We start from the raw sequence: 57,671 nt of genomic DNA, 5'->3' as shown, positions 1-57,671 counted from the left end.
GGCCTTGAACGCGGCCTGCGCGTCCGGGGTCTGACGGCCCGTGTTGGCCGCGTAGCCGCCCTTGACCAGGTCGGCCCACCACTGGACGATCTCGGCGCCCTTGGCGGAGTCGAAGGCGACCTTGCCCGCCTTGCCGCTGCGGCCGTTCTCGGCGTCGCAGTACAGCGCGCCGTTCTCGGCCAGCAGCTGCTCGACGAACCAGCCGTAGATGGCCGCGCCGAAGCCGTAGCGGACGGTCTTCCCGCTGTCGTCCTTCTTGGTCAACTTCTTGGCCATGTCGCCGAGTTCGGCGAGCGTCGTGGGCGGCTTGGCGGGGTCGAGGCCGGCCTCCTTGAACGCGTCGTCGTTCAGGTACAGCAGCGGCATCGAGGAGTTGAACGGCATCGACTGCAGCTTGCCGCCGACCGAGTAGTAGTTGCGGATGTTGGCCTGCAGGTCGTCCAGCGAGAGGCCGTCCTTGTCGGCGAAGGCCTGCGCCGGGACGGTCTGCTTGGAGTCGATCATGAAGCGGGTGCCGATGTCGTAGACCTGGACCACCGCGGGCGTGGCCTTCTGCTGCACCGAGGCCTTGTACTTGGCGATCAGGTCGTCGTAGGTGCCCTGGAACAGCGGCTTGACCTCGATCTTGCCCTGGTGCGCGGCGTTGAACTGGTTCACCAGGGCGGTCAGCGCCTCGGCGTTCTTGCCGGTCATCGAGTGCCAGAACTCGACGGTGGTCACGCCGGACGCCTGGTCCAGCGCGGAGGCCGCCGGGGCGCCGGACTCGTCGGAGGAGCCGCCGGAGCCGCTCGAACTGCAGGCGGTCAGGGCCAGGCCGGACACCAGCAGCGCGGCGAGCGCGCGGGCACTTCTCTTCACGGGTTCTCTCTCTTCTGCGAGGGTGGGTACCGGGAACGGTGGTGAGAGCAAAGCGAGTCGATCGGCCGTCAGCGGACCGCGCCGGCGGTCAGACCGCGGACGATGAACCGCTGGCCGAACAGCACCAGCGCCAGCGTGGGCAGCAGCGACAGCACCACGCCGGCCAGGATCAGACCGGGGTCGGCCATCTCGGAGTCCCGCAGCGAGGACAGACCGATCTGCAGGGTCTGCATGTTGGCGGTGCGGGTGATGATCAGCGGCCAGAAGTACTGGTTCCAGGAGGACAGGAAGACGTAGATGGCGAGCGCGGCCAGGGCCGGCTTGTTCAGCGGCACCAAGATCCGCCACAGGAACCGCCAGTGGCCCGCGCCGTCGATCCGGGCGGCGTCCCGCAGCTCGGCCGGGAACTGACGGAACGACTGCCGCAGCATGAACGTCCCGAACCCGGACGCCAGGAACGGCAGCACCAGGCCGAAGTACGTGTTGCCCATTCCCCAGCCCGACAGCGTCAGGTAGTTGGGGATGATGATGGCCTCCCACGGCACCATCAGGGTGGCCAGGAACAGGCCGAACACCACGGAGCGGCCGCGCATCGGCAGGAACACGAAGGCGTACGCGGCGAGCACCGAGGTGAACAGCTGCGCCAGCGTGATCAGGCTCGCCACCAGCAGCGAGTTGCCGTACTGGCGGACCAGCGGGATGGCGTGCACCGCGCCGGAGAAGTTCTCCCCGGTGATCGAGTACGGCACCATCGCGGGCGGGTAGCTGGCGATCTCGTCCGGGCGCATGAAGGCGCCGGCGAAGACGTAGTAGACCGGGAACGCGACCGTCAGCACGGCCACGGCCAGCACCGCGTAGACCCCGGCCCGGCCCAGCGCGGAGCGGAGGTGCACCGGCCGGCGGGCCGGGCGGACCGGATCGGCGACGGCGGGCGTCTTGGTGAGAGTGCTCATGCGTAGTGCACCTTCCGCTCCAGGACTCCGAACTGCACGGCGGTGCAGCACAGCACGACCACCATCAGCACCACGGCCTGCGCGCTGGCGGTGCCGAAGTCGCTGGAGCCGTAGGCGAACGCCTTCTCGTACACGGAGTACACCAGGGTGCGGGTGGAGCCGTCCGGGCCGCCCTTGGTGAGGATGTGGATCTGGCCGAAGCTCTGCAGCGCGTTCACGGTGGAGATCACCACCAGGAAGAACAGGCTGGGACCGAGCATCGGCACGGTGATCGACCGGGCCAGCCGCAGACCGGACGCGCCGTCCAGCCGGGCGGCCTCCAGGACCTCGCCGGGGATCGAGCCGATGCCCGCGGAGAGCACCAGAACGTTGTAGCCGAGGTTCATCCAGATCGTGGAGACCGCGATGGAGATCAGCGCGTACTGGGAGTCGGTCAGCCAGCCCACCGGGCCCAGACCGACGTGCGACAGCAGCCCGTTGAGCACGCCGCTGGCGGGGTTGTAGAACACCGAGAAGACCACCGAGGCGCTCGCCACCGAGAACGCGAACGGCAGCGCGAAGGCGGACCGCAGGAACCGCACGCCGCGGATCCGCCCCTCCATCAGGAGCACCAGCAGCAGCGCCCCGAGAACCCCCGGAACCACCGTGAACAGCACGAACAGCGCCGTGGTGACCAGCGTGGTGCGGAAGTCCGCCGAGGACAGCAGGTCGGTGTAGTGCTTCATCCCGACGTACTTGGAGGGCGCGCCGAACAGGTCGTTGGCGTGCGCGCTCAGATAGAAGGTGCGCCCCAGCGGATAGATGATGAAGAGCGCGAAGACCACTACCGAGGGCAGCAGAAATGCCCAGGCGAGCCCGTGCTCGCCGAACCGGCGCCTCGGCTCGGGAGGGCTTGATGCGGTCGGCATGGTGCGCGTCCGCCTTTCGTGACGTTGGTACCGGCCAAACCGTGTCGTCCCTGAACGACGGGTCGGCGAGGGGAGGGTGAGCGGAGGGTTGCGCGTATGTTACGCGTTCGCGTCACATCTACCCCGGTGAAGTGTTGCCACCCCGCCGCGGTCGGTTCCGCGCCCTCCAGCAGCCGTTGTTCCGTCAGAACTACCGGCCGGTAGGAATACTGACTTCCGGTCACTGTGCGTGGCAAGGCTTCGGACGTGCTCGATTGATCTTCAGTTGTGAGGGAGTTGAGGCGGGGGCCGGGACGGGGGCCAGGACAGGGGTCGGGGCGATGCCGGGGTCGGGTCCGGCGGGGTGGATCGGTGGGTGGCTCGGTGGGTGGTCCGGCGGGTGGCTCGGTCGGTCAGCGCAGCAGGCGGCGCTCCTTGGCGATGGCGACCGCGCCGGAGCGGGTGTCGACGCCGAGCTTGGCGTAGATCCGGCCGAGGTGGGTCTTGACGGTGGCCTCGCTGATGAACAGCGCCCGGGCGATCTCCCGGTTGCCCAGGCCCTGGCCCAGCTGGTCGAGGATGTCCTGTTCACGGTCGGTGAGTTGGGGCATCGGGGAGCGCATTCGGGCCATCACCCGGGATGCCACCGGCGGGGACAGCGCCGGCCGGCCCGCCGCGGCCGAGCGGATCGCGGCGAACAGCTCCGCCGGGCGCTCCGCCTTCAACAGGTACCCGGTGGCGCCCGCGTTGACGGCCCGGGTGATGTCGGCGTCGGTGTCGAAGGTGGTCAGCACCAGGACGTGGCTGTCACCCGGCCCGGCCAGGATCCGCCGGGTGGCCTCCACCCCGTCGATGCCGCTGCCGAGTTGAAGGTCCATCAGCACCACGTCCGGCTGCAGGCGGGCGGTCAGCACCACCGCCTCCTCGCCGGTGCTGGCCTCGCCGACGACCTCGATCGAGCGGTCGCTGGACAGCAGCGCCAACAGCCCGGCCCGGACCATCGCGTGGTCGTCGCAGATGAGCAACTTGACCGTGTCGTCGTCGTTCATGGGGCCTCCGTGCGGTGCGGTGCGGTGCGGTGCGGGTAGTGCGGTGCGGTGCGGGTAGTGCGGTGCGGGTGGCACAAGTGCGGTGTGTGTGTCGGGAGTTGGCGTCAGCGGGCCTCCGGTGGGCTCGTCAGTGGGATGGCGGCCGAGACCACGGTGCCCTCGCCCGGTGCCGACTCGACGGTGAGCGTGCCGCCCAGCTGCCGCAGGCGGGCCCGCATCGCGGGCAACCCGTGGCCACGCCCGCCGCCCGAACCGGTCTCCCCGGGGCGGCGGTTCGGGCCCCGGCCGCCGGGTGACGGGGTGAAGCCTCGGCCGTCGTCCGCGACGTCCAGCACCGCCTGGTCACCCAGGTAGGAGAGGGTGATCGAGGCCCGGCCGGCCCGGGAGTGCTCCCGGATGTTGGCCAGTGCGCCCTGGGCGATCCGCAGCAGCGCGGACTGTGCGGCGGCCGACATCGGCACCGGGCTGCCGTCCAGTTGGAAGCGGACCGGCAGGCCGCTCTCGGCGGCCTCGCGTTCGGCGAGCGCGGCGAGCGCGGCCTCCAGGGTGCCCTGCTCGGCGAGGTCGGCCGGGGCGAGGTCGTGCACGAAGCGGCGGGCCTCGGCGAGATTGCGGGCGGTGATCGCCGCAGCCGTCCGGATGTGGCTGCGGGCGGCCGCCTCGTCCTGCTCCCAGGCCAACTCGGCGGCCTGCAGCAGCATCTGCTGGCTGGACAGGCCTTGGGCGAGGGTGTCGTGGATCTCGACGGACAGCCGCTCCCGCTCGGACAGCGCACCCTGCTGGCGCTCCACCGCGGCCAGCTCCCGGCGGGCCCGGATCAGGTCGACGATCAGCTTCCGCTGCCGGACGCCCTGTCGCTGCATGTACAGGAACACCGCGGTGGCGAGCGCGGCGATCGCCGGTGGCAGCAGCACCATCGTCGGATCGGCCCCCGGCAGCCGTAGCTCGGACACCATCACCAGTGCGGTGAGCGCCGTCACCAGCGGGATCGACGTCCGCGGTGGGAAGGCCCGGAGCACCGTGTACAGCAGGGGGACGGCGCACCAGGCGAAGCTGGGCGCCATCAGCACCAGCACCGCCCAACTGCCCAGCACCGTGGCCAGCCAGGCCGGACGGCGCTCGGACAGGCCGGACAGGTGGCCCACGGCGAGGGCGGTGCTCAGTGCGATCACCCACGGCGTCAGCGCGCTGGTGAAGTGGTGCGCGAGGTAGCGCGTCAGCGAGGTGCCGAGCAGCAGCACGAAGGCCAGCCGCATGACCGCCACGAGCCAGCGCGCGTCCGGGTCGGCCGCTCGGGAGAGGGGTTGACGCATCACGGCCGGCCTCCTTTCGCTTGCTGGTCGGTGCTGGTCGGTGCTGGTCGGTGCTGGTCGGTGCTGGTCGGTGCTGGTCGGTGCTGGTCGGCGCACCTGTCGGTGACGATCGGTGACCGCCGGTGTCGTTCGGTCACCGGCCGTCACTTGGATGGTGCCCGCGGATCACGGCCTCCACATCAACCGATCGGCTGACACGGTTGTCGTCCATCTTGCTCCGCCGGTCGAGCCGGTTCGCCGATCCGCAGCAGGGGTTCCGGCGGGAAGCATGTGAAGCGAGGCCGGAGCACTTCCGCAGTCCGGCCCCAACCACCGATCCAGGAGCCGAAGATGAAGAAGCTGAGCACCCGTACCCGCGTCGTCACCGGTGCCGTCGCGGTGGCCGCGGTCGGGGCGAGCGTGGTCGGCGCCGTCTCCGCCAACGCCGAGACGCCGAAGCAGGCCCCCGCCGGTGCCGCCGCGTCCGACGTCCAGAACAAGAGCACCTTCGAGACCCCGCACCTGACGGTCGAGTCCGCCGTCAAGGCCGCCCAGGCCAGCCTGGACGCCGCGGCGAAGGACGGCCAGAAGATCTCCGTCGCGGTCGTCGACCGGAACGGCAATGTGATCGTCGAACTGCGCGGCGACGGCGCCGGCCCGCAGTCCTTCGAGTCCGCCCAGCGCAAGGCCTACACCGCGGTGTCCTGGAACGCCCCGACCTCCGAGCTGGTCAAGCGCCTCGCCCAGGCGCCGAACCTGAAGGACATCCCCGGCACCCTGTTCCTCGGCGGCGGTGCCCCGGTCCAGCTGAAGGGCGCCCCGATAGCGGCCGTCGGCGTGGCCGGCGCCCCCAGCGCCGACCAGGACGAGAAGTTCGCCCAGGCAGGTGTGGCCGCCTTGAGCAAGTGACCCGCGGGGGTAGCGCCGGGGCCGGTGGCCCGCACCCCGGACGAGGGGAGCGGGCCACCGGCCCGGGCGGCACGATGCGGCGGATCAGGCCTCCCGATAGGCGCACAGCGCCCAGATCACGAAGACGTCCAGCGCGATCAGCACCAGCGACCACAGCGGGTAGGAAGGGATATCAAGGAAGTTGTCCACCAGGCTCACCGCGGCGAAGAGCACACCGGCGATCCGTGCCCAGAGCATGCCCTTGATCACGAAGAGGCCGGTCAGGGCGAGCAGCGCGCCCACCACCAGGTGGATCCAGCCCCACGAGGTGAGGTCGAACCGGAAGACGTACCGAGGGGTGCTCACGAAGACGGCGTCCTCCGCGATCGCCATGATCCCGCGGAACACCTCCAGCAGGCCGCTCACCAGCATCAGCACACCGGCGAACAGCACCGTCCCGGACACCCAGGGCTTGTTCCCGGGCGCCGGTGAACCGTGCGACCCGGGCGTTGCCGGGGTCGGGGTCGGGCCGACGGACGAGCTCATGGGAACCTCCTTGGACCGAAAGTGGACCTGTGACGACCCTCGGCCCGCCCACCCCCCGAAGCACACCGGGCGGCTCCATTCGGGTGAACTTCCGGGTGCCTTCGCAGGCCCGCGCCGACCCGCCCGCCGCAGGGCGTCCGGCCACGCACCGGATCGCCCCCGCCGCGCCCGCTGTGTTTACTGGTCACAGTGCCCGGGCGCCCGGCGAGGAGGTGCCGCAGCCATGGCCGACACCCCCTGGAACGACCTGCCGCAGCCGCTGCGCCGCGTGCTGGACGGCACGCCCGCCGGCGTCGGCGTCCTCGACACCGAGCTGCGCTTCCGCTACGTCAACCCGGCGCTGGCCGCGATGAACGGCGTCCCCGCCGAACAGCACCTCGGCCGGACGGTCGCCGAACTGCTGCCCGGCATCGATCCCCGGGAGGACCTGCTGCGCGCCGTGCTCGCCGACGGCCGCCCCCGCGAGATCACCTCCAGCGGTCACACACTGGCCGGATCCCCGCTGCACCAGCGCTACTGGCACGGCGCGTACCACCGGCTGGAGACCGCCGGGCGGCCGGTCGGGCTGGTCGGCATCCTGCTGGAGGTCACCGCCGCCCACCGCCAGCAGCACGAACTCGAACAGGCCCGGGCCCGGCTCGCCCTGCTCGACACCGCCGCCACCCGGATCGGCACCACCCTCGACGTCGACACCACCTGCGGCGAGCTCGCCGCCTTCCTGGTCGGTCACCTCGCCGACGCCGCCACCGTCGAACTGCTCCCGCACCCCGACAGCCGGCACGCCCGCCTCCTCCCCGACGGCGGCCGCCGGCTGCAGCGCACGGCGATCGCCGCCAAACCGGACCTGCTGGAGCAGATCCGGCAGGTCGGCGAACGCGGCGAGTACGTCGACTACCGGCCCGACTCCGCCGTGCCGCGCTGCCTCGCCGAGGGCCGGCCGGTGATCGAGAACCTGCTGACCGAGTCCGATCTGCGCCGTACCGCCCCCAATCCGGAGCGGATCGCCGACTTCCGGGCGCTGCGGATCCACTCGGCGATGGTGGTGCCGCTGACCGCCCGCGGGCACCGGATCGGCACCGTCACCCTGCTGCGCGCCGCCCCCTCCCCGGGCTTCGACGAGGACGACGCGGTCGCTTCCCAGGACCTCGCGGTGCGCGCCGCCATCAACCTCGACAACGCCCGCCGCTACAGCCGCGAGCACGCCGTCGCCGTCGACCTGCAGCGCGCCATGCTCGCCGAACCCGGCAGCCCGCACCCGGACATCGCGGTCGCCTTCCGCTACCGCCCGGCCGGCACCAGCGCCCTGACCGGCGGCGACTGGTACGAGACGGTGGCGCTGCCCGACGGCCGTACCGTGCTCGCCATCGGCGACGTGATGGGTCACGGCATCGAGGCCGCCGCGCACATGAGCCACTACCAGGCGATGCTGCGCGCCATGGCTCTGCTGGAGCCGTCCCCCGACCGGCTGCTGGCGCGGATGGACGGCCTGGCCGGCGACGTCCACGACTATCGCCCGTCCACCTGCCTCGCGGTGTACGCCGAACCGGCCCGCGGCCGCTACTGCTTCGCCAGCGCCGGCCACCTGCCGCCCGCCGTGGTCCGCCCGAACGGCGAGGTGGCGCTGCTGCCGGTGGAGCCCGGCCCGCCGCTCGGCACCGGCCGCAATGGCTACGTCCCGAGCACCGCGGTGCTGCCGCCGGACCACACGCTGCTGCTGTTCACCGACGGCCTGGTCGAGCGCCGCGACGAGGACATCGACCGCTCGCTGGAGCGGTTCACCGCCCGGCGGCTGCCCGCCGGGGCCGGCCCGGACCGGCTGCTGGACGCGGTGCTGGCCGGTGCCCCCGACCCGGCCGAGGACGACATCGCGCTGCTCGCCGCCGTCGCCCGGTCGCGCCCCGGGCAGCTCCGCGCCCGGGAGGTGATGACGGTGCTGACCGGCGGCCGGTGGCAGCCGCTCCGATGAGGTGCGGGCAGGCGAGGTGCGGGCAGGCGAGGTGCGGGCAGGCGAGCGGCGGGCAGGCGAGCGGCGGGCACGCGAGGTGCGGGCGGCGGGGTGGTCAGCCGGTGGTGAGCGAGTGCAGCGCCAGGGTGCGCAGGTCGGCCAGTCGGGCCCGGTCCCAGCCGTGGTAGACGGCGTTGGTGCACAGCACCACGTAGCGGCCGGTGGCCGGGGAGAGGAAGAGGCTGGTGCCGGTGTAGCCGTGGTGGTAAGCCGAGCCGTCCGCGGTGATCAGCCAGGCGAGCCCTCGGTGCAGGCCGGGTTCGACGGCGGCGTACGGGCGGAGGCTCTCGGCGAACCAGTCGGCCAGCGGGCTCGCGCCGGTCAGCAGGTGCTCGGCGTAGGCGGCGAGGTCGTCGGCGCAGGAGAACGCCCCTGCGTGGCCGGCCACCCCGCCGAGCAGGGCCGCGCTCGGGTCGTGCGGCACGCCCCAGGTGCGGGGCGCGCCGAGCAGCCGCCGTTCGGTCGGGGCGAGCTGCGGGTCGCGGGGCAGCGGCCCGTACGCGGTGCGGTGCAGGCCGAGGTCGCGCCACAGCTCCTCGGCGAGCAGGTGCAGCGGGCGGCCGAGCAGGGCGGGCAGCAGCAGGCCGAGCAGGATGAAGCCGCGGTCGATGTAGCGGTGCCGGTCGCCGGGCGGGCTCACCAGCGGCTCCGCGCACAGGTGCTCGATCAGCGGTCGGCCGGTGTGCTCGTAGCGGGCCAGGCCGGTCTTCGGCACCAACCCGGAGGTGTGGGCGAGCAGTTGTCGGACGGTCAGGTCGCCGCCGGGTGCGGGCAGTTCGGGCATCCGGTCGCGCAGCGGGGCGTCGAGGTCGAGCCGGCCGGCCCGGACGGCGACGCCGATCAGCGGCCAGGTGGCGAGCACCTTGGTGAGCGAGGCGAGGTCGTACCGGGTGTGCGGCCCGGGCCGGGCGTCGCCGCACTCGGGGGCGACCAGCCCGTGCCCGACGGTGGTCCGCCCGACGCCCGTCTGGCCGACGGTCAGCACGCCGCCGGGGAACATCCCCTCCGCCACGGACTCGGCGAGGGCGGCACCGAGGCCGGCGGCGGTGGCGGTGGTCCAGGCGTTCTGCACGGCGTCCCTCTCGTCCGGGCGGCGCTTCGTTCGGATTGTCGCCCGCGCCCGGCGGTGGGCACCAGAGAGGGTGCCAGACGTCAGGTGTGCTGCGCGGCCAGGGCGTCGAGGGTGGCCAGGGCGCGGTCGGCGTCGTCGGCGGGGACGAACAGGTGGTCGTGGTGGAAGCCGGCCACCACGTTGCAGCTGATGCCGTGCTCGGCGAGCGCGGTGGCGACGGCGGCGGTGAGGCCGACGGCGTCCAGCGCGGAGTGCACCCGCAGGGTGATCCAGGCGGCGGTGAACGCGTGCGGCAGGCCGAGCGATTCGGCCTCCTGTTCGGGGACGACGAAGGTGACGCCCTCGGGTTCGGCCACCGTGACGACCGGCCGCAACCCGGCGGGGACCCTGCCCGGGAGCGTGCAGTACACGTAGCGGCCCGGATTGAGGACGGGACTCAACCCGGACAGCAGCTGTCGAAGATCGCGTTCGCCTGCCATGGCCGTCACCGTAGTGGCTGCGGACCGCCCGGTGGAGCCGCTGTGGGGGCGTGTCGGGGTGGCCGGGAGTTTCGGCCGGGCCGCCCCAGCGGGCTCCGGAGGGCACTTCGGCCACCTGGCCCCCGGGCGTCCCGGTGGTCGCATATAGCCAACAACTCCCTTTGTTTGCAACATACTTGGTTATTCCTTGGCCTGCGTGGTACCACCTTTTTGGTGAGCTCCGTCACGTGTCGCACCCTGTGCCGCAGCCGGTGCTCTCCAGGGGGGCAGAGATGACCACGGACCCGGACGACAAGGCGACCACGCACGGGAAGGCCGTGCCGCCGATGAGACCCACCTTCGCGCCGCCCGACCCACCGCCCGCTCGGCCGTCCGCCCCACCGCCCGCTCGGCCGTCAGCCCCGCCGTCCGTTCCGCAGACCAAGGGAGTCGCGGGGCCGTCGTCGAGCACCTGGGCGGCGCCGCACCGGGCCCCGACCGGGCAGACCCGGCCGTCGGCGACGGACGCCACCCGCTACCTCTGTGTCGCCGTCCAGCTGAACAGCAACCTGTCCGGGCGGGCCGTCGACTCGGTCCTCAAGGAACCGCATCGCGCCGTCGCGTTCTCACCCGGGGTCGATCTGGCCTGTGTGCTGCGGTACGCGCTTGCCGCGCGGGCCCGGCAGGCCACCGTCCAGGTCCTGCTCGCGCTCGTCTCGATCGGCGTGCTGGCGTCGCTCGCCCTCCAGCCCTTCCCGGACAGTTCGGAAACCGTCCTCCCGGTGCCGCTGCCGCCGCTCGTCGTCCCGCTGCTCCTGGTGGCCTGGGCGATCGTGCTGGCCGAGCGGCTCATCACCTTCTACGGAGTGCTGCGGGCCAAGCTGAGCCGGGACAGCTTCGACCCGGATGCGGCTCCCCGGGCCAATCCGGACAACGAGACGCTGCTGCGGCACATCGCCGCACCGGACCGGCAGGGGAACGTGTCGGTCTTCGCGGGCTTCGACCCGTTCCTCGGCTACGGCAGGCTCGCCAACCCGTGGAACTTCACCATCGCCGTGGACCGGCCCGACGAGCAGTCCGACCACGCCGTGCCGTTCACCGTCCGGGAGTTGACCACCGAGGTCACCGGCGCGCTCCAAGCCCTCGGACTGCCCGGAGTGGCGGTGTCCGAGCGGGTCTTCGTGAACGGCGCCGACCTCGCCCAGCGCCTGGACCCCGCCCTCCACCGGCTGCTCCTTCCCCGCCCCGACGACCGTCCGCAGACCGAACTGCGCCAGGCCGTGATCGACAAGCTGTGGGAGAGCGGCTCGGGGCCGGCCCGCCCCTACCTGGTCGCCACAGTCTCCGGGTGGAACGGCGAACTGGTGGCGGGCTTCGTGATCCGCTTCTCGCTGAGCACGGCCCGGGACCTGCTCTTCGTCGAGGGCGGCAGCACCCTGCTCCCCCCGCTCCAACGGCGCTACCACCAGGTCGACCACCTGCTCGACCGGCCCACCTGGTGGCAGCTGCTCGCCCTCGTCAACGCCTCGGCCCTCGCGGTGCCGGGCCAGCTGGTCGTCAGCCCGTTCAGGGTGTGCGGGCTGCTGTTCGGCGGCCTGGCCGACGGTCGGAAGGAGAAGGAGCAGCTGCGGCAGATCGCGCTCGGGGCGTTCAACCACGGCGCCGAGCTGAGCCTCCGGGAGTTGGCGGCGGAGACCGCGTTCCACCGGTACTTCCAGCAGGTCGACAGCCAGATGTACACCAAGATCGTCGAGCGGCGCGTCCTGGACACCCTCACCGACTTCCTCGCCGACCGGCAGGTGGACGTCTCCGAGCTCCGGGAGCGCCAGAGCGTGATCTACAACGGGGGCGTCTTCGCCTCCGGCAACGCCAACGTCAGCTTCGTCAACTCCCCGGTGGCCGCCGGCGCGGGCAGCAAGCTCGTGCGCCTGGCCGGTCGTGCCGCAGGCGGGATGAGAAAGGAAGGCCGATGACCGAGGACCGGCACATCACCGGCGGTCTCCACATCAGCGGCAACGCCCAGGTCACCATCAGCGGCGGCGCGATCGCGGCGGGCCAGGACTCCTCCGCCACGATCCACACCTCGGGGGTGGACGAGGAAGCCGTCGCCCGCCGGGTGCTCGCCCTCGTCGAGCAGCTGCGGCAGAGTCCGGACCCGGCCGCGGTCCGGGCGGCGGACGAGCTCGAACAGGTGGTGGCCGGGCCCACCCGGCGCTGGGACCAGGTCCTGCGGTTCCTCGCCCGGGCCGGCCGGGGCGTGGCCGCGACCACCGCGGTGGCCACCGAGATCCAGGGGCTGGAGCAGGCCGTCACGGCCCTGTTGTCCTAGCGCCGCGGCAGGCAGCCTTCGCCCCGTCGCGACGGGCAAAGGCTGCCTGCCGTGGCACTAGGGCCTGTCCGGCAAGATCGGCCGGATAGGCCCTAGCCCGCAGCAGCACCGTCGAAGTCGGATACCAGGCGCCGCTTGCGCGCCGCGGATGGGGGACGCAAATGGCCGAGATCAAGGGTGTACTGCTGCCGGCCTACGTGCTGGCGGACGAGTCGGCGTCGATGGGCCCGTACCTGGAGGAGCTGTCGGACGGCCTGGTCTCGCTCTGCGAGGGGCTGCGGGCGGAGCCGATGATCGCCGCGAAGCTGCGGCTCGCGGTGCTCGGGTTCTCCGACGACGTGCAGGTCCGGCTCGCGGTCGCCGACATGCGCACCGAGACCAGCCTGCCCGAGGTGGTGATCCGGGGGACCACCTGCTACCGGGCGGTCTTCGACGACCTGCTGCAGCGCATCCCCACCGATGTGCAGTGGCTCCGCGGCCAGGGGTACCGGGTGCACCGCCCGGTGGTGTTCTTCCTCAGCGACGGCCAGCCGACCGACGGGAACGCCTGGCGGCTGCCGCACGCCGAACTGGTCGACCGGGCCCGCACCCCCACCGCCCCCAACATCATCGCCTGCGGCATCGGCAGCGCCGAGGCCCGGACCATGCTGGAGGTCGCGACCCGGCCGGAGTTCGCGTTCGTGGCCGTGCCGGGGGCCGACATCGGCCGGGCCATCGCGGAGTTCTTCCACTCGCTCACGGCGAGCCTGGTCTCCTCCGGCCACGCGCTGAACTCCGCCGACCCCCGACTCGTCGTCAACCGGCCGGACCAGTTCACCCTGGCCATCGACGAGGTCGGCCTGTGAGCCCGAACGGCGTCGAGGTCCCGCCGTGGCGGCGGATCGCCGTGGGCACCCCCGGCGTCGAGTTCGAGGCCCGGCCGCCCGGCGAGGAGGCCTCCGACGTGCCGGACGCCGAGTGCGACGGCTGGTCGACGGCGGCCCTCACGCTGCGGCTGGCGTCGGTGCGGGGCGCCCAGCACCGCTACTACGGCAAACCGCGCCAGGACGCCGCCCGCGCCGTGCCGCACCAGCCGAGCGGCGCCGTCGTGTTCGCCGTCGCGGACGGTGTCTCCAGCGCCGTCAGGGCCGAGCAGGGCGCCGCCGAGGCGTGCCGGGCCGCGCTGGACCGGATTCTGCTCCAACTCGCCTGGAGTCCGGCCTCGCTGGACCTCCGCGATGTCGCCCTGCACGCCGCCGAACGGCTGCGGCGGCTGGCCGGCGTGCGGCTCAACAAGGCCGAGCCCGATCCGACCGAGGTCGCGGCGCTGTACGCGACCACGCTGGTCACCGGCGTGGTCCGACCCCACCCCGACGGGCCGGTGGTCGAGCTGTGCCGGATCGGGGACTCGGGCGCCTGGCTGCTCGACGGCCGGCGGGCCGTCTACCGTCCGGTCTTCCCGTCGAAGACCGGTTCGGACACCCTGCTGGTCTCCAACGAGGTCAGGGCGCTGCCCGCCGTGCCTGCCACGGTCGAACAGGCCACCGGGCGCCTGGGGCCCGACCAGGTGCTGCTGATCGGCACCGACGGCTTCGGCGACCCGCTCGGCGACGGGGACGGTCGGGTCGGCGCCCTGTTCGCCGACCAACTCGCCACGCCCCCCGCCCCGTTGTGGCTCGCGCACGTGCTGGACTTCGACCGGGAGACCTTCGACGACGACCGGACCCTGCTGGCCGTCTGGCGGCGCAGCCCCGCCCCGCCGCGATGAGCCCCGCTTCTGGAAAGGCCGTCGACCGGGACGCCCTGGTCCTGGACGGTCGCCTCGGGCAGGGCGGGCAGGGCGTCGTCCACCGGGTCGCCAACCGGAGGATCAACCGGGCTGCGGAGGACGGCGGTTGGGAGGTCGTCTACAAGGAGTACGTGCCCGCCCTGCTGCCCGAGCTCGACGCCGCTGTGCTGACCGCCATGGTGGACCTGCGCGGCGAGCTGAGCGCCGACGAGGGCCGCTGGCTGTTCGAGAAGACCGCCTGGCCGGCGGCCGTGGTCCGGGCGGAGGGCCGGGTCGGCGGATTCCTCATGCGGGCCGCCCCGGACCGCTTCCGGTTCGACTTCCTCAGCCTGGGCGGGGCCGGTGCCACCCGCCGGCCGGCGAACCTGGAGTTCCTGCTCAACAGCGACGCGTACGTCACCGGGATCGGACTCGCCGTCGGGGACCGGGACCGCCTGCTGCTGCTGGCCGACCTCGCGGCGACGCTCGGCCGGCTGCACCGCATCGGCATCGGCGTCGGGGACCTGTCGCCGAAGAACCTGCTGTTCGCCGCCGCCGACCCGCCCGAGTGCTTCCTCATCGACTGCGACGCGATGCGGCTGCGCGGCGGCAGCGTCCTGCCGCAGGCCGAGACCCCGGACTGGCAGCTCCCGGAGGGCGAGGAGAAGGCCACCCCGGCCGGTGACGTCCACAAACTCGGGTTGCTCGCGGTCCGCCTGATCGCTCGCGACCAGACCACCACCGACCCCACCGCCCTGGCCGTGCTCAGCCCCGGCCTCGGCGGGCTCGCCCGGCGGAGCCTCGACGCCGACCCGGCCCGCCGGCCGTCGCCGGGCGAGTGGGAGGAGCACCTGCGGGCGGTCGCCCCGACCGTTCCCGTTCCCGTTCCCCTTCCCGTCGCCGCATCCGACGACGAGGGCGACGACGTCCTCGACGAGGCGGACGACGAGCCGCCGAAGCCGTCGAGGATCCCGAGGCCCGTTCTCGCCGCGGCCTTGGTGGTGGCCCTGCTGCTCCTGGTGTTCCTGGTCGACCGGTCCTTGGGCGGCGTCCGCTCCGCCGCGCCGACCGCCACCGCAAGCCGGTCGTCGACGCCCTTCCCGACGCCCTCCCCGACCCCCTCCCCGACGCCGCCCCCGAGCCCCGTGCGCACCACCCGCACGCCCTCGCCGGCGGTCACCACCCCCACGTTCGACCCCAGGTCGCTCGACAGCGCGCAGACCGACCGGACGCCGCTGAGCGTGGCCGCTCTGCTGCCCGGCTCCTTCACCGACGCCAAGGGCGTGACGTACACCCGGACCAGCGGGGGTGCGCAGGGCTGCGTCGACGGCACCTCCGGAACGGCCTCGTCCGTGCTGCGCGCGGCCGACTGCGACCAGCAGATGGTCGGGACGTACAGCGACTCCCAGGGCAGGGTGCTGGTGATGGTGACGGTGATCCCCCTGGCGGACGCGCAGACCGCCAAGGACGCCTACGACGCGCTCGACGACGCCTACACCACGGACTGGGGCCTCTGGTGCCCGAAGGAAGGCCCCGGCTCCGAGCCCTGCGACGGCACCGACACAGCCGTTCGCCAGGCCGCCCAGAGCGGCTACCGGAAGCAGCACCACCGCTACCTGATGTCCTCCCGGGCGCTGTACGTCAATCTGACCACCGACTCCGGTGCCGAGGAGTGGACGGCGGCGGCCGCCGAAGCAGCGGTCGACGAAGCCGGGCCGCAGAACTACTCCGGCAATCGGTGACGTGAAAAGTGGTTGTCGAACGATAGTTACCGATATATCGTCGAGTTATCGAGATGCTTCGACGATAGGAGTGTCCGACAACCTTGGAAGGTGGGTGTTCGTCATGCGGTACGACAAGCGTTTTGGCGGAGAGAATCGTCGTCGCTGGGCCGAAGGCCGGGCGGAGGGCGAGGAGTTCGGGATGCGGTCCGCGTTCGGGCCGTTCGGCGCGCCGGGGCGGCCGATGCCGCCGTTCGGGCCCGGGTTCGGTCCGCGCGGCCACGGCTTCGGCGGCCACGGGACGCGCGGGCACGGCGGCGGCGGTCGGCGCGGCGGGCGGGCCCGGCGCGGCGATGTGCGGGCCTCGCTGCTCGCGCTGCTGCGGGAGCGTCCGATGCACGGCTACGAGATGATCACCGAGATCGGCGAGCGCACCGGCGGCGTCTGGCGGCCCAGCCCGGGTTCGGTGTACCCGACGCTCCAGCTGCTGGAGGAGGAGGGGTTGATCAAGGCCAACGAGGAGTCCGGCAAGAAGCTGTTCGAGCTGACCGAGCAGGGCCGGGCCGAGGCCGAGCAGGGCACCGAGTCGCCGTGGGCCGAGGCCGGCCGGCGGGACGACTGGGAGGCCGTGCAGGAGGTCGGCGCCGCGCTCGCGGCGGTGGACCACGCGGTGCGCCAGGTCATGATGACGGGCACCGAGGAGCAGCGCGCCAAGGGCCTGGCGGTGCTGGCCGAGGCGAAGAAGAAGCTGTACCTGATCCTGGCCGAGGAGGCCTGAGCCCCCGCGGCGGGCGGGTCAGCCGCTGGCGGCGTCGTCGTACTCGTAGCGCCAGCGGAACCGGCCCTTGGCGTTGTACTCCTTGGCACGCCGGTAGACCAGCGTGATCGCCGGGGTGTCGCCGTGCGCGGGCACGGGCACCCGGTAGACCTTCGGCACGGTGTGCAGCGGGCTGAGCAGGATCGGCAGGACCCGGCCGTCCAGCGGGCCCCCGAGGAATTCGGTGTCGGAGCTCTTCACCGGTCCAGGGTAGGCGCGGTGCGGGATGTCCGGTGCGGGCGGGTGTGTCCGCCGAGCGGCGGCAGTGTGACGCGGACGGCATCGCAGGCGGTCATTCGGAGGGCTCCGGGAGCCTTATCCTGCTACGTACGCCCCCGGGGGTTGCCCCGGGTCCGCGGGCCCGTACGGGCCGGGTGGGGCGCGCCGAGGTGCGCCCGCCCGCCGAGCGCGAACCTCGAACTCCGTACCTGTCCCCGGACGTCGGCCGGCCGGAGAACCCGGCCCCGGTCGACGGCAGACGCCCCCCGCACGTGGTGCCCGATTCGGGAAGCAGCGAGCGGGCGCGTGCGTTGGCGTCGTTTGTTGCGTCGGTGGTCGTGTCGTACCAGGCACGGCAGCTCAGCAGGTGCGGAAGGGGCCAGATGGAAGCCAGCAGCAGGTGGACGTCCTGGTGGCGGCGGGACCGGAAGGACGACCCGGACGCCGGAGAGGACGCGGCTGCGAAGCTGGATCTGCTGCTGGGGGCGGTCCGGTCAGGGTTCCCGGTGGCGCCGGCGGCGCACCCGGAGGGCTACCGGTGTTCGTGCGACCGGGTCGGCTGTCCGGCCCCGGCCCAGCATCCGGTCTCCTTCGCGTGGCAGTCGCAGGCCACCGTCGACGCCGAGCAGTTGGCCCACTGGCTGACCCGCGATCCGGAGGCGAACTTCGTCACCGCGACGGGCCGCGCGCACGACGTGCTGGACGTGCCGGCCGAGGCGGGCGTGCTGGCGCTGCGGCGGCTGGACGCGCTCGGGGTGGGCGGCCCGGTGGCGGCGGTCGGGAACGACCGGTACCTGTTCTTCACCGCGACGCGCGGCACCCCGCAGGACGAGGACGAGTGGTGGCCCAGCGCGCTGGACTCCACCCCCGAGACGGTCTCCGAGCACCCCGGGCTGCGCTGGCACTGCCGCGGCTCGTACACCCTGGTCCCGCCGGCCGCGCTGACCGACGGCTCCCGGGTGCGCTGGCTGCGCGGCCCCGACCAGCCGCTGCCGGACCCGCTGCGGGTGCTGGACGTGCTGACCGACGCGTGCACCGAGGTCGGCGCGGTCGCCGAGGAGCAGTGGCTGATCGGCTGAGCCGAGGCCGGAGCGGCGCAGGAACGATACACCGGAGCGGACCGGCAACGGCAGAGCGGCCCGTCCCCCCGACCGGGGAGGCGGGCCGCTCTGTCGTGGCGGCTCAGGGCAGGGTGAGGATCTCCGCGCCGTCGGCGGTGACCACCAGGGTGTGCTCGAACTGGGCGGTGCGCTTGCGGTCCTTGGTGACCACCGTCCACCCGTCCGGCCAGATCTCGTAGTCGTAGGTGCCCAGGGTGAGCATCGGCTCGATGGTGAAGGTCATGCCCGGCTTGATCACCTGGGTGGCCCGCTCGCTGTCGTAGTGCGGGACGATCAGGCCGGAGTGGAACGAGGTGTTGATGCCGTGGCCGGTGAAGTCGCGGACCACGCCGTAGTCGAACCGCTTGGCGTAGGACTCGATGACCCTTCCGATCACGTTGATCTGACGCCCCGGCCGGACCGCCTTGATCGCCCGGTCGAGGGACTCCCGGGTGCGCTCCACCAGCAGCCGGGACTCCTCGTCCACCTCGCCGCACAGGTAGGTGGCGTTCAGGTCGCCGTGCACTCCGTGGATGTACGCGGTGGCGTCGATGTTGACGATGTCGCCGTCCTGCAGCACGGTCGAGTCCGGGATGCCGTGGCAGATCACCTCGTTGATCGAGGTGCAGACCGACTTCGGGAAGCCCCGGTAGCCGAGGTCGGACGGGTAGGCGTCGTGGTCGCACATGTACTCGTGCGCGACGGCGTCGAGCGCGTCGGTGGTGACGCCGGGGGCGATCAGCTTCGCGGCCTCCGCCATCGCCTGCGCCGCGATCCGGCCGGCGATCCGCATCTTCTCGACGGTCTCCGCGGTCTGCACCTCGGGGCCGGTGTACGGGGTCGGCGCGGGCTTGCCGACGTACTCCGGACGCGCGATGTGCGCGGGGACCTTGCGGGTGGGGGACAGGGTGCCGGGTACCAGAGCCATGCCCGCGAGTCTATCGGCCGCCATCCGCCCGCCCCGGGCCGTGTGCGAGGCCGGGCCGCCGGGAATGATCACCTACAGCGCCGCGGCGGCCGTCGCGGGGTCCACAGGACGGGAGACGAGACGATGGTGTTCGGCCGCAGCAAGCCCACCGGCCAGCCGGGGGAGTGGTTCTACTGCATCAAGCACGGCAAGGTCGAGGAGGGCCCGGAGTGCCCGGCCAAGGACCGGCTCGGCCCCTACGCCACCCGCGAGGAGGCCGCGCACGCCCTGGAGATCGCGGCCGAGCGCAACCAGGAGTGGCGCGAGGACCCGCGCTGGAACGACGGCGAGCCCGAGAACAAGGGCTGACGCCGCGTCACACCCCGGCCTCGGCCGCTGCCTCGGCGGCCTGCCGCTCGTGCTGGGCCCGCACCGCCAGCGCGTGCGGGTCGGTGCGGGCGTCCCAGGCCAGCAGCTTCGGGATGGCCGCCGTCAGCGCGAGGACGCCCACCACGCACATCACGCCACCCGTCCAGATCGAGGCCCGCACGCCGACCAGCGCGGCCATGCCGCCGGCCCGCACCTGGCCGAGCTGCGGGCCGACCGAGTACGACAGGACCTCCACCCCGGCGAGGCGGCCGCGCAGCTCGTCGGGGATGGACTGGTTCCAGATCGTCGACCGGGCCACCCCGCTGATCTGGTCGGCCGCGCCGGCCAGCGCCAGGCACAGCAGCACCAGCCAGATGTTCCCGACCAGGCCCGCCAGCGCCATCGACACGCCCCAGCCGAGCGCCGCGAACAGCAGCATCCGGCCGTGCCGGTGGATGCGCGCCAGCCAGCCGCCGGTCGCCGACACCGCCAGCGCGCCGACCGCCGTCGCCGCGTACAGCAGGCCCAGCGCCCACTCGGCGTCCAACGAGGCCGCCAGGAACGGGAACACCGCGACGGGGAACGCGAACAGCATCGCCACGGTGTCGATCGCGTAGGTGCCTAGTAGGTCCTTGCGGCTCCACGCGTAGCTCAGGCCCTGCCCGAGGCTGCGCAGCGAAGGCCGGTCGGCGCTCTCGGCGGGAGGGACCGGGCGCATCCGGGCGATCATCGTCAGCGAGACCAGGAAGGTCAGCATGTCCAGCGTGTAGGCGCTGTGCGCCCCGGCGACCGCGACGACCACGCCCGCGAGGGCCGGGCCGGCCACCGAAGCGGCATTGCGGTACAGCGAGATGAGGGTGAACGCGGCGGGCAGGTGCTCGTGGGCGACGACGCGGGGGATCATCGCGTCCAGCGCCGGGCGCTGCAGGCCGTCCAGCGCGGCGGTCAGCGCCCCCACCAGGTAGATCGGCCACAGCAGGGGGTGCGGCAGCAGCGAGTTGGCCAGCAGCAGCGCGGCCATCAGCGTCAGTCCGACCTCGCTGAGCAGCACCAGGCGACGGCGGTCCAGTGCGTCGGCCAGGGCGCCGCCCCACAGGCCGAACACCACCAGCGGCACCAGTTCGAACGCGCCGACCAGGCCGACCGCGAGGGTCGAGTCGGTCAGCTGCTTGATCTGGATCGGCACCGCGACGTAGGTGAGCAGGCTGCCGAAGGCGGTGACGCAGCCCGACGTCCAGAGCAGCCGGAAGTCGCGGGAGGCGTGCCAGGGCGTCAGATCCGGGATCAGTTTGCGGAGGAACTCGTCGTCGGAGGTCACATGGTCAGATGCTGCGGGAAGCGGACGGAACGGGGCAAGCGATTTTCGGCGGCCCGTCAGCGTCTCACCAGCGCACCACCGGTGAGGCGGTCAGCCGCTCCGCGAGCCGGGCCAGCCGGGAGCGCGGCGGCACCGTCGAGGTGGCCGAGCCGACCAGGTGCTGCACCAGCTCGAACGGCTCCGGATCGACGTCCGGGACGGTCAGCCGCTCGTGTGCCAGCGCCGTCAGTTCGGGGTCGCCGTCGTCCAGGGTGAGCAGCACCGCGCCGGCCCGGCGGGCGCCGTCCAGCCGTTCCAGCAGGGGCGCGTCGGCGGGCGCGGGGGCGACCAGCAGGACGGTCGCGCCGGCCCGCGCCTCCTCCAGCCGGGGCAGGCCGCAGGCCAGGTGTCCCGGCGCGCCCGCCGGGACGGTGTGCCGCACCAGCGTCGGGACGAGCTCCGGCACGCCGCTGTACGCGGCCTCGTCGCTCAGATGGGCGGCCAGGTGCCAGGGCTCGTAGCAGGGGGTGCCGACCAGCAGCAGGCCGGTGGCGCTGCGCCGGGTGACCGATCCGCGCAGTGCGGAGGCGAAGGCGCCCGTCCTTTCGGGCCAGCCGGTGCCGGCCAGCGACTGCCGGAGTGCGGAAACTCTCACCGCGTCCATGCGCGACAGCATGCTGGTCGGGCGCGGCGTTTGGCAGGATCTCCCCATGACGCAACCCGATTCAGTGAACGCGACGGCCGGACCGGGCCGAGAGCTGCCGGACGTCTCGGAGCTCGTGGTGGGAGTCCTCGGCGGCACCGGCGACCAGGGCCGAGGCCTGGCCTACCGGCTGGCCAAGGCCGGCCAGCAGGTGGTGATCGGCTCCCGCAACGCCGAGCGCGCCGAGGACTGCGCCACGCAGCTCGGCCTGGGCGTCCGCGGCGCCGACAATGCGACGTGCGCCCGGGAGAGCGACGTGGTGATCGTCGCGGTGCCGTGGGACGGCCACGCCGAGACGCTGACCTCGCTGCGGGCCGACCTCGCCGGGAAGATCGTGGTGGACTGCGTCAACCCGCTGGGCTTCGACAAGCAGGGCGCGTACGCGCTGCAGGTCCCGGAGGGCTCGGCCGCCCAGCAGGCCGCCGCGCTGCTGCCGGACTCCACCGTCACCGCGGCCTTCCACCACCTGTCGGCGGTGCTGCTGCAGGACGAGTCGGTGGACGAGATCGACATCGACGTGATGGTGCTCGGCGAGGACCGCGCCGCCACCGACACCGTGCAGGCGCTGGCCGACCGGATCCCCGGTATGCGCGGCGTCTTCGCCGGGCGGCTGCGCAACGCCCACCAGGTGGAGGCGCTGGTCGCCAACCTGATCTCGGTCAACCGGCGCTACAAGGTGCACGCCGGCGTGCGGATCACGGACGTGTGAGCCCGGCGCGCCGCGGTGTGACCCACGCCGCGGCGCGCTCCGGCCACCCCCGGCCGGTGCGGGGTGTTCGGTCGGCGAGAATGGCGGGGCCACACCGCGCCCGCCCGAGGAGTCCCGTCATGCCCCGCAACGCCCTGTACGCCACGATCGTCCTGGTCCTGGCGGTGATCGCCGCGGTGGTCTCGTTCGTCCAGGGCAACTGGCTCGGCGTGGTGTGGGTGCTGATGGCCGGCGTGGCCAGCAACATCGCCTGGTACTACCTGCGCAAGGAGCGCGTCGCGCGGGCCGTCGCCGAGCAGGCGCAGGCCCAGGCCCAGTAGGCGGCCCGGCCCGGGCCCGGTCGGCTCAGTAGGTCTTCCAGAAGCTGAACAGCATGCGGCCGATCGACGCGTAGTACGACCCCACGCCGAACACGTCGAAGATCCTCATGGTCAGGTCGTACAGCCACTGGCCGACCTGGCTCTGCCACACCAGCGCGAACAGCACCAGCATGCCGTAGGGCGCGTACGGGGCGATCGCGCGCCGGGTCCGGAGCGACAGCCAGGGCTCGATGATGCCGTAGCCGTCCAGGCCCGGTACCGGCAGCAGGTTCAGGATCGCGGCCGTGATCTGCAGGTAGCCGAGGAAGGCGAGGGCGAACGGCAGCGGGGAGACCGGCAGTTCCTGGTCCTGGTAGTGGGTCGGCACGTCCGGGTTGTCGAACCAGCCCTGTCCGACCGCGACCAGCAGCAGGATGCCGAACGCCGCGTTCACCAGCGGACCGGCCGCCGAGATCAGGCTGTGCTTGAGCCGGCCGGCGATCCGGTCCCGCTCGATGTAGACCGCGCCGCCGGGCAGGCCGATGCCGCCCATCAGCACGAACACCACCGGCAGCACGAAGCTCATCAGCACGTGCCCGTACTTCAACGGGTTCAGCGTCAGGTAGCCCTTGGTGCCGACCGTGATGTCGCCGCCCGCCAGCGCGGTGCGGGCGTGCGCGTACTCGTGCAGGCAGAGCGACACCATCCAGCCCGCCACCACGAAGAGGAATATCCCCAGTCGGTCGTTGCCCCAGCCGGTGGCCAGCGCGAGGCCGGCGGCGACGAAGGTGGCGACCAGAGCCAGGAAGATCGGGCTGACCCGGCTCTCCGCGCTGCGCTGGCCGGTACTGGCGTAGGTCATCTCGGGAAGGCTCCGGAACTGGGGGTGGGGCGGACGTCCGATCATGCCTGGCGCCCTGCGCACCGGACAAGCGGCCCACGATGAACGGACGGCGGCGGCCGGGCGTTCCGCACGAGTGTGCGTCCGGCGTCCGGGACGTCGCGCAGAATGGGCGGGTGCATTACGGCATCCTCGGCACCACCACGGCCCACCATGACGACGGCACCCCGATCGCGCTCGGCGGCGCCCGGCTGCGCGCCCTGCTGGCCGCGCTCGCGCTGCGCCAGGGCCGGCCCGTCCCGGCCGAACTGCTCGCCGACGAGGTGTGGGCCGACGAGCCACCGCAGGACGCCGCCGCCGCGCTGCAGACCCTGGTCGGCCGGCTGCGCCGCACCGTCGGCCGGGCCGAGATCGGCTCCGGGCCGGCCGGCTACTGGCTGACCGGCCCGCACACCGACGTCGCCGAGTTCCGGCGCCTCGCCGGGGACGGCGCCCGCGCCCTCGCCGACGGCGACCCGGCCGGCGCCGCCGACCGGCTCACCACCGCCCTCGCGCTGTGGCGCGGCCCCGCGCTCGCCGACCTGCCCGACCGCACCGCCCCCGCCGCCCGGCTGGAGGCCCAGCGGGAAGAGGCCCGCCGGCACCGGCTGACCGCCCAACTCGCCCTCGGCCGGGCCGCCGAGGTCGCCGCCGAACTCGCCGAACTCTGCCGCGACCACCCCCTCGACGAACAGCTCCACGCGCTGCGCCTGCGCGCCCTGCGCGCGGCCGGCCGCACTGCCGAGGCGCTCGCCCGCTACGAGGAGGTCCGCCGCACCCTCGCGGAGGAGCTCGGCACCGACCCCGGGCCCGAACTGCGCGTCCTGCACCGCGAGTTGCTCACCGCCGGGCCCGAGCCCGAGTCCGAACCCGCACCGGTCGCCCCGCCCACGGCCGGCAACCTGCGCCCCGGCCGCACCAGCTTCGTCGGCCGCGAGGGCGAACTCGCCACCGTGGCCCACGCGGTGGCGGCCGGCCGACTGACCACCCTGACCGGCCCCGGCGGCTCCGGCAAGACCCGGCTCTCCGTCGAGGCCGGCCGCCGCGAACAGGACGCCGCCCGCTGGCCCGGCGGCGTCTGGCAGGTCGAACTCGCCCCGCTGGACGACCCGGCCGCCGTCCCCGACGCCGTCGCCATCGCCCTCGGCCTGCGCGAGACCGTGCTGCACACCGGCGGCGCCGTCGTCGAGGCGATCGAGGGCGGCCGCAAGGACCCGGTCTCCCGGCTGGTCGACCACCTCGGCCGCCGCCGTCTCCTGCTGCTGCTCGACAACTGCGAGCACGTCGTCCAGGCCGCCGCAGACCTCGCCGACCGGCTGCTCGCCGACTGCCCCGGCGTCACCGTCCTCGCCACCAGCCGCGAACCGCTCGGCGTCCCCGACGAGACCGTGCTGCCGGTCGAACCGCTGCCCGCCCCGTCCGCGCTGCGCCTGCTCGCCGAACGCGGCGCCGCCGCCCGGCCGGGCTTCCGCACCGACGAGGACCCCGCGGCCTGCGCCGAACTCTGCCGCCGCCTCGACGGCCTGCCGCTGGCCATCGAACTCGCCGCCGCCCGGCTGCGCGGGCTGACGCCCCGCCAACTCGCCGACCGGCTCGACTCCCGCTTCGCGCTGCTCACCGCCGGCTCCCGCACCCTGCTGCCCCGCCAGCAGACCCTGCGCGCCGTCGTCGACTGGTCCTGGGACCTGCTCGGCCCCCGCGAACACGCCGTGCTGCGGCGGCTGTCGGTGTTCGCCGGCGGCTGCACCCTGGAGTCCGCCGAGGCCGTCGTCGCGGACCGGCGGGTGCCCCGGGCGGAGGTCGCCGACCTGCTGCTGTCGCTGGTCGACAAGTCCCTGCTGGTGGCCGGGCTCGGCGACCAGCCCCGCTACTGGATGCTGGAGACCATCCACGAGTACGCGGCCGAACGGCTCGCCGAGGCCGCCGAACCCGAGGTCGCCCACCGCCACACCCGGCACTACCGGGAGGTCGCCCGGACCGCCGGACTGCGGCTGCGCGGCGCCGGACAGCTCGACGAACTCGCCCGGCTCGACCGCGAACAGGAGAACATCCGGGCCGCGCTGCGCCGCGCCGTCGACGCCGGCCAGGAGCAGGAGGCGCTGGTGCTGGCGCTGTCGATGGCCCCCTACTGGGCGCTGCGCGACTACCGCATCGAGGCCGGCGGCTGGTTCCGGGCGGTCTCGGCATTCGCCCCCGACCCGTACGGCGACGACGCCCCGGTGCCCGTCCCGCTCGTCACCGGCCCGCTCGACCAGCCGCCGCCGCTGCCGCCCGAGCTGCTCCAGGAGGGCCGCCGTCACCTGGGCCTGCACCGGCTGATCAGCATGTTCTCCGACGACTTCGGGATGCTGCACGACTCCTCCGCGATGCACACCGCCCGCCGGGTGCTGGACGTCTACACCCCCGACCTGCCGCAGTCCTACCGGGCGCCGGTGCTCAGCCGGGTGTTCGCGGTCTTCCTCACCGGCGAGATGGACCGCACCCGCGAGGTGCTGGACGACGCGGTGGCCGGCGCCCGCCGCCACGGCGGCCCCGGCGACCTCGCCTACGCCCTGCAACTGCGCGCCCGGCTGCTCAACGACCTGGCCGGGGGCCTGGCCCAGGCGATCGCCGACAGCGAGGAGGCGCTCGCCCTGTACACCGCGCAGGGCGACCTGTGGGGCAGCTCCGACGCGCTGGCCGCGAAGGCCGAGAACGCCACCAAGTCCGGCGACAGCGCCCTCGCCGAACGGGCCTTCCGGGAGGCCATCGACCTGGCCACCCGGCTCGGCGCCCGCCAGGAGGTGCCGGTGCTGCGCGCCCGGCTCGGCGAGGTGGTCGCCGAGTACGACCCGGAGGAGGGCGAGCGGATGGTCCGCGACGCCGTCGCCGAGGCCGCCGAGGACGGCCGGGACGCCGAGGGTGCGCGGCTGTACGGCCGACTGGTGCTGTGCAACCTGTGCGTGCAGCGCGGCGAGTACGCCGAGGCGCTCGCTGTGCTCGACCGGCTGTCCGCCGAGATGCCGTCCCGCGGCCCGCTCCCCTGGGTGTTCGCCGGCATCGTCACCGCCATCCGCGGCTGGGTGACGGCCCGGGCCGGCGATCCGCGGGCCGGCCTCGCGCTGGCCCGCGAGGGCCGCCGTGCGATGGCCGAGGCGGAGGGCCGGGCCACCGTCTTCGTCGAGCACATGGGCCTGATGCTGATGGTCCCGCTGGCCGCCGTCCTCGCCGAACTCGCCCAAAAGGAAGGCCAGTTGGCCGCCGCCCGGCGCGGCGCGGAACTGCTCGGCGCGCACGACGGCCTCAGCGGCGTGTCCGGCTCCTTCATGGAGCGCGCCGAACGCGCCCGCTGCGAGCGCATCCTGCGCGAACTGCTCGGCGAGGACGAGTTCCTGACGATGCGGCAGCAGGGCGGACGCCTCACCCTGCACGAGGCGTCCGCCCTGCTGAACGATCCCGGGGAGTTCTGAACGCCCCGCCGGAGGGCAGGTCCGGAGCGCCCGCCGCCCGGGGATCAGGTGCGCTTGCGGAAGCGGGCCACCGCCAGCGGCGCCGTCACCACGGTGATCGCCGCCGCCCAGATCAGCACCGTCAGCACCGAGTTGCCCACCGGCTGGTCGTTGATCAGGGCGCGGCAGGCGTCGGCCAGCGCCGACAGCGGGTTGTGCTCGGTGAACGCCTCCAGCCAGCCCGGCATGGTGCTGGGCCTGGCGAAGATCGAGCTGCCGAACTGCAGCGGCATCATCACCAGCATCGACATGCCCTGCACCGCCTGGGCACTGCGCAGCGACATGCCCAGCAGCATCGACACCCACATCAGCGAGGCGCCGAACACCAGCGACAGGCCGACCGCGGCCAGCAGCTTCAGCGGGCCGCCGACGATGTCCATGCCGAGGATCATCGCGAAACCGATCAGCACCGCGAACGCGACGACCGCCCGCAGCGTCTCCGCGATCATCTTCGACAGCAGCACCGTCGAACGCCCGATCGGCAGGGTGCGGAAGCGGTCCATCACGCCGGTCTGGAAGTCGGTGTTCAGGCCGGTGCCCAGCGCCATCGCCAGGTTCAGGCCGGTGGTGCCGAGCAGGCCCGGCACCATGTACTGCATGTACGTGTGCTGGTCGGCGGCCATCGCGCCGCCGAACACGTAGACGAACAGCACGATCATGATGACCGGCACCAGCAGCGCGTCCAGCATGGACTCCGGGTCGGCCTTGATCCGCATCAGGTTCCGGCGGGTCAGCGCGCCCAGGTGGCGCAGGTGGGCGCGCAGGCCGATCCGGGTGTCGTCGGCGGGCAGCGCGGGCGCGGCGCCCGGCGCGGGGTTCAGAGTGGCGGTGCTCATGCGACGGGCTCCTTGTCACGGGCCTGGGCGGGGACGGACGACTTGCCGGTGATGGTCAGGAAGACCTCGTCCAGGCTGGGCAGCTTGGTGTCGATGCCCGCGACGCCGAATCCGCGCGTACCCAACACGCCGATCACCGTGGTCAGTTGGCCCTCGTCCGTGAGGTGCACCGAGAGCAGGCCGGACTCCTCGGAGAACGTCGCCGGGATGCCGGCCTCCTGCAGGCTGCGGGCCATCTCCGGCAGCTCCGCCGGGCGCGTCGGACGCACCTGCAGGCTCTGGCCGCCGACCTGGGTCTTCAGCTCCTGGATGCCGCCGCCGGCGATCACCCGGCCCTTGTCGATCACGGTCAGCTCGTCGGCGAGCTGCTCCGCCTCCTCCATGTACTGCGTGGTCAGCAGCACCGTCGAACCCTCGCCGACCATCCGCTGCACCTCGTCCCACACCTCGTTGCGGGTCCGCGGGTCCAGGCCGGTGGTGGGCTCGTCCAGGTACAGCACCTTCGGGCGGCCGATCATCGACGCCGCGAGGTCCAGGCGACGGCGCATGCCGCCCGAGTAGCCCTTGGCGGGGCGCTTGGCCGCGTCGGTGAGCGAGAAACGCTCCAGCAGCTCGAAGGCGCGGGCCTTGGCGTCCTTGGCGGAGAGGTCGAGCAGGCGCCCGATCAGGTAGAGGTTCTCGTAGCCGGACAGCGCCTCGTCCACCGACGCGTACTGGCCGGTCAGGCCTATCGTGCGGCGCAGCTGCTTGGGCTGGCGCAACACGTCGTACCCGCCGACGAACGCCGTGCCCGCGTCCGGCTTGATCAGCGTCGACAGCACCCGCACCAGCGTGGTCTTCCCGGCGCCGTTCGGCCCGAGCAGGCCCAGCACCGTCCCCTCGCGCACCGCCAGGTCGACCCCGTCGAGGGCCTTCGTCTCCCCGTAGTGCTTCACGATGCCGTGGACCTCCACGGCGTTCCGGTCGATTCGTGTCATGGGAACACCGTGCCGGGGGCGGCTGTCACGCGGCTGTCAGCCCGCTGTCAGGGGTGATGACAGCGGGCTGTGGGGGGCGCGAGGGGTGCTGGTGGTGCTCTCCCTGTTTTCGCGCCCCTACTGGAAGCTGTGCTCCGGGCCCGGGAAGGTGCCTTCGCGGACGTCCGAGGCGAACTCGGTCGCGGCCTGGGCCAGCGTGGCGCGCAGGTTGGCGTACTGCTTGACGAACTTGGGGACGCGGCCGGCCGTCATGCCGGCGAAGTCGGTCCAGACGAGGACCTGGGCGTCGGTGCCGGGGCCGCCGCCGATGCCGACGGTGGGGATGGCGGAGTGGGCGGTGACCTCGGCGGCGAGTTCGGCGGGGACGGCTTCGAGGACGACGGAGAACGCGCCGGCCTGCTGGACGGCCTTCGCGTCGCGGAGCAGCTGGTGGGCGGCCTCGTCGCCGCGGCCCTGGACGGGGTAGCCGCCGAAGGCGTGGACGGACTGCGGGGTGAGGCCGATGTGGGCCATGACCGGGATGCCGGCCTCGACGAGGAGTTCGATGGTGCGGGCGCTGCGCTCGCCGCCTTCGAGCTTGACGGCGTGGACGCCGGCCTCCTTCATCAGGCGGGCCGCGTTGTGCATGGCCTGGGCCGGGGACTCCTGGTAGGAGCCGAAGGGCAGGTCGGCGACGACGAGGGAGCGCTGGGTGCCTCGGACGACGGCGGCGGAGAGCATCACCATCTGGTCCATGGTCACCGGCACGGTGGTCTCGTAGCCGAGGTGGCAGTTGCCCGCGGAGTCGCCGACCAGCAGGACGGGGATGCCGGCTTCGTCGAAGACGCCGGCGGTGAGGGCGTCGTAGGCGGTGAGCATCGCCCAGCGTTCGCCGTTGCGCTTGGCCTTGGCGAGGTCCCGGACGGTCACGCGGCGGTTGGCGACCCCGCCGTAGAGGGTGTTGGCGGGCGCGTCCTGCGTTTGGGCAGGCTGAAGCGGAGAGGCGTTCATCGAACAGGCTCCTGGTGTGTGTCGTCTCGTGGCGCCGTACGGCGTCCCCGGATCTGGCTCCATGCTTGCACGCCACGGGCCGTCAGCAAAGAGGCGGAGGGCCCGCGGAGTTCTTGGGGAGGTCTTTGCCGTTCGGTGTCCCGACCGTTACGATACGGAACGGTCTCGTATCGAAAAGGCGGCTAGTGTGTTCGTATGACCTCGCCGACCGCGCCGCCCCCGGCATCCCGGGTGCCGGAAGCCGTACACCGCCGACGCTGGTGGATCCTGGGCACCCTGGTGCTCGCCCTGCTCGTCGTCGTTCTCGACAACTCGATCCTCAACGTGGCGATGAAGACCATCGCCACCCCCGCCCCGGTGGGCCTCGGCGCGAGCCAGAGCGACCTGGAATGGGCGATCAACTCCTACACCCTGGTCTTCGCCGGCCTGCTGTTCACCGCGGGCCTGCTGGGCGACCGGTTCGGCCGCAAGTGGACGCTGCTGGCCGGCATGCTGGTCTTCGGCTTCGGCTCGCTGCTGTCCGCGCTGGCCGCCGGCCCGGGCGAACTCATCGGCTACCGCGCGGTGATGGGCCTCGGCGGCGCGTTCGTGATGCCGGCGACGCTGGCCATCATCATGAACGTCTTCGAGCGGCACGAGCAGCCCAAGGCGATCGGCATCTGGGCCGGCGCGGTGGGCCTGGCGATCGCCATCGGCCCGATCACCGGCGGTCTGCTGATCGAGCACTTCTGGTGGGGCTCGGTGTTCCTGGTGAACGTCCCCATCGTGATCCTCGCGCTCGGTCTGATGGGCTGGCTGATCCCGAACTCCAAGGACCCCAACCCGGGCAAGCTCGACCCGGTCGGCGTGGTGCTGTCGGTCGTCGGCCTGGTCGCGCTGATCTACGGCATCATCAAGGGCGGCGAGCTCGCCGACTTCACCGCCACCGAGGCCTGGGCGCCGACGCTGGTCGGCCTGGTCGCACTGGCCGCCTTCGTGGTGTTCGAGAAGCGCACCAGCCACCCGGCGCTGGACGTCACCTGGTTCCGCAACAAGGTGTTCTCCGCGTCGATCGGCGTGGTCGGCATCGTGTTCTTCGCGCTGATGGGCGTCTCGTTCTTCGGCGTCTTCTACACCCAGAGCGTGCGCGGCTACAGCGCCCTGCAGGCCGGTGAGCTGATGCTGCCGCTGGCCGTCGCCCAGCTGATCTTCGCGCCGCGGGCCCGGCTGGTGGTCGACCGGATCGGCATCCGGCTGACCTGCGCCGGCGGCATGCTGCTGGTCACCGCCGGCTTCCTCGGCTACGTCTTCCTGACCGCGACCACCCCGATCTGGCTGCTGATCGTGATCGGCTTCGTGATGGGCACCGGCATGGCGCACGTGATGCCGCCGGTGACGGTCGCCATCATGGGCGCCCTGCCGCGCGAGAAGGCCGGCGCGGGCTCCGCGCTGAACAACACCTTCCGCCAGGTCGGCGGCTCGCTGGGCATCGCGGTGCTGGGCGCGCTGCTGTCCACCGTGTACCGCAACGGCATGGAGGACCACCTCGCCGCGGTGCCGGAGCAGTTCCGCAGCCGGGCCGGCGAGTCGATCGAGTCGACCCTCGGGACGGCCGAGAAGCTGCACCTGCAGGCCCTGGTCGATCCGGCCAAGGACGCGTTCATCAGCGCCATGCACGTGGTCTCCGGCGTCTCGGCCGGCGTCACCGTGATCGGCGCGGTGCTCGCCCTGATGCTGCTGCCCGGCAAGTCCGCCGCCGCCCCCGGCGGCCCCGCGGGAACGACCGGTGCGCAGGGCCGGACGGACTCCGACGCGAGTCCCGCCAAGGTTTGATCGACAGGGTGGAGAATAGGGCCATGACAAGCGCCGACACTCCGCTCAAGTCGTGCCACGGCCCCGCAGCGGAGCAGGACGCTCCGCGGCGGGGCCGTCCGCGCAGCGAGGCCGCCGAGCAGGCGATCTACGGCGCCGTCGAGAAGCTGATGGAGGACGGCGTCGGCCTCGCCGAGCTGTCCATCGAGCGGATCGCCGCCGAGGCGGGCGTCGGCAAGGCCACCATCTACCGGCGCTGGTCCAACAAGGAGGCCCTGCTGGTCGACGTGGTGGACCGGCTGGAGGAACCGATGCCCCCGCTGGTCGGCCCGACCTGCCGGGACGACCTGATCGCCGCCGTCGACTACATGCGCCGGCGCGGCCTGATCAAGCGCTCCCGGTGGATCGTCAAGTCCGCGCTGGGACAGATGAACAGCTGGCCCGAGCTCAAGCAGACGTACCACGAACGGGTGGTCCATCCGCGCCGCGAGCTGATCCGGCAGATCGTCCGGCGCGGCGTCGAGGCCGGCGAACTCCGCTCCGACCTGGACATCGAACTGCTCTGCGAGATGCTGATCGGACCGATCCTGCTGCGCACCGTCCTGTGGGACGACGCGCCGCTGGAGGACCCGGACCTGGCCCGCCGGATGGTCGCCGCCGCGTTCGAGGGACTCGCCGCCCGGTAGACCGGTCCGGTCCGAGGTGGAACTCTTCGCACACTTGCTCGCGTCCCTCCCGTCATAGGCTGAGCCGAGAACCGGATCCGGGCAGGTCGGAGCAGGTCGGAGCAGGCGGACGGGTCGGCGGGAAGCCGACGGAGCACGGCGGCAAGGAGCGGGCATGGTGCGGGCGGACGGCCCGGCGGCAACGGCGGACGAGCAGGCGCCCACCCGGCGCGAACGGCTGCGGCGCTGGTTCGACTGGCGGCGCGGCTGGCCGCTCACCCTGCTCGGCGTGCTGGTCACGGTGCTACTGGTGGCGCACGCCCAGGTGCCGAACACGATCGGCGACCTGGGCAGCCTGCTGGAGACCTTCCTCCCCTGGCTGGGGCTGGCCGTGCCGGTGCTGCTGGCACTCGCGCTGTGGCGGCGGTCCGGCGTCGCGGTGGTCGCCGCGCTGCTGCCCGCCGCCGTCTGGCTGAACCTGTTCGGCGCGCTGCTGGTCGACAAGAGCAGCGGACCCGGCGACTTCACCGTGCTCTCCCACAACGTGGCCGCCGCCAACGACGACCCGCAGGGCACCATCCGGATGCTCACCGGCTCCGGCGCGCAGATCGTCGCCCTCCAGGAACTCTCCGCCTCCGCCGCCCCCGTGTACACCGCCGGGCTCGCGCAGAAGTTCCCGTACCACGCGGTCGAGGGCACCGTCGGCCTGTGGTCCAGTTACCCGATCGACGGCGTCACCGTGGTCGACATCAAGATGGGCTGGACCCGGGCCTTCCGCGCCGAGGTCACCACCCCCAAGGGCCCGCTCGCCGTGTACGTCGCCCACCTGCCCTCGGTGCGGGTCAAGTTCGACAGCGGCTTCACCGCCGGCCGCCGGGACGTCAGCGCGCAGGCCCTCGGCGACGCCATCGCCCGCGAGCCGCTGGGCAAGGTGCTGCTGCTCGGCGACCTCAACGGCACCATGAACGACCGCAGCCTGGCCCCGGTCACCTCGCAGCTGCGCTCCGCCCAGGGCGCGGCCGGCGACGGCTTCGGCTTCTCCTGGCCGGCGTCCTTCCCGATGGCCCGGATCGACCAGATCCTCAGCAAGGGCGGCCTGGTCCCCACCGACTCCCGCACCCTGCCGGCCGACGCCAGCGACCACCTCGCGGTGGCCGCCGCATACCGGTACTGACCTGCGGCCGGCGCGCGGCGGGCGCTGCTCAGCTCCGCCGCTGCCGACCGATCACCACGGTGGCGTCGCGCTCCTCGTCCTGCTCGACCCGGGCGGTCAGGCCCTGTGCGGACATCAGGGCGGCCGTCGCCGGGGCCTGCCGGTCGCTGGTCTCGATCAGCAGGTGGCCGCCGGGCGCGAGCCAGCGCGGCGCGACGGCCGCCACCCGGCGCTGCACGGCCAGGCCGTCGGCGCCGCCGTCCAGGGCCACCGGCGGCTCGTGGTCGCGGGCCTCCGGCGGCAGCAGCGGGATCTCGCCGGTCGGCACGTACGGGGCGTTGGCGACCAGCAGGCCGACCCGGCCGCGCAGGGCCGGCGGCACCGGGGCGTCCAGATCGCCGAGGTACACCGCGCCGCCGTACGGGGCCAGGTTGCGGCGGGCGCAGGCGACGGCGGCCGGGTCCACGTCCGCGGCGTGCAGTTCGATTCCGTCGAGCCGGGCGGCCAGCGCCGCGCCGATCGCGCCGGAACCGCAGCACAGGTCGAGCACCACCGCGCCGGGCGCGCCCAGCGCGGCGGCCCGCTCGACCAGGAACTCGCTGCGGCGGCGCGGCACGAACACGCCCGGGGCGAGCGCGATGCGCAGCCCCGCGAACTCGGCGAAGCCCACCACCTGCTCCAACGGGTGCCCGGCGCACCGCAGTTCGAGCATCTCGGCGAGCCGATCGGGACGGTCGGCGGCGCTCAGCAGCAGCCGGGCCTCGTCCTCGGCGAAGACACAGCCGGCCGCCCGCAGCCGGTCGACCAGGTGGGCCGGGGAGAGCGCGGGGGAAAGGGGGAACGACACGGAGACCTCTTCGAAGAGCCTTGCGGGCTCCCCGCGTCCGGTCAGACCGCGGCCCGACGGCGGGGGAGCACCTCGACAACCTGCACGGTGATCTCTCCCACCTCCTTCGGCCGGTGCGCCGTCCATGATCGGGCGCGTATCGCGGCGCTCACCCTATGCCCTCGGGCGTGCCTTGTCAGCCCTGTCGCCACCGGTTGGTGATCGGCAGCCGACGGTCGCGGCCGAAGTTCTTCGGCGAGACCTTCGGGCCCGGCGGGTACTGCCGGCGCTTGTACTCGGCGGTGTCGACCAGGCGCACCACGCGGTCCACCACCTCGGCCGGGAAGCCCTCGGCGACGATCGCGTCCCGGCCCTGGTCGCCCTCGACGTAGCGGTCCAGGACCGCGTCCAGCAGGTCGTAGTCCGGCAGCGAGTCGGTGTCCACCTGGTCCGGGCGCAGTTCGGCGGACGGCGGCTTGCTGATGGTGTTCTCCGGGATCGGCGGCACCTCGCCGCGCGCCTCGGCCTGCGCGTTGCGCCAGCGGGCCAGCCGGAAGATCAGCGACTTGTAGACGTCCTTGATCGGGCCGTACGCGCCCACCGAGTCGCCGTACAGCGTGGAGTAGCCGACCGCGAGTTCGCTCTTGTTGCCCGGCGCGAGGACGATCTGCCCCTCCTGGTTGGAGATCGCCATCAGCAGGGTGCCGCGCAGCCGGGACTGCAGGTTCTCCTCCGCCAGGCCGGTCAGCTCGGTGGCGCCCAGGTAGGCGTCGAACATCGGGGCGATCGGGACGGTGCGGAAGTGCAGGCCGGTGCGGCGGGCCAGCTCGGCGGCGTCGTCGCGGGAGTGCTGCGAGGAGTAGCGCGAGGGCATCGAGACGCCGTACACGTTCTCCGCGCCGATCGCGTCCACCGCGATCGCCGCGACCAGCGCCGAGTCGATGCCGCCGGACAGGCCGATCAGCACCGAGCGCATGCCGTTCTTGCGGACGTACGCCCGGGTGCCCTCGACCAGGGCCGCGTACACCTCGGCCTCGTCGTCCAGGCGCTCGCCGACCCGGGGCGGCCGGGGCTCGGCCGGGGCGGGCTTCGGCTCGCCGCCGAGGTCGACCCGGGTCAGCTTGAGGCCGTCGGCGAGGATGGTGCCGTCCGGCAGGCCCGGCTCGGTCGCGGCCGGCAGGTCGAGGTCCATGACCAGCAGCGCCTCCTCGAACTGCGGTCCGCAGGCGAGCAGTTCGCCGTCCTCGCGGACCACCAGGGTCTCGCCGTCGAAGACCAGCTCGTCCTGCGCGCCGACCATGTTGAGGTACACCAGCGGGCAGCCGGCCTCGGCGGCGCGGCGCTTGACCAGCTCCAGCCGGACGTCGTCCTTGTCGCGCTCGTACGGGGAGCCGTTGATCGACAGCAGCAGGCCCGCGCCGGCCTGGCCGGTGGCGGCGACCCGGCCGCCCTCCTGCCAGATGTCCTCGCAGATGGCCAGTGCGATGTCCACGCCGTGCAGGCGCAGGACGGTCAGCTGGTCGCCCGGGACGAAGTAGCGGTACTCGTCGAAGACGCCGTAGTTCGGCAGGAAGTGCTTGGCGAACCGGGTGACCACCTCGCCGCCGCGCAGCACCGCCGCGCAGTTCTGCGGCTTCCCGGCGTACGTGCTGCCCGGCTCGCCACGACCCAGGTAGCCGACCACCACGGGGAGTTCGCCCAGGCCCTCGGCCTGCAGCTTCGCCGCCAGGTCCACCAGGGCGGCGCGCGAACCCTCCACGAACGAGTTGCGGAACGCGAGGTCCTCGACCGGGTAGCCGGTGAGCACCATCTCCGGGAACGCGGCCAGGTCGGCGCCCGACTCGGCGGCCCGCTTCGACCAGCGCAGCACCTCCTCGCTGTTGCGGGCGAGGTCACCGACCCAGGGGTCGATCTGGCACAGGGCGAGACGCAGATTCGGCATGACCACGAGTGTAATCGTCTAACTGACGTTATGTCGCTCGGGGTGGCGGTGGCCCCGGTGGGCCCGTGCGGTCCTCGCGGTCGGCAAGCGCGTGGGGATCGGCCATGATGGGTGACGGCGCGTCCGGCGCGTTCACGGGGCCGGCGTGTTCGGCGTGACCGGCGCATGGCGCGCACGCCACGGCGCGCACGCCACGGCGCACACGGCACGGCGCGCACGACACAGGGCGCACGACGCGTGGGCCGTGGTCGTGGGCCGGTGGTCGTGGGCCGCGCAGGTCGCGTGGGTCGTGTGGGACGCGTAGGGCGTAACACGGGCGTAAAGAGCAGAGGTGAGACTGTCCCCATGGGCAAGCAGCAGGAGTTCGTGCTTCGCGCACTCGAAGAGCGTGACATCCGGTTCGTCCGGCTGTGGTTCACCGACGTCCTCGGTTTCCTCAAGTCGGTGGCGGTCGCCCCCGCGGAACTGGAGCAGGCCTTCGAGGAGGGCATCGGCTTCGACGGGTCCGCGATCGAGGGATTCGCCCGGGTGTACGAGTCCGACATGATCGCCAAGCCGGACCCGACCACGTTCCAGATACTGCCGTGGCGCTCCGAGAACCCCGGCACCGCCCGGATGTTCTGCGACATTCTGATGCCCGACGGCTCCCCGTCCTACGCCGACCCGCGCTACGTCCTCAAGCGCACCCTGGAGAAGGCCTCCGACCAGGGGTTCACCTTCTACACCCACCCCGAGATCGAGTTCTTCCTGCTCAAGGACCTCCCCGGCGACGGCACCCCGCCCACCCCCGCCGACCAGTCCGGCTACTTCGACCACACCCCGCGCGGCATCGGCCACGACTTCCGCCGCCAGGCCATCACCATGCTCGAATCCATGGGCATCTCGGTCGAGTTCAGCCACCACGAGGGCGCCCCCGGCCAGCAGGAGATCGACCTGCGCTACGCCGACGCGCTCTCCACCGCCGACAACATCATGACCTTCCGCCTGGTCATGAAGGAGGTCGCCCTCGAACAGGGCGTCCACGCCAGCTTCATGCCCAAGCCGTTCTCCAACTTCCCCGGCTCCGGCATGCACACCCACGTCTCCCTCTTCGAGGGCGACCGCAACGCGTTCCACGAGTCCGGCGCCGAGTACCAGCTCTCCAAGGTCGGCCGCTCCTTCATCGCCGGCCTGCTCAAGTACGCCGCCGAGACCGCCGCCGTCACCAACCAGTGGGTCAACTCCTACAAGCGCATCTGGGGCGGCTCCCAGCGCACCGCCGGCGCCGGAGGCGAAGCCCCCTCCTACATCTGCTGGGGCCACAACAACCGCTCCGCCCTCATCCGCGTCCCCATGTACAAGCCCGGCAAGCAGGGCTCCACCCGCATCGAGGTCCGCTCCCTCGACACCGGCTGCAACCCCTACCTCGCCTACGCCGTCACCCTCGCCGCCGGCCTCAAGGGCATCGAGGACAACCTCGAACTCCCCCCGGGCGCCGACGACGACGTCTGGGCCCTCACCGACGCCGAACGCCGCGCCCTCGGCATCCAGCCCATGCCCCAGAACCTCGGCGAAGCGATCGACCTCATGCAGCGCAGCGAACTCGTCGCCGAAACCCTGGGCGAGCACGTCTTCGACTTCTTCCTCCGCAACAAGCGCCAGGAGTGGGAGGAGTACCGCTCCGAGGTCACCCCGTTCGAACTGAAGAAGATCCTCCAGGTGCTGTAGCCCTCGGTTCCGGCTCGGTCCCGAGCGAGTTCGAGGCCCCGGTCCGGCGACATTCTGCCCGGGCCGGGGCCTCGCTCTTCCCTGGTACCCGCCGTCGGCTCACGCCTCTTGCTTGTGGTCGACGGTGATTCGGCAGGCGAGCAGTCGGATGATCGAATAGGTGCGGGGATCTGGGATCACACGGCGGACTGCTGGGAGAACGGCTCCAGGGAGGGCATCGGGATAGTGGCCTCCATGGGCGCCAGGCCCAGCGTGTCCATGACGGCCCGGGCCGCCTGACGCCCCGGCGCGCGGGTCGTGCTGATCTTGTCGCCGTTGATGATGCTGCCCTGCCACATGTCGGCGTCACGTCGCCAGTCGATCTTGGTTGCGAGCTCGACGTACTTCGCGGCCCGCCAGGCGGGGTTGGGGTTCTTCTCGATCTCGTATGCGACGTGACCGATGATGACCAGGCCGGTGGCGGTCATGTTGACATAGTGCCGACGGTAGTCAACAACCTGGTTGGCGACGCCCCCACTGGTGGGGAGCATGGCAATGGAGCGCCACGGGGTCATGTTCTCGGTGAGGACGGACATCATGGCCAGTGTGCGGGCGATGAAGCCGTCCTGCTTGTCGGTGGTCCCGATGACCTGGAGGCTCCGTGCAGGGATGCTGGCCTCGCTCAACGCGTAGTCATGGAACAGGAGTTCCTTCACCATGCCGCGAACCTGATTCAGCAGGAAGATGGCAGGCGAGAACTTGGACAGGCTCTTGGAGGTCTCGTCAATGCGCCCCTTGAAGAGGTCGGAGCCGTCCACGATCTTGGTGAGCACTCGGTTCAGAGGCTCGCGAGTGTTGTAAGCGGCCAACAGGCTGGCGGGAATCTGCTTGGTCTGCGCCGCGTCGGCGAAATCCTGGTGGATACGGGCCACGTCCGGCTCGACGACGATGACGGCGGAGATGCTGTCGGACATGAACGACGTGTTGCCGTCGGCCACCTCCTCCCCGCGCTTGCCGATAGCGGCCAGCCGGTGCTGGCCGTCGGTCACAGAGAACCGCGTCTCGTCGCCGATGACCACGAATCCAGCGGTCATGGCAAAGTTCCCGCGGGGAATGTGAATCGCCGGCACGGCGCGGACGTTCAACGTGACCGCCGGAAGGATGTAGTCCTTCTCGTTGTCGGCCAGGTACTTGGTGATGGAGCGGACGTGGCCGGCATCAATCGGGCGGTTGGTCGCAGTGCGGGGGTTGCCGCCCTTCACCGCGGCGTCGGAGACGACGTGCTTGACCAGGAAGGCGTATGAGAAGGCGGTGGTGAGCATCAGCCGTCCGCCCTGCTGGAAGACGACGCAGGTGAAGACGCGCCCGCCGGAGGCGGTGGCAGCCTCGCTGGCTGCGGCCTGAGCGGCGGTCAAGGAGTCGTGCTGAGTGAGGCCGAGTTCCGCAAAGAACACAGGGGCTCCTTGTTGTGGGCGGTGTTTGACCGGACACATCATTTCTGATTTGGCGTCAGAACCTAGCAGCAGCAACGTAGTACGTTCAAATGACCACGTAGGCCGCCTACTTACCTGCATGGTGCTCGCGAGACAAGGTGCTCGGGCGGGGAGAACCTTGGATCGAGCTGTGGTCGACCTGGGCCGACGTCGCGTCATGGGCGGGGTTCCGGGGTGGGGGGAACGTACGCTTCGGGGACGGGCGAGGTGCTTGGGAGGCGGAGCGGTGGAGGAGCGGGCCGGGAGTCGGGTGAGTCGGTTGGAGACTCGGCTGGTGCGGCGGGGGTTCTCCGATCCGGATCAGGCGGTGCGGCTGTTGGAGGAGCCGGAGTTGCAGGGGCTCGCCGCGGATCCGGTGCTGTTGGACGCGTTGGGGGCGGCGGCGGATCCGGACGAGGCGCTGTTCGGGTTGGCGCGGTTGCTGGAGGCGCTGGATCCGCACGAGCGGCACACCTTGCGGGACACGCTGACCACGTCGAAGCCGTTGCGGGACAGGCTGCTCGGGGTGCTGGGGGCGTCGGCCGCGCTCGGTGACCACCTGGCCCGGCATCCGCGGGACTGGCACACGCTGGTCAGTTTCGAGTTGCGCGACATCCACCCCGGGCGCGGGGACTTCCTCGGCGAGCTGGCCCGTCGCGTGCAGGCGGGCGACGGCGAGGAGGACGCGCTGCGGGCCGCGTACCGGCGGTGTCTGCTGGCGATCGCGGCGCGGGACCTGTCCGGGACGACGGACCTGCCGCAGGCGGCGGCCGAGCTGGCCGACCTGGCGGGGGCCACCCTGCAGACCGCGCTGGACCTGGCCGCCGCGGCGGATCCGGAGGCGGCCGAGGCGTGCCGGCTGGCAGTGATCGGGATGGGCAAGTGCGGCGGCCGGGAGCTCAACTACGTCTCCGACGTGGACGTGATCTTCGTGGCGGAGCCGCGCGAGGGGGTGGACGAGCAGCGGGCGTTGCAGGCCGCGACCCGGCTGGCGTCGCGGCTGATGCGGCTGTGCTCGGACACCACCGGCGAGGGCGTGATCTGGCCGGTGGACGCCAACCTGCGGCCGGAGGGCCGGAACGGCCCGCTGGTGCGGACCTTGGCCAGCCACCTCGCGTACTACCGGCGGTGGGCGAAGACCTGGGAGTTCCAGGCGCTGCTGAAGGCCCGCCCGGTGGCCGGCGACGCCGAGCTCGGGCGGGCGTACACCGAGGCCGTGGCACCGCTGGTGTGGCAGGCCGCCGCGCGGGAGCACTTCGTCGCGGACGTCCAGCAGATGCGCCGCCGGGTGGTGGACGCGATCCCGGCGGGCGAGTTGGAACGGCAGCTGAAACTCGGCCCGGGCGGGCTGCGGGACGTCGAGTTCGCCGTCCAACTGCTGCAACTCGTGCACGGCCGGACGGACGAGGGCCTGCGCAGCGGCAACACGCTGGAAGCGCTTTCCGCGCTGTCCGCCGGGGGCTACGTGGGCCGCGCCGACGCCGCCGCGCTGGACGGCGCGTACCGCTTCCTGCGGACCCTCGAACACCGCATCCAGCTGCACCGGCTGCGCCGTACCCACCTGATGCCCACCGACCCCGCCGACCTGCGCCGGCTCGCCCGCAGCATGGCCCCGCTGATCAACGGGGAACCCGGGGTCGACCCGGTCGCCGCGCTGCAACGCGAGTGGAAGCGGCACACCATGGAGGTGCGCCGGCTGCACGAGCGGCTGTTCTACCGTCCGCTGCTGGACGCCGTCGCCGAACTGCCGGTCGCCGAACTCCGGGTCACCCGCACCGGCGCGGCCGGACTCACCGCCGAGGCCGCCCGCCAACGCCTCGCCGCGCTCGGCTACGCCGACCCGGCCGCCGCACTGCGGCACATCTCCGCGCTCGCGTCCGGCGTCAGCCGCAAGGCCGCCATCCAGCGCACCCTGCTGCCGGTGCTGCTCGGCTGGTTCGCCGACTCCGCGGACCCGGACGCCGGCCTGCTCAACTTCCGGCAGGTCTCGGACGCGCTCGGCGCCACCCCCTGGTACCTGCGGCTGCTGCGCGACGAGGGCGCGGCCGCCGAGCAGCTGGCCCGCGTCCTGTCGGCCGGGCGGCTCGCCCCCGACCTGCTGCTGCGCGCGCCCGAGGCCGTCGCCATGCTCGGCGACTCCACCGGACTGGCGCCGCGCAGCCGGGCCGCGCTCGAATCGGAGATCCTCGCCGCGGTCGGACGCGCCGACGGCCCGGCGGCCGGGGTGGCGGCGGCACGGTCGGTACGCCGCCGCGAACTGTTCCGCACCGCCGCCGCCGACCTGCTCGGACGCCTCGACGACGACCCCGCGCAGGCCCTGGACGTCACCGGCGAGGCGCTCACCTCGATCACCGCCGCCACCCTGCAGGGCGCGCTGCGCGCCGCCGTCAACGGCTGGGAGGCCCGCAACGGCGAACTGCCCACCCGGATCGCGGTCATCGGCATGGGGCGGTTCGGCGGCCACGAACTGGGCTACGGCTCCGATGCGGACGTGCTGTTCGTCCACGAGCCGCGGTTGGGCGTGCTGGACGAGGACGCGGCGGGCGCGGCGAAGGCCGTGATCGGGGAACTGCGGACGCTGCTCGCCGCGCCCTCGGTCGAACCGCCGCTGGAGGTCGACGCGGACCTGCGGCCGGAGGGCCGGAACGGGCCGCTGGTGCGGACCCTCGCCTCGTACGCCGGGTACTACGCGCGCTGGTCGCACGCCTGGGAGAGCCAGGCGCTGCTCCGGGCCGAGGCGATGGCCGGCGACGTCGAGCTGGGGGCACGGTTCAGGGAGCTCATCGATCCGCTGCGGTACCCCGGGGCGGGGGTCTCGGAGCGCGACCTGACGGAGATCCGGCGGATCAAGGCCCGGATCGAGGCGGAGCGGCTCCCGCGAGGGGCCGACCCGACCACGCACACGAAGATCGGCCGGGGCGGGCTGGCGGACGTGGAGTGGACGGTGCAACTGCTGCAGCTGCAGCACGGCCACGAGGTGCCGGGGCTGCGCACGACGCGCACCAGGGCGGCGTTGGCGGCGGCGGCGGAAGCGGGGCTGGTGGAGCGGGAGGACGCGGAGGTACTGGACGCGGCCTGGGTGCTGGCCTCGCGGGTGCGGGCGGCGGTGATGCTGGTGCGGGGGCGGGCGGGGGACAGCTTTCCCGGCGACGCGAGGGAACTGGCGGGGGTGGCGCGGTACCTGGGGTACGGGGTCGGGCACTCGGGGGAGCTGGTCGACGAGTACCGCCGGACGACGCGGCGGGCCCGGCACGCGGTGGAGCGGCTGTTCTACGGGACGGAGTGAGGAGCGTACCGACAGGGCAGCGCGGACTGCGCGACAAGCGCCGACGGGTCCGTCAGGTCGCGATCACCGGCAGGTCACTGTCTGTGGCGCGATCTTGCGGTGGGGCGCGTTCCCCTTCGCGCAGTTCTCCCCCAGCCCCAGCGGGCCGGGAGGTACCCCCACGCGCCCCTGGCTGTGCTCGTGCTACGCCGAGACCTTGGTGTCCCAGGAGACCGGGACGGTCAGGGTGTGGTTCTGGGCGTCGTCGGGGTTGCGGGGGAGGCGGTAGACCCAGTTGTGGTAGATCAGCCGGGCCGCGACGAAGCCGACCAGGAGGCAGACCTCGCCGCCGACGGCGTCGAGCCAGAAGTGGTTGGCGGTGGAGATGATCACGCTGAGGGTGACCAGGGGGTAGGCCAGGCCGAGGGCGCGGACCCAGGTGCGGCGGGCGAGGAAGAAGATGGTCAGGCCGCACCACATGGACCAGCCGATGTGCATGGAGGGCATGGCCGCGAACTGGTTGGAGACCTGCGCGCCGGCGCCGGAGGCCATGGAGCCCCAGGTGTGGTGGACGGTGACGGTGTCGATGAAACCGGCGTCCATCAGGCGGGGCGGGGCGAGCGGGAAGAAGTAGAAGCCGACCAGGGCGATGCCGGTGGTGACGAACAGCACGGTGCGTGCGGCGGCGTAGCGACCGGGGTGGGAGCGGTAGAGCCAGACCAGTACGCCGATGGTGACGATGAAGTGCAGGGTGGCGTAGTAGTAGTTCATCCCGACGATCAGCCACGTGACCGAGTTCACGGCGTGGTTGATGGAGCGCTCGACGGCGATGCCGAGGGTGTGCTCGAAGTTCCAGACCCAGTCGGCGTGCTTGTGCGCGATCGAGGCCTGTTCGGGAACGGCGTTCCGGACCAGCGAGTACAGCCAGTAGCTGATGCCGATCAGGGCGAGTTCGAAGAACAGGTGGGGTCTGCGGGGGCTGCGGCGCTGGTCGCGCAGGCGGCCGCGCAGGCCGGTGGGTGACTGGGCGACGCGGGTGGCTCCGCCGGGCTGGTGGGCGATGTGGTCCGTGCCCGGGTCGGAACCGTCGCGCGCGCTCCGGTCGGCGCGTTCGGCGCCGGCAGCGTGGATCTCGGTCGGTTCCCCCATGGACGAGAAGTCTGCCAGACGAGGTGTGGCCGCTTGCTCATCCTCTGGTCGGGGATTCTTCACCGACTGTCCCCCTACGGGGGTAGGGGTCGGTCGGTTCTCGAGGCGCATGCGCTCCATTGTGGCGCGCGGGTTACCAGGGGTCGAACCGGGGTCTTGTTCGTACCCGGAGGCCGGTCGGAGGCCGGGCGGGGGGTGGTCGTGGGGCGGGTGGGCTCAGGTCACGACTCGGTACGACTCGCGCCCGGAAGGGCTTTCGCATCTTGCTGAAACATCTTGCAGGACGCTAGGTTCCACGCCACCCACCCTGCCCGAGCGCCCCAAGGGAGAGCCCTGTCGTGGCCGACGCCCAAGCCCGTTCCCCGCGCCGCACCACCCCGTACCGCCGTCCCGGACGGGCCTCCGTCCTGGTGGCGGCCTCGCTGATCGCCGCGACGCTGGGCGCCGTGCCGCTCGCGTCGGCCGCGCCCGTCGCGCCGGCCCCGCCGTCGGACGCGGCGCTGGCGGCGACCGCCGCCCGGCACGACCTGACCCGGGAGCAGTTCTACTTCGTGCTGCCCGACCGGTTCGCCAACGGCAGCATCGGCAACGACGTCGGAGCCAAACTTCCGGATGGCAGCACCGGCGGTCGGCTGGACAACGGCTTCGACCCGGCGGACAAGGGCTTCTACCATGGCGGCGACCTGTTGGGCCTGATCGACCGGCTCGACTACATCCAGGACCTCGGCACCACCGCGATCTGGATGGCGCCGATCTTCAAGAACAAGCCGGTGCAGGGCGCGGACGCCTCGGCCGGCTACCACGGCTACTGGATCACCGACTTCACCCAGGTCGACCCGCACTTCGGCACCAACGAGCAGCTCAAGGAGCTGATCGACAAGGCGCACCGGCGCGGCATCAAGGTCTTCTTCGACGTCATCACCAACCACACCGCGGACGTCATCGACTACGCGGAGGGCACCTACGACTACCGTTCGGCCGGCGCGTACCCGACGCTGGACGCGGACGGCAATCCGGTGGACGAGACGGCGGTGGCCGACGCGCGGGCGCAGTGGCCGAGCGTGTCGAAGGACTCCTTCCCCTACACCCCGGTGTTCCGGAGCCCGGCGGACGCGAAGGCGAAGACCCCGTCCTGGCTGAACGACCCGGCGCTGTACCACAACCGGGGCAATTCGACCTTCGTCGGCGAGTCCGCGACCGAGGGCGACTTCTCCGGCCTGGACGACCTGGACACGCAGAACCCGAAGGTCGTCGCGGGGATGGCGGACATCTACCGGAAGTGGGTGGCCGAGACCGGGGTGGACGGCTTCCGGATCGACACCGTGAAGCACGTGAACCTGGCGTTCTGGGAGCAGTGGGCGCCGGCGCTGAAGAAGTTCGCGGCACAGCAGGGCAACAAGAAGTTCTTCATGTTCGGCGAGGTGTACTCGGGCGACCCGGCGGTGACCTCGCCGTACGTCACCAAGGGCAAGCTGCAGGCGACGCTGGACTTCGCGTTCCAGGAGGCGGCACGGAAGTACGTGTCGCAGAACGGTTCGGCGAAGGCGCTGAGCGAGCTGTACGCGCAGGACTACCGGTACACCACGGCCGACACCGACGCGTACGAGCTGCCGACCTTCCTCGGCAACCACGACATGGGCCGGTTCGGGTCGTTCCTGCGGAGCGACAACCCGGGGGCGTCGGACCAGGCGCTGCTGGCCAAGGACCGGCTGGCCAACGAGCTGCAGTTCCTGACCCGCGGGCAGCCGGTGGTGTACTACGGCGACGAGCAGGGCTTCACCGGCGCGGGCGGCGACAAGGACGCCCGGCAGGACATGTTCGCCTCGAAGACCGACTCGTACAACAGCGACCCGGTGATCGGCGGGGCGTCCGGTTCGATGGACCGGTACGGCAAGGACGGCGCCCTGTACCAGGGGATCGCCGGGCTGGCGAAGCTGCGCAAGGACCACCCGGCGCTGGCCGACGGCGCGCAGGTGGAGCGGTACGCGGCGGACGGGCCGGGCGTGTACGCGTTCTCCCGGATCGACGCCAAGGACCAGGTGGAGTACCTGGTGGCGGTGAACAACGCGGCCGGGGCGAAGACCGTCACGCTGGACACCTTCTCGGCGGGCATGGACTTCGCCGGCCTGTACGGGTTCCAGGGCAAGGCCACCAGCGGCGCGGACGGCAAGGTGACGGTGACGGTGCCGGCGATGTCCTCGCTGGTGCTGAAGGCGAAGCACAGGCTTGCCAAGCCGGCGGCGGGCCCGTCGATCACGGTGAACGCACCGGCCGACGGCTCGTACGGGACGGTGGCGCTCGGGGCGAGCGTGCCCGGCGGCGGTTTCGACCGGGTGACGTTCGCCGCGCAGGTCGGCAACGGGCCGTGGCAGACGCTGGGCACCGCCGACAACGGGGTGTACCGCGTCACGCAGAACCTGGACGGGGTCGCGCCGGGCACGGTGGTGCGGTTCAAGGCCGTGGTGCAGGACCCGGCGGGCCGACTGGCCTCCACCAGTGGGCAGTTCACCACCGGGCAGCAGGCGCCGACGCCCGCGCCGAGCGCCGTGACGCGGCCGTACGCGGTGGTGCACTACCAGCGGCGGGACGGCAACTACGACGGCTGGAACCTGTACACCTGGGGCGACATCGCCGACGGCGAGGGCACCACCTGGCCGGACGGGCACGGCTTCGTCGGGCGGGACGCGTACGGCGCGTTCGCGTACGTGAAGCTGAAGGGCGGGGCGTCCGACGTCGGGTTCGTGGTGGAGAAGAACGGCGCCAAGGACGTCGAGCAGGACCGGCACATCGACATCTCCGCCACCGGCGAGGTGTGGATCAAGGAGGGCGACCCGGCCGTCCGCACCGCGAACCCGGACGGGGCGCAGCCGGTGCCGGAGGGCAAGGCGGTCATCCACTACCGGCGCGCGGACGGCAACTACGACGGCTGGGGCCTGCACGACTGGACCGGCGCGGCCACCCCGACCGACTGGGGCAACCCGCTGATGCCGGCCCGCAAGGACGCGTTCGGCGCGGTGTTCGAGGTGCCGCTGGCCGAGGGCGCGACCAGCCTGAGCTACATCATCCACAACGGCAACGACAAGGACCTGCCGCAGGACCAGTCGCTGAACTTCGCCACCTCCGGCCGCGAGGTGTGGGTCATCGGCGGCCAGGAGGGCTACCTGCTGCCGCAGACCGCCGGCGCCTCCTCGCAGCTCGACCTGGGCTCCGCGAAGGCCCAGTGGATCGACGCGAAGACCGTCGTGGTGCCCGCCAACTACGGTGCGGCGGACGCCCAGTTGAAGGGCGGCACCAGCGCCCAGCTGATCTACGACCCGGCCGGCGGGCTGAGCGTCGAGCAGGGCGTGCTGTCCAAGCCCGGCCACTGGATCCGGCTCACCCCGGCGGCCGGCCTGACGGACGCCCAGAAGGCGAAGTTCCCGCACCTGGCGGGCTACCGGGCGTTCACCGTCGACGCGCGCGACACCGGCCGGGTCACCGACGCGCTGCGCAGCCAGCTGGTCTTCGCCGAGCACCTGCCGAACGGCGCGGCACTGGCCGCCACCGGCGTGCAGATCCCCGGCGTCCTCGACGACCTGTACGCGGGGAAGGCCGCCAAGGCCCAACTCGGCCCGGTGTACACGGGCCCGGGCCGGGGCAACGGCAGCAACCGCCAGGTGACGCTCTCGCTGTGGGCGCCGACCGCGACCGAGGTGGCGGTGCAGCTGTTCGACCGGGCGAGCGGCGGCACGCCGAAGACCGTGCCGCTGAAGCGTGACGAGGCGTCCGGCGTGTGGTCGCTGACCAAGGACGCCAAGGAGCTGGACGGCAAGTACTACCTGTACCAGGTCAAGGTGTGGGCGCCCAGCGTGCAGAAGACGGTCACCAACACCGTCACCGACCCCTACTCGACGGCGCTGGCCGCCGACTCGAAGCGCAGCCTGGTCGCCGACCTGTCGGCCGCCGCGACCAAGCCCAAGGGCTGGGACCAGCACCGCAGCCCGGCGGCGATACCGGCCGTCAAGCAGCAGATCCAGGAACTGCACGTGCGGGACTTCTCGGCCGCCGACGCCACCGTGCCGGCCGACGAGCGCGGCACCTACCTGGCGTTCACGCAGTCGAAGTCCGCGGGCATGCGGCACCTCGAGGAGCTCGCCGCGGCCGGGGTGACGACCATTCACCTGCTGCCGACCTTCGACATCGCCACCATCCGGGAGAACCGGGCCGACCAGAAGCTCCCCGCCTGCGACCTGGCCGCGCTGCCCGCCGATTCGAGCAAGCAGCAGGAGTGCGTGGCGGCGGTGCAGGCCGACGACGCCTACAACTGGGGCTACGACCCGCTGCACTACACCGTCCCCGAGGGCTCGTACGCGACGGATCCGAACGGGACGGCGCGGACCGTGCAGTTCCGCGAGATGGTGCAGGCGATGCACGACGCGGGCCTGCGGGTGGTGCTCGACGTGGTGTACAACCACACCGCGGCGGCCGGGCAGGACGAGCACTCGGTGCTCGACAAGGTCGTCCCCGGCTACTACCAGCGCCTCAGTGACAGCGGCAAGGTCACCGCCGACTCGTGCTGCGCCGACACCGCGCCCGAGCACGCCATGATGAACAAGCTGATCGTGGACTCGGTGGTCACCTGGGCCCGGCAGTACCGGGTGGACGGCTTCCGGTTCGACCTGATGGGCCTGGACCCGAAGTCGACCATGCTGGACGTGCAGTCGGCGCTCGGCACGCTCACCCCGCAGAAGGACGGCGTGGACGGGAAGAACGTCTTCCTGTACGGCGAGGGCTGGAACTTCGGCACCGTCGCCAACGACGCCCGGTTCGTCCAGGCCACCCAGCTCAACATGGCCGGCACCGGCATCGCGACCTTCAACGACCGGATCCGGGACGCCGGCCGCGGCGGCAACTTCATGCTGTCCTCGGCGCCGCAGCAGGGCTTCGCCTCCGGCCTGTTCACCGACCCGAACGGCTCGGCCGACAACGGCAGTCCGGCGGAGCAGAAGGCCCGGCTGCTGCACGAGATGGACCAGATCAAGGTCGGCCTGACCGGCAACCTGGCCGGCTACGTGTTCACCGACTCCGACGGAAAGTCCGTCACCGGCAAGGGAGTCGACTACAACGGCTCGCCGACCGGCTACGCGGCGAACCCGGGCGAGGCGGTGGAGTACCTGGACGCGCACGACAACGCCGACCTGTACGACGCGCTGGCGTTCAAGCTGCCGCAGGGCACCTCGCCCGCCGACCGGGCCCGGATGCAGGCGCTGGGGCTGTCGCTGACCGCCCTGAGCCAGGGCCCGGGCTTCGCCCAGGCCGGCAGCGACCTGCTGCGCTCCAAGTCGCTGGACGCCAACTCCTTCGACTCCGGCGACTGGTTCAACGCCATCAACTGGGACTGCACGCTGGGCAACGGCTGGGGCCGCGGCCTGCCGATGGCGGCCGACAACCAGGAGATGTGGGCCCGCGACAAGCAGCTGCTGGCCGACCCGAAGCTGCGCATGGGCTGCAACGAGACGGGTGCCAGCACCGCCCTCTACCAGCAGTTCCTGAGGATCCGTCAGTCCTCGCCGCTGTTCGCGCTGTCGAGCGCCGCGGAGGTGCAGCGCCGGCTGTCCTTCCCGCTGTCCGGCACCGCGGGCGAGAACCCGGGTGTGATCACCATGCACCTGGACGGCACCGGGCTGAAGGGCGCCGAGAAGGGCCTCACGGTGGTCTTCAACGCCACCCCGACCGCCCGGGCCCAGACCGTCACGGGACTGCGCGGCACCGAGCAGACGCTGCATCAAGTGCAGGTCAGGGGCGGCGATCCGGTGGTTCGGCAGGCAGCATTCGACCCGGCCACGGGCACCTTCACGGTCCCGGGCCGGACGGTCGCGGTGTTCGTCCAGAAGTAATGGTTCCCCGTCGGTAACAGGGGTCCTACCTCCGGGTGGGACCCCGTGGCGGGTTGGCCGAAAAGCATCGCTATGATCTTCGCTGCCGCGGGGGTCTCCCCGGCGGCGTCCCAAATGCCGGACCATGGGGGGGTCTTGGGCCGCTTGTAGGGCGGTCATAAATGAGTCAATCCGTGGCATGCATCTGTCATTCATGGGGTGTTTGCTGCCACGATTCCCCTCGCTGCGAAGACAGGTAGCCCCAACTCCCTGCCGGTGGAGCCTTCCCCAGGCCACTGGCAGCCGCAGCAACGCTGCACCGCGTACGTGCACCGCACCCCGAGCCGCTACCGGCGGCTGGGGCCCCCGCTGCGCCGCAACCGCGGCCAGATTCTCTCCACCGCTCGTGACCCCGCGACGGTCGGTAAAGGAGTCTGTATGTCTCGCTACACGCATGCCCGCGTGAGCATGGCCGCCCTGGCGGCCACCACCGCCCTGCTCGTGACCGCGATCCCGGTCGCGGTGGCCCAGGCCGCCCCCGCGGGCCCGTCCGCGGCGGCGCAGGTCGCCGGCCAGCAGGCGGCCGCCGGGCGCGCTCAGCTCATCTCGGACGCGGGTTCCCGTGCCGTCCAGACCGCGCAGGGCCTGGGCCTGGGCTCGGCCGAGAAGCTGGTGGTCAAGGACGCCAGCAAGGACGCCGACGGAACCCAGCACATCCGTTACGAGCGCACCTACAACGGACTCCCCGTCCTCGGTGGCGACATGGTCGTCCACCAGGCCGCGAACGGCTCCACCAAGGGCGTCGACCGGGCTTCCTCGGCTTCGCTGAACGGCCTGTCCACCACGCCGAAGCTGGCCGCCGCCAAGGGCCAGGCGACCGCGCTGTCCGCCGAGTCCAACTCCTCGGTGGAGACCGCGCCCCGCCTGGTGGTCTGGGCCTCGGACAACAACCCGCGCCTGGCCTGGGAGACCGTCGTCTCCGGCGTCCAGAAGGACGGCACCCCGAGCAAGCTGCACGTGCTCACCGATGCCACCAGCGGCGACGTCATCCAGAAGTGGGAAGGCATCGAGACCGGCACCGGCACCGGCGTCTTCGTCGGCAACGTCACCATCGGCACCTCGCTGTCCGGTTCGACGTACCAGATGAAGGACACCACCCGCGGTGGGATGTACACCACCAACATGAGCAACGGGACCAGCGGCAACGGCACCCTGTTCACCAAGTCCACCGACACCTGGGGCGACGGCACCGCCGCCAACAAGGAGTCCGCGGCCGTCGACGCCCACTTCGGCGTCTCGAAGACCTGGGACTACTACAAGGACACCTTCGGCCGCAACGGCATCCGCAACGACGGTGTCGGCGCGTACAGCCGGGTCCACTACAGCAGCAACTACGTCAACGCGTTCTGGGACGACAGCTGCTTCTGCATGACCTACGGCGACGGCTCGGGCAACACCCACCCGCTGACCGAACTCGACGTCGCGGGCCACGAGATGACGCACGGCGTCACCTCCAACACGGCCGGCCTGAACTACTCGGGCGAGTCCGGCGGCCTGAACGAGTCCACCTCGGACGTGTTCGGCAACATGGTCGAGTGGTACGCCAACATCGCCAAGGACAACCCCGACTACCTGGTCGGCGAGCTGATCGACATCAACGGCAACGGCACGCCGCTGCGGTACATGGACCAGCCGTCGAAGGACGGGTCCTCGGCCGACTACTGGTCCTCCACGGTCGGCAACAAGGACGTCCACTACTCGTCCGGCGTCGGCAACCACGCCTTCTACCTGCTGTCCGAGGGCAGCGGCGCCAAGGTGGTCAACGGGGTCAGCTACAACTCGCCGACCTACAACAACATCCCGGTGACCGGCATCGGCCACGACAAGGCCGCCGCCATCTGGTACCGGGCGCTGACCACGTACTGGACCTCCACCACCAACTACGCGAACGCCCGGGCCGGCATGCTGTCCGCCGCCACGGACCTGTACGGCGCCAACTCGGCCGAGTACAACGCCACCGCGACCGCCTGGGCGGCCGTCAACGTCGGCTCGGTGCCCAGCACCGGCGGCCCGACCGTGACCAGCCCCGGCAACCAGACCACCGCGCTGAACGCCTCGGTCAACCTGCAGATCAACGCCACCGGTGGCACCGCGCCGCTGACCTACTCGGCGACCGGCCTGCCCACCGGCCTGACCATCAACGCCTCGACCGGCGCCATCACCGGCACCGCCACCGCGGCCGGCACCTACACCGTGACCGTCACGGCAAAGGACTCCGCCAACAAGACCGGCTCGGTGTCCTTCACCTGGACCGTCAGCGGCGGCGGTGGCGGCAGCTGCACCCCGGCCCAGCTGCTCGGCAACCCCGGCTTCGAGACCGGCACCGCCGCGCCGTGGACCACCAGCAGCGGTGTGGTCGACAACTCCTCCTCGCAGGCCGCGCACGGCGGTTCGTGGAAGGCGTGGATGGACGGCTACGGCTCCAGCCACACCGACTCGATCTCGCAGACCGTCGCCATCCCGTCGGGCTGCAAGGCGTCGCTGAGCTTCTGGCTGCACATCGACACCGCTGAGACCACCACCAGCACGGCGTACGACAAGATGACCGTCACGGTCAACGGCACCTCGGTCGCCACGTACTCCAACCTGGACAAGAACACCGGCTACGCCCAGAAGACGATCGACCTGTCGGCCTACGCCGGTCAGACCGTCACGGTGAAGTTCAACGCCGTCGAGGACGTCTCGCTGCAGACCTCCTTCGTGGTCGACGACACCGCGATCCAGACCAGCTGACACACCCTCAGTGACCGGTGCCCGGCAGCCGCTTCGGCTGCCGGGCACCGGCGCGTCCGCACTGTGTGACGGGCCGTCAATCATGCTTCTGCGGGCCGGAATCAAATGAGGTGCACCGGGTGGGGCGGGCGGGTTAGTGTCCCGGCATGTCCTTCTTCCACCAGATCTACGGCTGACGCGGCCGGGGCAGCGCCCCGAGCCTCGCGTCCCGCACGCCCCGACGTCCCCTTGCAGGGCCGCGCGTCGGCGGTGCGGTGTTCCCTTCTTTCCCGTGGACCGGAAGCAGGTGCATTCCCCATGACTCGTCGTGCCCATATCGCCATGATCGGCATCCCGGCCGTCAGCCACGTCCGCCCGAGCCTCGAAGTGATCCGCGAACTCGTCGCCCGCGGCCACCGGGTGACGTACGTCAACGACCCGTCGGTGGCCGAGCTGATCGCGCCCACGGGCGCCGAGCTCGTCCCGTGCCCGTCCACCCTGCCGGTCGCCGACCACGACTGGCCGGAGGACCCGATCGGCGCCATGCGGGTCTTCCTGGAGGACGCGATCGCGATGCTGCCCCGGCTGCACGCGCACTACGACGCCGACCCGGCCGACGTCTACCTGTACGACATCGGCGCGTACGCCGCCCGGGCGCTCGCCGAGGCGCAGGCGCGGCCGATCGTCCAGCTCTCGCCGACGCTGGTCGGCTGGGACGGCTACCAGGAGGAGATCGGCAGTCAGATCCGGCAACTTCCCGGCGCGGACGCCTACTTCGGGCTCTTCGCCGAGTGGCTGGCCGGCAGCGGCGCCACCACGGTGGACGTGGACGCGTTCTCCGGCAAGCCCGCCCGCGCCGTCGCGATGATCACCGAGGCGATGCAGCCGCACGCCGACCGGGTCGACCGCAAGGCGGTGGAGTTCGTCGGGCCGTGCTTCGACCTGCGGGCGGAGCAGGGCAGTTGGCAGCGCCCGGCCGGGGCCGAGAAGGTGCTGCTGGTGTCGCTCGGCTCGGCGTTCACCCGGCAGCCGGAGTTCTACCGGAACTGCCTGGCCGCCTTCGGTGACCGGCCCGGCTGGCACGTGGTCCTGCAGATCGGCAAGCACACCGACCCGGCGGAGCTGGGGGAGATCCCGGCCAACGTCGAGGTGCACTCCTGGGTGCCGCAGCGCGCGGTGCTCGACCGGGCCGACGCGTTCGTCACCCACGCGGGGATGGGCGGCTGCGGCGAAGGGCTGCTGGCGGGCGTGCCGATGATCGCGGTGCCGCAGGCCGCCGAGCAGTTCATGAACGCCGACCGCCTGGTCGAGCTCGGCGTGGCCCGCCGGCTGGACACCGCCGACGCCACGCCCGAGGCGCTCCGGTCGGCGCTCACCGAGCTGGTCGGGGACGCCCAGGTGGCCGACCGCCTGCGGGAGTTGAGCGCCCGCGCGAAGGGCGAGGGCGGCACCGCCCGCGCCTGTGACGTGATCGAGGAGCAGCTGGAGCGCTAACCGCTGTTCCCTTCTGCGCCGGTCCGCCGTTGACGAACTGTCAGCGGTGGTCCGGCGCTGCCGTTTTCCGGGCCCGGAACGGGCCGCAGCCTCCCTTGACGGTGGTGCGGGCCGACAATATGGTCATGCCAATGCAAGATTCCAGCAAGTTTCAACCCCCTTGCAGCGTCTTGCAGTAGTGACTCCCACCCCCTCCGCGCGGGCGGCCCCAACACCGCAGCCGTCGCGGCCCCCCACCCTGCCGCCTCCCGGCCGCGACCTGCGTCCGCGGGCCGGGCTCCCCCCCCCAGGAGTGCTCCCGTGCTCACCCCTGCCCCCACCCGCAGGAAGCGCGCCTTCGCCGCCTGCACCGCCCTCGCGGCGTTCGGCCTCTCGGCCGGCGCCGGGCTCTCGCTCGCGCCGACCGCCGCCGCCACCCCTGCCGGCAGCAAGGGCGTCACCGCCACCCTGTTCGAGTGGAAGTTCGACTCGGTGGCCAAGGCCTGCACCGACACCCTCGGCCCCAAGGGCTACGGCTTCGTCGAGGTCTCTCCGCCCCAGGAGCACATCCAGGGCGCCCAGTGGTGGACCTCCTACCAGCCCGTCAGCTACAAGATCGCCGGTCGGCTCGGCGACCGCACCGCGTTCAAGAACATGGTCACCACCTGCCACAACGCGGGCGTCAAGGTGCTCGCCGACTCGGTGATCAACCACATGAGCGCGGGCAGCGGCAGCGGCACCGGCGGCACCGTCTACACGAAGTACAACTACCCGGGCTACTACCAGGACCAGGACTTCCACAGCTGCCGGACGAGCATCAGCAACTACGGCGACCGCGGCAACGTCCAGAACTGCGAGCTGGCCGGCCTGTCCGACCTCAACACCGGCTCCGCGTACGTCCAGCAGACCATCGCCAACTACCTCGGCGACCTGCTCTCGCTCGGCGTGGACGGCTTCCGGATCGACGCCGCCAAGCACATGGCCGCGACCGACCTGGCCGCCATCAAGGCCAAGATGAGCAACCCCAACGCGTACTGGGTGCAGGAGGTCATCTACGGCGCGGGCGAGGCGGTCCAGCCCCCCGAGTACACCGGCACCGGCGACGTGGACGAGTTCCGCTCCGGGACGTGGCTGAAGAGCGCCTTCAACGGCGGCCGGATATCCGACCTGCAGAACTGGGGCGGCGGCCTGCTCGCCTCCGCCCAGGCGCGGACCTTCGTCGACAACTGGGACACCGAGCGCAACGGCTCCACCCTCACCTACAAGGACGGCTCGACCTACACGCTGGCCAACGTCTTCATGCTGGCCCACCCGTACGGCTCGCCGAACGTCTACTCCGGCTACGCGTTCAACAGCAACGACGACGGCCCGCCCAACGGAGGCTCCGTCACCGCCTGCTACCAGAACGGCTGGAACTGCGTCCACGCCTGGCGGCAGGTCGCCAACATGGTCGGCTTCCGCAACGCCGTGGCCGGGACCGCGATGACCAACTGGTGGTCCAACGGCAACAACGCGATCGCCTTCGGCCGCGGGACCAAGGGCTACGTGGCGATCAACCGGGAGACCTCGGCGATCACCCAGACCTTCCAGACCTCGCTGCCCGCCGGCCTCTACTGCGACGTCCAGCACGGCGACCCGAACGGCGGCAGCTGCTCCGGCCCGACCTACACCGTCGGCTCGGACGGAAAGTTCACCGCCTCGGTCGGCGCGGGCGACGCCGTCGCGCTGTACGTCGGCGCCGGCGCCGCGAGCACCGCGCCCGGCGCCTCGTTCGCGGTGAACGCCACCACCTCGTTCGGCCAGAACATCTACCTGGTCGGCGACGCGGCCGCGCTCGGCGGCTGGGACACCTCCAAGGCGCTGCTGCTGGACTCCGCCGCCTACCCGGTGTGGAAGCTCGACGTGGCACTGCCCGCCGGCACCGCGATCCAGTACAAGTACCTGCGCAAGGACGCGGCCGGAAACGTCACCTGGGAGAGCGGCGCCAACCGCACCGCCACCGTCCCGGCGAGCGGCAAGGTCACGCTGAACGACACCTGGCGCCCCTGACCCGGCGCCCGCGAGCGTGCAGCCCCCGCCGATCGGCGGGGGCTGCACCCGTCGTGCGGCGGGTTGTTCACCCCCGCGCAACCGGGGCCCCGGGCAGTACGTCATAGGATCTCGAACGGCCCAACAGCCGCACCCTCGTCGTGCGGCCGCGGCCCGTTCCCGGGGAGCGCCGGCCATCAGCGCGCGGCGGCCCCGGCCACGCCCAATGACCAGGGCCCCTCCCGGCTGCCGGGTCGGCCCCCACCCGGAGAGACCGACCGCCCCGTGCTGCCGCAACCCCGTCCTGCCGTCCGCCGCCTGCTGACCGCCGCCGCCCTGCTCGTCCTCGCCGCTCCGCTGGCCGCCTGCGGCAGCGACACCGGAACCTCCGGTGACGCCAAGGCCGCGACCGTCGGCGGCAACCAGCCGCCGTCCACCGCACAGACCAGCAGCGCACCGCCCAAGCCGTCCAAGGTGCTGATGCCCACCGGCCCGGCCGCGCAGCTGTCCAAGGTCCGCGACACCGCCGCCGGACCGATCATGATGACCACCCTGGCCGGCGCCAAGTCCGGCGTCAGCGGCAAGGTGTGGGTCTGGCTGCCGCCGCAGTACAACGACCCGAAGTACGCCAAGACCGGCTTCCCGGTGCTCACCCTGTACGCGGGCGGGCAGAGCGCCGGCTACAACACCTGGACCGACAACCAGCTGCCGATCCAGGAGATCGACCAGCAGATGGCCTCGCAGGGCAAGGCCCACCCGTTCATCATGATCATGCCGGTGCAGAACCTGGACTCCAACGAGTCCAAGGCCCTGGAGTGCGCCGACATCCCCGGCCAGCCGAAGATCGGCACCTGGATGTCCGAGGACATCCCCGACTTCGTCCGCGCCAACTTCCGCACCGTCAAGGGCCGCGACGGCTGGGCCGTGATGGGCGCCTCCACCGGAGCGTTCTGCAGCGCCAAGCTCGCCCTCCAGCACCCCGACGTCTTCAAGGCCGCGGTGCCGATCGACGGCTACTGGAACCCGGACTCGCCGCTGTGGAAGGGCCACGAGCAGGAACGCCAGGCCAACAGCCCCGACAAGCTGATCGCCGAGGGCGCCGCCGACGTGCGGATGCTGGCCACCGCGGGCGGCGCCAACCCGTACGAGACCAAGATCGTCAAGAACTGGGTCGAGAAGGCCAAGGCCCCCACCACCGTCGAGTACTACGAGCAGCCCGGCGGCAAGCACCTCACCTCCGACTTCAAGAAGATGATCCCGCACACCCTGGAATGGCTGACCGCCAACACCGCCGGACCGGAGTCCGACTGACCGTCCCGAGCGTGCAGAAAGCGCCCCGGAAACGCGCTGACCTGCACATCAATCGGTCGTTCATTCGACCCTGATGCACTGCTCCCACCCTGGAACCCGTGGACCGGAGAACTGGACCGGGGCGCCGCAACCGCGGCCCCCGCTCCGGCCAGCCCCAGCCAGCCGTGAAGAGAGCGCCATGTCCCGCCACCTGCTGCCCGTCGGCCCCATGACCGTTCCCGCCCCGCGCGAGGAGATCCCCGTCGCGCCGGTGGTCGAAACCATCCCGTTCGCCGGGCTGCGCCTGGTGCACGCCGCCGTCCGCCGCGACCTCGCCCGGATCCCGCAGGCCCTGCGACTGCTCCAGCCCGACGACCACGAGGGCGCACTCGCCCTCAAGCGGCACTGGGACTTCGTGACCGCCATGGTCACCTGCCACCATGAGCAGCAGGACGCCCGGCTGTGGCCGCTGCTGCGCCGCTTCGCGCCCGAACTCCGGCTGCTGCTCAACTGGTTGGAGTCCGACCACCACAACCTCGACCAGTGCTTCACCCGCACCACCACCCTGGTCGGCATCGCCACCCGCGACCCCGCCAGCTCCTGGCCGGTCTCCTACGCGGTGGAGGAACTCGCCGCCCGGGTGGAGACCCACCTGCGGATCGAGGAGCGCCAGCTGCTGCCGCGGATGGCCGACGTCTTCCAGCCCGGCTCCCGGATCGGCACCCTGCCCGAACTGCTCGACCTGCTGCGCCTCGCCGAGGGGCCGTCCGCGTCCGACGCGCTGGTCTGGCTGCTCGAAGGCGTCGACCCGATCCAGGTCGACCGCCTGCTGGCGGACTGCGACGACGAGATCGCCCGCCACTGGCCGCACTGGCGCGACACCTACGCCCGCTGCACCGACCGCCTGT

Annotated in this window: 44 protein-coding genes (2 of these 44 running past the window's edge); 24 read left to right on the top strand and 20 right to left on the bottom strand. The window is 72.1% G+C overall.

The window, feature by feature from the left end:
• The 5 genes from AMK19_RS15525 to AMK19_RS15505 form a co-directional block, all read right to left on the bottom strand.
• On the bottom strand, positions 1-858 hold the 5' portion of the coding sequence (locus AMK19_RS15525; RefSeq protein WP_073812056.1) for an ABC transporter substrate-binding protein. 528 nt of this gene lie to the left of the window's left edge; only the first 858 of its 1,386 coding nucleotides appear in the window; its start codon is at positions 856-858; the stop codon falls past the left edge of the window.
• Between the two features lie 68 nt (positions 859-926).
• Positions 927-1,811 carry a carbohydrate ABC transporter permease gene (locus AMK19_RS15520; RefSeq protein ID WP_073812054.1) on the bottom strand — a complete coding sequence of 295 codons (885 nt, stop codon included), beginning with the start codon at positions 1,809-1,811 and terminating at the stop codon, positions 927-929.
• Complete coding sequence (locus AMK19_RS15515) at positions 1,808-2,719, bottom strand: carbohydrate ABC transporter permease (protein ID WP_073812053.1); 912 nt, start codon at positions 2,717-2,719, stop codon at positions 1,808-1,810. Before AMK19_RS15515 ends, AMK19_RS15520 begins: the two co-directional genes overlap by 4 nt.
• Before the next feature lie 392 nt (positions 2,720-3,111).
• On the bottom strand, positions 3,112-3,747 hold the full coding sequence (locus AMK19_RS15510) for a response regulator (protein ID WP_073812051.1): 636 nt from the start codon (positions 3,745-3,747) through the stop codon (positions 3,112-3,114).
• 104 nt (positions 3,748-3,851) lie between these two features.
• A complete protein-coding gene (locus AMK19_RS15505) occupies positions 3,852-5,060 on the bottom strand; it encodes a sensor histidine kinase (protein ID WP_073812049.1) in 1,209 nt (402 codons plus the stop codon).
• Positions 5,061-5,390: 330 nt separating this feature from the next.
• Between AMK19_RS15505 and AMK19_RS15500 the strand changes: the two genes are divergently transcribed.
• A complete protein-coding gene (locus tag AMK19_RS15500) occupies positions 5,391-5,948 on the top strand; it encodes a GlcG/HbpS family heme-binding protein (RefSeq protein ID WP_073812047.1) in 558 nt (185 codons plus the stop codon).
• A gap of 84 nt (positions 5,949-6,032) precedes the next feature.
• Here AMK19_RS15500 and AMK19_RS15495 read toward each other — a convergent pair whose 3' ends face one another.
• On the bottom strand, positions 6,033-6,473 hold the full coding sequence (locus AMK19_RS15495; protein ID WP_338015789.1) for a DUF7144 family membrane protein: 441 nt from the start codon (positions 6,471-6,473) through the stop codon (positions 6,033-6,035).
• A 223-nt stretch (positions 6,474-6,696) separates the two neighbouring features.
• On the opposite strand from AMK19_RS15495, the gene AMK19_RS15490 reads away from it, so the two are divergent.
• Positions 6,697-8,439, top strand: coding sequence for a SpoIIE family protein phosphatase (locus AMK19_RS15490; RefSeq protein WP_073812046.1), 1,743 nt, complete (start codon positions 6,697-6,699; stop codon positions 8,437-8,439).
• A 94-nt stretch (positions 8,440-8,533) separates the two neighbouring features.
• On the opposite strand, the gene AMK19_RS15485 is transcribed toward AMK19_RS15490, so the two are convergent.
• The gene (locus AMK19_RS15485; protein ID WP_073812044.1) at positions 8,534-9,550 is read right to left on the bottom strand and encodes a serine hydrolase domain-containing protein; all 1,017 of its coding nucleotides are present in this window, start codon (positions 9,548-9,550) and stop codon (positions 8,534-8,536) included.
• An 80-nt stretch (positions 9,551-9,630) separates the two neighbouring features.
• Complete coding sequence (locus AMK19_RS15480) at positions 9,631-10,029, bottom strand: ACT domain-containing protein (protein WP_073812042.1); 399 nt, start codon at positions 10,027-10,029, stop codon at positions 9,631-9,633.
• A gap of 272 nt (positions 10,030-10,301) precedes the next feature.
• Between AMK19_RS15480 and AMK19_RS15475 the strand changes: the two genes are divergently transcribed.
• The 6 genes from AMK19_RS15475 to AMK19_RS15450 all read left to right on the top strand — a co-directional run bounded on the left by AMK19_RS15475 (position 10,302) and on the right by AMK19_RS15450 (position 16,583).
• A complete protein-coding gene (locus tag AMK19_RS15475; protein WP_073812040.1) occupies positions 10,302-11,981 on the top strand; it encodes a hypothetical protein in 1,680 nt (559 codons plus the stop codon).
• Positions 11,978-12,337: a hypothetical protein gene (locus AMK19_RS15470; RefSeq protein WP_073812039.1), complete on the top strand. Its 360-nt coding sequence runs from the start codon at positions 11,978-11,980 to the stop codon at positions 12,335-12,337. The genes AMK19_RS15475 and AMK19_RS15470 overlap by 4 nt, the downstream gene beginning before the upstream one ends.
• Positions 12,338-12,498: 161 nt before the next feature.
• Positions 12,499-13,182 carry a vWA domain-containing protein gene (locus AMK19_RS15465; protein WP_073812037.1) on the top strand — a complete coding sequence of 228 codons (684 nt, stop codon included), beginning with the start codon at positions 12,499-12,501 and terminating at the stop codon, positions 13,180-13,182.
• A complete protein-coding gene (locus AMK19_RS15460) occupies positions 13,179-14,084 on the top strand; it encodes a protein phosphatase 2C domain-containing protein (protein ID WP_073812035.1) in 906 nt (301 codons plus the stop codon). The genes AMK19_RS15465 and AMK19_RS15460 overlap by 4 nt, the downstream gene beginning before the upstream one ends.
• On the top strand, positions 14,081-15,826 hold the full coding sequence (locus AMK19_RS15455; RefSeq protein ID WP_073812034.1) for a hypothetical protein: 1,746 nt from the start codon (positions 14,081-14,083) through the stop codon (positions 15,824-15,826). Before AMK19_RS15460 ends, AMK19_RS15455 begins: the two co-directional genes overlap by 4 nt.
• A 103-nt stretch (positions 15,827-15,929) precedes the next feature.
• Positions 15,930-16,583, top strand: a complete 654-nt coding sequence (locus AMK19_RS15450; RefSeq protein WP_073812465.1) for a PadR family transcriptional regulator — start codon at positions 15,930-15,932, stop codon at positions 16,581-16,583.
• An 18-nt stretch (positions 16,584-16,601) separates the two neighbouring features.
• Here the strand turns inward: AMK19_RS15450 and AMK19_RS15445 are convergent, their stop codons facing one another.
• Positions 16,602-16,823 (bottom strand): hypothetical protein, encoded by a 222-nt coding sequence (locus tag AMK19_RS15445; protein ID WP_073812032.1) that lies wholly within the window; start codon positions 16,821-16,823, stop codon positions 16,602-16,604.
• 401 nt (positions 16,824-17,224) lie between these two features.
• Here AMK19_RS15445 and AMK19_RS15440 point away from each other — a divergent pair, with 401 nt between their 5' ends.
• On the top strand, positions 17,225-17,920 hold the full coding sequence (locus AMK19_RS15440) for a bifunctional DNA primase/polymerase (RefSeq protein WP_073812030.1): 696 nt from the start codon (positions 17,225-17,227) through the stop codon (positions 17,918-17,920).
• 103 nt (positions 17,921-18,023) lie between these two features.
• Here the strand turns inward: AMK19_RS15440 and map are convergent, their stop codons facing one another.
• Positions 18,024-18,869 (bottom strand): type I methionyl aminopeptidase, encoded by an 846-nt coding sequence (gene map / locus AMK19_RS15435; RefSeq protein ID WP_073812029.1) that lies wholly within the window; start codon positions 18,867-18,869, stop codon positions 18,024-18,026.
• A gap of 123 nt (positions 18,870-18,992) precedes the next feature.
• On the opposite strand from map, the gene AMK19_RS15430 reads away from it, so the two are divergent.
• The gene (locus AMK19_RS15430; protein ID WP_073812027.1) at positions 18,993-19,217 is read left to right on the top strand and encodes a hypothetical protein; all 225 of its coding nucleotides are present in this window, start codon (positions 18,993-18,995) and stop codon (positions 19,215-19,217) included.
• 7 nt (positions 19,218-19,224) lie between these two features.
• Here the strand turns inward: AMK19_RS15430 and AMK19_RS15425 are convergent, their stop codons facing one another.
• Together AMK19_RS15425 and AMK19_RS15420 are read right to left on the bottom strand one after the other, a co-directional pair.
• Positions 19,225-20,535, bottom strand: coding sequence for an MFS transporter (locus AMK19_RS15425; RefSeq protein ID WP_073812025.1), 1,311 nt, complete (start codon positions 20,533-20,535; stop codon positions 19,225-19,227).
• 64 nt (positions 20,536-20,599) lie between these two features.
• Positions 20,600-21,178: a hypothetical protein gene (locus AMK19_RS15420; protein WP_073812463.1), complete on the bottom strand. Its 579-nt coding sequence runs from the start codon at positions 21,176-21,178 to the stop codon at positions 20,600-20,602.
• A 46-nt stretch (positions 21,179-21,224) separates the two neighbouring features.
• Between AMK19_RS15420 and npdG the strand changes: the two genes are divergently transcribed.
• Entirely contained in the window at positions 21,225-21,926 is a 702-nt protein-coding gene (gene npdG, locus AMK19_RS15415) for an NADPH-dependent F420 reductase (protein WP_073812024.1), read from the top strand.
• A 119-nt stretch (positions 21,927-22,045) separates the two neighbouring features.
• Positions 22,046-22,246, top strand: a complete 201-nt coding sequence (locus tag AMK19_RS15410) for a hypothetical protein (RefSeq protein ID WP_073812022.1) — start codon at positions 22,046-22,048, stop codon at positions 22,244-22,246.
• 25 nt (positions 22,247-22,271) lie between these two features.
• Here the strand turns inward: AMK19_RS15410 and AMK19_RS15405 are convergent, their stop codons facing one another.
• Positions 22,272-23,087: a site-2 protease family protein gene (locus tag AMK19_RS15405; RefSeq protein WP_073812021.1), complete on the bottom strand. Its 816-nt coding sequence runs from the start codon at positions 23,085-23,087 to the stop codon at positions 22,272-22,274.
• A 155-nt stretch (positions 23,088-23,242) separates the two neighbouring features.
• On the opposite strand from AMK19_RS15405, the gene AMK19_RS15400 reads away from it, so the two are divergent.
• Positions 23,243-26,554: an ATP-binding protein gene (locus tag AMK19_RS15400; RefSeq protein ID WP_073812019.1), complete on the top strand. Its 3,312-nt coding sequence runs from the start codon at positions 23,243-23,245 to the stop codon at positions 26,552-26,554.
• Positions 26,555-26,598: 44 nt separating this feature from the next.
• Here the strand turns inward: AMK19_RS15400 and AMK19_RS15395 are convergent, their stop codons facing one another.
• The 3 genes from AMK19_RS15395 to panB form a co-directional block, all read right to left on the bottom strand.
• The gene (locus tag AMK19_RS15395) at positions 26,599-27,429 is read right to left on the bottom strand and encodes an ABC transporter permease (protein WP_073812018.1); all 831 of its coding nucleotides are present in this window, start codon (positions 27,427-27,429) and stop codon (positions 26,599-26,601) included.
• The gene (locus AMK19_RS15390) at positions 27,426-28,406 is read right to left on the bottom strand and encodes an ATP-binding cassette domain-containing protein (RefSeq protein ID WP_073812016.1); all 981 of its coding nucleotides are present in this window, start codon (positions 28,404-28,406) and stop codon (positions 27,426-27,428) included. The genes AMK19_RS15395 and AMK19_RS15390 overlap by 4 nt, the downstream gene beginning before the upstream one ends.
• Before the next feature lie 117 nt (positions 28,407-28,523).
• On the bottom strand, positions 28,524-29,396 hold the full coding sequence (panB, locus tag AMK19_RS15385; protein WP_073812015.1) for a 3-methyl-2-oxobutanoate hydroxymethyltransferase: 873 nt from the start codon (positions 29,394-29,396) through the stop codon (positions 28,524-28,526).
• 195 nt (positions 29,397-29,591) lie between these two features.
• On the opposite strand from panB, the gene AMK19_RS15380 reads away from it, so the two are divergent.
• The 3 genes from AMK19_RS15380 to AMK19_RS15370 all read left to right on the top strand — a co-directional run bounded on the left by AMK19_RS15380 (position 29,592) and on the right by AMK19_RS15370 (position 33,026).
• Positions 29,592-31,208 (top strand): MFS transporter, encoded by a 1,617-nt coding sequence (locus AMK19_RS15380; protein WP_073812013.1) that lies wholly within the window; start codon positions 29,592-29,594, stop codon positions 31,206-31,208.
• Positions 31,209-31,231: 23 nt separating this feature from the next.
• Positions 31,232-31,873: a TetR/AcrR family transcriptional regulator gene (locus AMK19_RS15375; protein WP_073812011.1), complete on the top strand. Its 642-nt coding sequence runs from the start codon at positions 31,232-31,234 to the stop codon at positions 31,871-31,873.
• 154 nt (positions 31,874-32,027) lie between these two features.
• Positions 32,028-33,026, top strand: a complete 999-nt coding sequence (locus tag AMK19_RS15370) for an endonuclease/exonuclease/phosphatase family protein (protein WP_083646849.1) — start codon at positions 32,028-32,030, stop codon at positions 33,024-33,026.
• Positions 33,027-33,054: 28 nt separating this feature from the next.
• On the opposite strand, the gene AMK19_RS15365 is transcribed toward AMK19_RS15370, so the two are convergent.
• Entirely contained in the window at positions 33,055-33,852 is a 798-nt protein-coding gene (locus AMK19_RS15365; RefSeq protein ID WP_241844422.1) for a putative protein N(5)-glutamine methyltransferase, read from the bottom strand.
• A gap of 175 nt (positions 33,853-34,027) precedes the next feature.
• A complete protein-coding gene (locus tag AMK19_RS15360) occupies positions 34,028-35,773 on the bottom strand; it encodes an NAD+ synthase (RefSeq protein ID WP_073812459.1) in 1,746 nt (581 codons plus the stop codon).
• Between the two features lie 345 nt (positions 35,774-36,118).
• Here AMK19_RS15360 and glnA point away from each other — a divergent pair, with 345 nt between their 5' ends.
• Complete coding sequence (gene glnA, locus AMK19_RS15355; protein WP_073812010.1) at positions 36,119-37,480, top strand: type I glutamate--ammonia ligase; 1,362 nt, start codon at positions 36,119-36,121, stop codon at positions 37,478-37,480.
• A 176-nt stretch (positions 37,481-37,656) separates the two neighbouring features.
• Here glnA and AMK19_RS15350 read toward each other — a convergent pair whose 3' ends face one another.
• Entirely contained in the window at positions 37,657-38,913 is a 1,257-nt protein-coding gene (locus tag AMK19_RS15350) for a DNA sulfur modification protein DndB (RefSeq protein ID WP_143200226.1), read from the bottom strand.
• A 265-nt stretch (positions 38,914-39,178) separates the two neighbouring features.
• On the opposite strand from AMK19_RS15350, the gene AMK19_RS15345 reads away from it, so the two are divergent.
• Positions 39,179-42,217 carry a bifunctional [glutamine synthetase] adenylyltransferase/[glutamine synthetase]-adenylyl-L-tyrosine phosphorylase gene (locus AMK19_RS15345; protein ID WP_443135012.1) on the top strand — a complete coding sequence of 1,013 codons (3,039 nt, stop codon included), beginning with the start codon at positions 39,179-39,181 and terminating at the stop codon, positions 42,215-42,217.
• 183 nt (positions 42,218-42,400) lie between these two features.
• Here the strand turns inward: AMK19_RS15345 and AMK19_RS15340 are convergent, their stop codons facing one another.
• On the bottom strand, positions 42,401-43,345 hold the full coding sequence (locus AMK19_RS15340) for a phosphatase PAP2 family protein (protein ID WP_073812006.1): 945 nt from the start codon (positions 43,343-43,345) through the stop codon (positions 42,401-42,403).
• Positions 43,346-43,683: 338 nt separating this feature from the next.
• On the opposite strand from AMK19_RS15340, the gene pulA reads away from it, so the two are divergent.
• The 6 genes from pulA to AMK19_RS15310 all read left to right on the top strand — a co-directional run.
• A complete protein-coding gene (gene pulA, locus AMK19_RS15335) occupies positions 43,684-49,221 on the top strand; it encodes a pullulanase-type alpha-1,6-glucosidase (RefSeq protein WP_073812005.1) in 5,538 nt (1,845 codons plus the stop codon).
• Between the two features lie 417 nt (positions 49,222-49,638).
• Positions 49,639-51,993 carry a M4 family metallopeptidase gene (locus AMK19_RS15330; RefSeq protein ID WP_073812004.1) on the top strand — a complete coding sequence of 785 codons (2,355 nt, stop codon included), beginning with the start codon at positions 49,639-49,641 and terminating at the stop codon, positions 51,991-51,993.
• 297 nt (positions 51,994-52,290) lie between these two features.
• Positions 52,291-53,466, top strand: a complete 1,176-nt coding sequence (locus AMK19_RS15325; protein WP_073812002.1) for a macrolide family glycosyltransferase — start codon at positions 52,291-52,293, stop codon at positions 53,464-53,466.
• Between the two features lie 300 nt (positions 53,467-53,766).
• Positions 53,767-55,494, top strand: a complete 1,728-nt coding sequence (locus AMK19_RS15320; RefSeq protein WP_073812000.1) for a carbohydrate-binding module family 20 domain-containing protein — start codon at positions 53,767-53,769, stop codon at positions 55,492-55,494.
• Positions 55,495-55,758: 264 nt separating this feature from the next.
• Positions 55,759-56,784: an alpha/beta hydrolase gene (locus tag AMK19_RS15315; RefSeq protein WP_073811998.1), complete on the top strand. Its 1,026-nt coding sequence runs from the start codon at positions 55,759-55,761 to the stop codon at positions 56,782-56,784.
• A 178-nt stretch (positions 56,785-56,962) separates the two neighbouring features.
• Positions 56,963-57,671 carry the 5' portion of a hemerythrin domain-containing protein gene (locus AMK19_RS15310; RefSeq protein ID WP_073811996.1) on the top strand. Its footprint extends 20 nt past the window's final position, so the window shows 709 of its 729 coding nt (coding positions 1-709); it begins with the start codon at positions 56,963-56,965; the stop codon falls past the right edge of the window.

The organism is Kitasatospora sp. CB01950, assembly GCF_001905465.1.
Lineage (GTDB): Bacteria > Actinomycetota > Actinomycetes > Streptomycetales > Streptomycetaceae > Kitasatospora.
This window is presented reverse-complemented; position numbering and strand designations above follow the sequence as displayed.

Coding starts and splice junctions, on each gene's coding strand:
- AMK19_RS15520 (WP_073812054.1), bottom strand. CDS start 1,811: ATGAGCACTCTCACCAAGACGCCCGCCGTCGCCGATCCGGTCCGCCCG.
- AMK19_RS15515 (WP_073812053.1), bottom strand. CDS start 2,719: ATGCCGACCGCATCAAGCCCTCCCGAGCCGAGGCGCCGGTTCGGCGAG.
- AMK19_RS15510 (WP_073812051.1), bottom strand. CDS start 3,747: ATGAACGACGACGACACGGTCAAGTTGCTCATCTGCGACGACCACGCG.
- AMK19_RS15505 (WP_073812049.1), bottom strand. CDS start 5,060: ATGCGTCAACCCCTCTCCCGAGCGGCCGACCCGGACGCGCGCTGGCTC.
- AMK19_RS15500 (WP_073812047.1), top strand. CDS start 5,391: ATGAAGAAGCTGAGCACCCGTACCCGCGTCGTCACCGGTGCCGTCGCG.
- AMK19_RS15495 (WP_338015789.1), bottom strand. CDS start 6,473: ATGAGCTCGTCCGTCGGCCCGACCCCGACCCCGGCAACGCCCGGGTCG.
- AMK19_RS15490 (WP_073812046.1), top strand. CDS start 6,697: ATGGCCGACACCCCCTGGAACGACCTGCCGCAGCCGCTGCGCCGCGTG.
- AMK19_RS15480 (WP_073812042.1), bottom strand. CDS start 10,029: ATGGCAGGCGAACGCGATCTTCGACAGCTGCTGTCCGGGTTGAGTCCC.
- AMK19_RS15475 (WP_073812040.1), top strand. CDS start 10,302: ATGACCACGGACCCGGACGACAAGGCGACCACGCACGGGAAGGCCGTG.
- AMK19_RS15470 (WP_073812039.1), top strand. CDS start 11,978: ATGACCGAGGACCGGCACATCACCGGCGGTCTCCACATCAGCGGCAAC.
- AMK19_RS15465 (WP_073812037.1), top strand. CDS start 12,499: ATGGCCGAGATCAAGGGTGTACTGCTGCCGGCCTACGTGCTGGCGGAC.
- AMK19_RS15455 (WP_073812034.1), top strand. CDS start 14,081: ATGAGCCCCGCTTCTGGAAAGGCCGTCGACCGGGACGCCCTGGTCCTG.
- AMK19_RS15450 (WP_073812465.1), top strand. CDS start 15,930: ATGCGGTACGACAAGCGTTTTGGCGGAGAGAATCGTCGTCGCTGGGCC.
- AMK19_RS15440 (WP_073812030.1), top strand. CDS start 17,225: ATGGAAGCCAGCAGCAGGTGGACGTCCTGGTGGCGGCGGGACCGGAAG.
- map (WP_073812029.1), bottom strand. CDS start 18,869: ATGGCTCTGGTACCCGGCACCCTGTCCCCCACCCGCAAGGTCCCCGCG.
- AMK19_RS15430 (WP_073812027.1), top strand. CDS start 18,993: ATGGTGTTCGGCCGCAGCAAGCCCACCGGCCAGCCGGGGGAGTGGTTC.
- AMK19_RS15420 (WP_073812463.1), bottom strand. CDS start 21,178: ATGGACGCGGTGAGAGTTTCCGCACTCCGGCAGTCGCTGGCCGGCACC.
- npdG (WP_073812024.1), top strand. CDS start 21,225: ATGACGCAACCCGATTCAGTGAACGCGACGGCCGGACCGGGCCGAGAG.
- AMK19_RS15410 (WP_073812022.1), top strand. CDS start 22,046: ATGCCCCGCAACGCCCTGTACGCCACGATCGTCCTGGTCCTGGCGGTG.
- AMK19_RS15405 (WP_073812021.1), bottom strand. CDS start 23,087: ATGACCTACGCCAGTACCGGCCAGCGCAGCGCGGAGAGCCGGGTCAGC.
- AMK19_RS15395 (WP_073812018.1), bottom strand. CDS start 27,429: ATGAGCACCGCCACTCTGAACCCCGCGCCGGGCGCCGCGCCCGCGCTG.
- AMK19_RS15390 (WP_073812016.1), bottom strand. CDS start 28,406: ATGACACGAATCGACCGGAACGCCGTGGAGGTCCACGGCATCGTGAAG.
- panB (WP_073812015.1), bottom strand. CDS start 29,396: ATGAACGCCTCTCCGCTTCAGCCTGCCCAAACGCAGGACGCGCCCGCC.
- AMK19_RS15380 (WP_073812013.1), top strand. CDS start 29,592: ATGACCTCGCCGACCGCGCCGCCCCCGGCATCCCGGGTGCCGGAAGCC.
- AMK19_RS15375 (WP_073812011.1), top strand. CDS start 31,232: ATGACAAGCGCCGACACTCCGCTCAAGTCGTGCCACGGCCCCGCAGCG.
- AMK19_RS15370 (WP_083646849.1), top strand. CDS start 32,028: ATGGTGCGGGCGGACGGCCCGGCGGCAACGGCGGACGAGCAGGCGCCC.
- AMK19_RS15360 (WP_073812459.1), bottom strand. CDS start 35,773: ATGCCGAATCTGCGTCTCGCCCTGTGCCAGATCGACCCCTGGGTCGGT.
- glnA (WP_073812010.1), top strand. CDS start 36,119: ATGGGCAAGCAGCAGGAGTTCGTGCTTCGCGCACTCGAAGAGCGTGAC.
- AMK19_RS15340 (WP_073812006.1), bottom strand. CDS start 43,345: ATGGGGGAACCGACCGAGATCCACGCTGCCGGCGCCGAACGCGCCGAC.
- AMK19_RS15330 (WP_073812004.1), top strand. CDS start 49,639: ATGTCTCGCTACACGCATGCCCGCGTGAGCATGGCCGCCCTGGCGGCC.
- AMK19_RS15325 (WP_073812002.1), top strand. CDS start 52,291: ATGACTCGTCGTGCCCATATCGCCATGATCGGCATCCCGGCCGTCAGC.